The organism is Brevundimonas sp. GCM10030266, assembly GCF_042666595.1.
Taxonomy (GTDB): domain Bacteria; phylum Pseudomonadota; class Alphaproteobacteria; order Caulobacterales; family Caulobacteraceae; genus Brevundimonas.
On the sequence record NZ_JBHTCY010000001.1, the window covers coordinates 658909 to 714489 of the forward strand.

Here is a 55581-nt window from a genome sequence, read left to right on the forward strand (position 1 = left end):
GCCGGGCGCGTGAAGCCGGGCGGCCGTCTGGTCTATTGCGTCTGCTCGATGGAGCGCGAAGAGGGCGAGACCCAGATCATCGCCTTCCTGCGCCGCAACCCGGCCTTCAGGACCGCCCCGGCGATCCCGGGCGAGATCGGCGCCCCGGACGAGGCCCTGACGCCCGAAGGCTGGCTGCGCATCCTGCCGTCCATGTGGACGGAGAAGGGCGGCGTCGACGGCTTCTTCGTCGCGCGGCTGGATCGCGTCTCCTAGGCGAGGTCCATCACCACATAGCTGGGCGTGATGCGCGGTCTGAAGCCCAGCGTCTCGTAGAAGGCGATGGTCGCCGCATGCCCGATGCGGGCGTGCAGGAAGGCCTTGTCTCCACGATCCAGAATCCGCTGCCCCACCGCCCGCATCAGGGCGCCCGCATGGCCATGGCCGCGATGATCCGGGTGGGTGCAGACGCCGCTGACCTCGGTGAAGCCGTCCAGGGTCATCCGCTCGCCCGCCATGGCGACCAGCACGCCCTGGCGGCGGATGCCGATGAACGAGCCGAGCCGATGGGTCTTCGAGAAGAAGGGCCCCGGCTGGGTCAGGGTCGCCAGCGCCAGCATCTCCGGCCCGTCGGCGTCGGTCAGGAGCTCGAACGCGACCGACTTGCCGCCCCCGCTGATCGCGGTCGCCGTCATCTGCAGGCAGTCGATACGATCAACCTCCACCAGCCCCGCCGGCACGACCGCGTCCGCCTCGAACAGGGCCAGCCGGCCCGTGGATCGGGCCAGGACGACCCAGTCCGCCGCCGTCGCCGACGGCCCGGCCGCGGCGAACAGGGCATGGTCCGGATCGAACCGGATCACATCGCCCTCGCGGATCGACAGCGCCGCCTGACGGCTGGTCAGGGCGTTATGGACGGCTTGGTCGAGCGGGTGCGCCCCGTGGCTCACCGCGTGGCGACCGGCGGCACGATGATTGCGCTGGACTGGGGGGAGACGATCACGCTCAGCGTCCCTGCCCGCTCGAACGTCACCGACACCGGGACGCCGCGAGGGAAGTCGTCGGTCGACAACGCAAGGGTCGCCCGCACCAGAATCCGGCCGCCGGGCGGGATCGCGAGGGGATCGCTCTGGACGGCTCGCCGCATGTCCTCGTCATAGACCACGACCTCGGACGTCACGGACCCGGCCTCCGGAGAGGACACGCCGACCAGTCGATCCGGCGCCTTGCCCGGGTTGAAGACGATGGCGTGGAAGCTGCCTGTGAAACCGCCCCGGGTGCGTTCGATGACCATGCCGCTGTCGCCCAGACGAAGATCGCCCGTCGTCTGGACCTGAACCAGCGCCGGCGGCGTCGACAGGCTCAACAGCAGTTCGATCATGGTCAGCCGCCCCAGAAGCCGATGATCTTCTTCACCTCGGCCACCACGGGATCCGCGATGGTCGACGCCCGCTCGGCGCCGTCCTTCAGAACCTTGTCGATCTCGGCGGTGTCGGCCATCAGGCGGCGCATCTCGGCCGTGACCGGAGCCATCGAAGCCACGGCCAGCTCGGCCAGCGCCGGCTTGAACTGGCCGAAGCCCTTGCCACCCCACTCGCGCAGGACCTGTTCCTTCGTCTCATCCGCCAGGGCGGCGTAGATGGTGACTAGGTTCTTCGCTTCGGGCCGGTCATTCAGGCCGTCGACGTCCTCGGGCAGATTGCCGGGATCGGTCTTGGCCTTGCGGATCTTGGCGACGATGGTGTCGGCGTCGTCGGTCAGGTTGATGCGCGAGGCGTCCGAGGGATCGGACTTGGACATCTTGGCCGCCCCGTCGCGCAGGCTCATCACGCGCGGCGCCGGGCCCTGGGTCAGGGGGTCCGGCAGGGGGAAGAAGCCGGGCACGCCGAAGTCGTTGTTGAACTTGGCGGCGATGTCGCGGGTCAGCTCAAGGTGCTGCTTCTGGTCCTCGCCCGTCGGCACCTCGGTGGCCTTGTAGAGCAGGATGTCCGCCGCCTGCAGCACCGGATAGGTGTAGAGGCCGACCGACGAGCGTTCCTTGTGCTTGCCGGACTTCTCCTTGAACTGGGTCATCCGGTCCAGCCAGCCGAGGCGGGCGACGCAGTTGAACATCCAGGCCAGTTCGGTGTGGGCGCGCACCGCCGACTGCGGGAAGATCACCGACTTGGCCGGGTCCAGCCCCGAGGCCAGATAGGCGGCGGCGATCTCGCGCGTCTGGGCGGTCAGCAGGGCCGGATCCTGCCAGACGGTGATGGCGTGCAGGTCGGCGACGAACAGGAAGCAGGGCGCGCCCGTGTCCTGCAGCTGGGTGAAACGCTTCAGGGCGCCGAGGTAGTTGCCCAGATGCAGGGCGCCGGAGGCCTGGATGCCGGACAGGATGCGGCGCGGGCCATCATACGCCGGAACGGGCGACGGGGCGGACGCCGGAGCAGTCGGGGCCGGGTTGGAATCGGTCATGGTCGGATACTCGGGAGGAAATCTGGATCAGGCGCGCGGCCGCGCGCACGGCAAGGTGCTGGAACGGTTCAGCGGCGCCATCGACGGGCGGCGAAGGTCGATCCGGAAATCGTCATGCCTTCGCGCTTATCGCCTCGCTGACGGTCAGTCCAGACCGGAGGAGATGGACCCGCCCGGCTCGCGACGCAGCACGGCCTTCAGTTCACGAAGGCTGACCGCCCGGAACAGCAGCAGGCAGGCGCCGTAGAGCGCCGCGCCCACGCCGGCCACGACCAGCACGGCGACCTCCTTGGCGAGGAAGATGCGGCTCAGGATCTCATAGCCGATCCCCGCCGCCAGCAGGGCCGCGGCCATCACGCCGCTGGCCAGAAGCACCCGCGAAAAGCGCGAGACGAAGGCGGTCGAGGCATGCCAGGCCTTCTCGCGGATCAATGTCCCGCCCAGCAGGGCCACGTTCAGCCAGGCCGACAGGCTGGTCGCGACGGCGAGGCCGAGCACGCCGTCATGGCCGTTGGCCGACAGCCAGAAGAACAGGGCGGAGCCGACCACCACGGTGAAGACCACCGCCGAGACGGCGAAGATCATGGGCCGGCGCGTGTCCTCGCGGGCGAAGAAGGGCGGGGTCAGCACCTTGGCCAGCACGAAGGCCGGCACGCCCCAGGCGAACTGACGCAGGACATCGGCGGTGCGGGCGGCGTCGGCGCTTGTGAAGGCGCCGCGGGTCACGGTCGCGTCGATGATGAAGAAGGGAATGACGAACAGGGCCACCGCCGCCGGCAGGGTGAAGGCCATGGCCAGGGTGATGCCGTCATCCAGCGTCTTGCGGCCGCCCTCATGGTCGCCCTGCACGAAGGCGCGGGTCAGGCGCGGCACCAGCGCCAGGCCGATGGCGACCCCGACCAGACCGAGCGGCAGCTGGTACAGGCGGTCTGCGTTATAGAGCACCGAGCGGGCGCCCTCGTCCGTGCCGGTCAGGACCTGGCTGACCACCGAGTTGATCTGCATGGCCCCGCCCGCCAGCGCGCCCGGCACGGCCAGCGCCAGCGCCCGCTTCACGTTCGGCGTCAGGCGCGGCACGCCCAGTTTCAGGGTCACGCCCAGACGGCGCACGCCCCACCACAGCAGCCCGGCCTGGATCAGGCCCGAAACCGTCACCGCCGCCGCCGCGGCCAGCAGGGTGGTCGGCTGGCTGATCGGCATCACGCTCGGCGCCAGCAGGGGCACGAGGGTGCAGATGTTCAGAAAGACCGGCACCGCCGCGGACAGGGCGAACCGGCCGCCGGTGTTCAGCACTCCCGACAGCAGGGAGGCGATGGTCATGCAGGCGAGGTAAGGCATGGCCAGCTGCGTGGCGATCACCGCGGTCCGCATCACCGCCGCGTCGTCGCGCCAGGCCGACAGCAGCCAGGGCATGATCCACGGCATCAGGATCTGCAGGACGATGCAGAAGGCCGCCACCACGGCGAACATGAAGCTGAGCGCCTCGGAGGCGGTTACGGCCGCCGCCTCGTCGCCCTCCCGCGCCCTGACCCCGCCGTAGACCGGCACGAAGGCCTGGGCGAAGGCCCCCTCGGCGAACAGGCGGCGGAACAGGTTGGGCAACATCAGGCAGGTCGCCCAGACGTCCATCATCGGCCCCTGCCCGAACCGCGCCGACAGGGCCAGATCGCGGGCGAAGCCCAGAATACGGCTCCCCAGCGTCAGGGTCGCTTGCACCAGGGTGTTACGGGCGAGGCTCATGGGGAACTCGAAGGGGCGTGAGCCCGTGGATTAGCGCGCTTCCGGGCGGGGCGATACGGGCCGTTTCCGTCCGAACTCGGACACGTCGCGCAGGCTGGCGCGGACGGGCGCGGACACCGACCGGCCATTGGCGTCGCGACGATCCAGAACCGCCTCCAGCGCCGCCCTCAGACGCTCCAGCTTCGGCCCGGCCTTCGGGCGTTTCCCGTTCGCGTCTGTGACGTAGAAACTGTCCACCGCCCGCTCGCCGAAGCCCGCGATATGGGCCGAGCGGATCGACAGGCCGTGATCGGCCAGAACCCGCGATAGCTCGGCCAGCAGGCCCGGACGGTCCGCCCCCGACAGTTCGATCACCGCCGCATCAGGACTTTCGTCCAGATCGATCAGGGCGACGGGCCGCACGTCGAAGGCCGCGCGACGAGGATTGGGCGGGGGCTCCGGCGGCGTCCCGACGCCCTTGCCGCGCGCCGCGGCCTCCAGCGCCGACACCAGCCGGGTCAGCCGACGCGGCTCGGCCTGGCCATAGGGCGCGCCCGATCCGTCCTGCAGTTCGAACACGTCCAGCGCCGTGCCGTCCTCAGCCGTCGCCACCCGGGCGCCGACCACGTCCGCGCCGCCCGCCGCCAGCGCCGCCGCCAGATCGGCGAACAGGCCCGGCCTGTCCTTCGCCGCCACCGCGATCCGCGCCGCCGCCAGCGGCGTCTCGCCCTCATCCGTCTCACGCCCGGTCACCACGCTGGCCGCCGCGCCCGACCGGGCCGCCCGCGTCACCAGATCGGGGAAGTCCGCCAGCGGATCGGCCCGGGTCACATCCTCGCCCCGAAAGACCGCCTCGGTGCGCTGATACAGGTCGCGCATCAGCTGGCCCTTCCAGCCGTTCCACACCCCCGGCCCCACCGCCCGCACATCCGCCACCGTCAGCACCAGCAGGGTCCGCAGCCGCTCCGGATCCCCGACCAGTCCGGCGAAGGCCCGCACCGTCGCCGGATCGGACACGTCGCGCTTCTGGGCGTAGTCGCTGAGCGCCAGATGGTTGCGCACCAGCCAGACGACGAACTCGATCCGGCGCGGATCCAGCCCCAGCCGGTCGCAGGCCCGGCGCGCGGCGAAGGCGCCGTCCTCCAGCTGCCCCCGGTCCCCGCCCTTGCCCACGTCGTGCAGCAGCATGGCCAGCATCAGGGCTTCGAAATCATCGATCCGGTGGACGATCTCGGTCGCCGTCGGGTGGTCGGCCTTCAGCTTGCCGCGCCAGATATCGTTGATGATGCCGATGGCCTGCAGGGTGTGCTCGTCCACCGTGAAGGCATGGTACATGTTGAACTGGGTCTGGCCGACGATCCGCCCCCATTCGGGCAGGAACCGGCCCAGCAGACCCGTTTCGTTCATCAGCGTCAGCACGCGATAGGGCCGCTGGCCGGTCAGGATGTCGAGGAAGGCCCGCGTCGCCTCCGCATCCCGCCGCAGCGAAGGAGTCACCAGCGACAACGACCGCGTCACCGCCGAGAAGGCGTCCGGATGCAGGTCCAGATCATGCTCGTCCGCCGTGCGGAACAGGATCAGCAGCTTGGTCGGATCGTCCGAGAACACCTCCGGCCCGGTCACCGACAACCGCCCCGCCACCTCGACAAAGCCCTCGACGCCGAGGTTCTTCTTCCGGCCGGGGATCAGGCGCGACAGGCTCATCGCCCGCTTCTGGTGGCGCGCCTCCAGCTTGGCCGAGGTCGCCCGCGTCAGGGCCCCGACGTCGCGGGCGACAAGGAAGTAGCGGCGCATGAACCGCTCGACGGCCGGTTCATCCCCCCGCCCCTGCCAACCCATGCGGCGCGCCACCTCCGGCTGCAGGTCGAAGGTCAGCTTCTCCTCGGCGCGGCCCGCCAGCAGATGCAGATGCGCCCGCGTGCGCCACAGGAAGTCGAACGATTCCTCGAATGTCCGCCGTTCGCGCGAAGTCAGCAGATCGTCCATCACCCGGGCGCCCAGCAGACTGTCCGGGGCCAGTGAGCGGGCAATCCAGAACAGGGTGTTCAGATCGCGCAGCCCGCCCTTGCCGTCCTTCACATTGGGCTCGACCCGGTAACGGACCGCGCCGGTCTTCTGATGGCGGACGTTCCGTTCCTCCAGCTTGGCGGCGATGAAGGGACGCGGGTCGGCCTTCAGGACAAAGGCCTGGAAGCGGGCGATGAAGTCGTCCGACAGCGCCCGGTCGCCCACCAGCGGACGGGCCTCCAGCAGGGCGGTGCGGACGGTCATGTCGGTCTTCGCCAGCGACAGGCTCTCGTCCACCGAGCGGGCCGCCTGCCCGACCTTCACGCCCAGATCCCACAGGACATAGAGCATGAACTCGATCACCTGCTCGGAGCGCGGGATCGACTTCCACGGGCGAAGGAACAGCAGGTCCAGATCCGAAAACGGCGCCAACACGCCCCGGCCATAGCCACCCACGGCGATCAGGCTCAGACGCTCGGCCTCGGTCGGATTGGGCGCCGGATACAGCACCTCCGTGGTGAACCGCCACAGGGCGGTCAGCATGTCGTCGGCGGCGTCGGAATAGAGGCGCGCCACCTCGACCCCCTCGCCGCCGGCCTCCAGCCGCCGCGCCGCCCTGGCCCGGCCCGCGTCCCAGCTTTCGCGCAGGATCGCGGCCACGGCCTTGCGCACGTCCGACGCCCCGGCCGCCTCCGCCAGCCGCGCGTCGAGGGTGTCGGTCACCGACCCACCGTCCCCTTCGCCAGTCCCTTGAGGCGATACAGGGCCTCCAGCGCCTCGCGCGGGGTCAGCTCATCCGGCTCGATGCCCTGCAGGGCGTCGTCGACGGCCGAGGACCGGACCGGCTCCGGCGCGGGCGGTTCACTGACCGCGAACAGCGGCAGGTCGTTCAGATTGGCGCCGGCGGCCTTGTCGCTTTCCAGCCGGTCCAGCACCTCGCGCGCCCGGGCCACCACCGGTCCCGGCACTCCCGCCAGCCGCGCCACCTGCACCCCGTAGGAACGGTCGGCGGCGCCGGGCGCCGCCTCGTGGAGGAAGATCAGCTCCCCATTCCACTCCTTGGCCTTCATGGACAGGTTGCAGACGTGGGCCAGCCGCGTCTCGAGGCTGGCCAGCTCGTGGTAGTGGGTGGCGAACAGGGTGCGCGCGCGGTTGCGGTCGTGCAGGGCCTCCGCTGTCGCCCAGGCGATGGCCAGACCGTCGTAGGTGGCGGTGCCGCGGCCGATCTCGTCCAGCACAACGAAAGAGCGGTCCGTGGCCTGGGTCAGGATGGCGGCGGTCTCGACCATTTCCATCATGAAGGTGGAACGCCCGCGGGCCAGATCGTCTCCCGCCCCGACACGGGAAAACAGCCGGTCGACCACGCCCAACCGCATCGCCTTGGCGGGCACGAAGGCGCCGGCCTGGGCCAGCACCACCAGCAGGGCGTTCTGGCGCAGGAAGGTCGACTTGCCGGCCATGTTCGGCCCGGTGACGATGCTCAGGCGCGCGCAGCCCTGACCGGCGCCGTCCAGCTTGCAGTCGTTCGGCGTATAGGGATCGCCCGCCGCCTTCACCGCCGCCTCGACCACCGGGTGACGTCCGGCGGTGATCTCGAAGCAGAGGGTGTCATCGACCGAAGGCCGGACCGCGCCCACCTCCTCGGCCCACTCCGCCAGCGCCCCGTGGGCGTCCAGCTCGGCCAGCGCCTCGGCCACGGCCTGCAGCGGCTGCGACAGGGACTGCACCGTGCGCCGCCAGATCTCGAACGTCTCGCCCTCGATGGCCAGGGCCCGGTGACCGGCCTGGCTGATCTTGGCGTCCAGCTCCGACAGTTCGACCGTGGTGAAGCGGACCTGGTTGGCCAGGGTCTGGCGGTGGATGAAGGGGCTGTCCTCCGTCGGGCGCAGCAGGGGCTCGGCGGCCTTGGCGCTGGTCTCGAGGAAATAGCCCAGCACGGCGTTGTGCTTGATCTTGAAGGCCACGCCGGACTCGGCGACGGCGCGCGCCTCCAGATCGGCCACGACCCGGCGGCTGTCGTCGCGCAGGCGACGGGCCTCGTCCAGTTCGGGGCGGAAGTCGGGGTTCACGAAGCCGCCGTCGCGCGCCAGATGCGGCGGCTCGGCGACCAGACCCTCGGCCAGATCGACCAGCAGCCGACCCAGATCGGGCGACAGGGTCATCCGGTCGACACAGGCGGCGATGCGCGGCGGCGGTCCGGTCAGGGGATCGGCGACCGGCGGGAACAGGCCCGCGATGCCCTCGGCGATGGACAGGCCGTTGCGGATGGCGGCCAGATCGCGCGGTCCGCCCCGGCCCAGCGCCAGTCGCGAAACAGCGCGCGCCACGTCCGACGACGCCTTCAGCCCGTCGCGAACATCCCGGCGCAGGTCGCGCCGCTCCAGCAGCCATTCGACCGCATCCAGTCCGTGATTGATGGAGATGGTGTCCCGCAGCGGCCGGGCGATCCGTTCGGCCAGTGCGCGCGCCCCGCCCGATGTCACGGTCCGGTCGATACAGGCCAGCAGGGAGCCGTCGCGTTCGCCGCGCTGGGTGCGGTCGATCTCCAGGCTGAGCCGGGTCGCCGGATCGATGGCCAGGAAGCCGGTATCGCCCGAGCGGCGCGGCGGCGTCAGGGCCGGGATCTTGCCGGCCTGCGTCGTCTCCAGATAGGCGGCGATCAGGCCCAGGGCCGAGACCTCGGCCTCTTCAAACGCGCCGAAGCCGTCCAGCGAGGCGACGCCATACAGCCGCTCCACCCGCACCTTGGCCCCGACCGGCTCGGCCAGAGCCTGCGGCAGGGCCTGCACCACCCCGCCCGAACTGTTCAGCGCGTCTTTCGTGTCCTCGTCCGAGAACAGCCGGTCCGGGACCAGAACCTCCGACGGTCGGAACGAGGCCAGGGTTGCGCCGAGGTCTTCCAGCGGACAGGCGACCACATCGACCAGTCCTCCGGCCAGCTCGACCACCGCCACCGCCGCCCGCCCCTTGCGCACCGCCACGGCGGCCAGCCGGTTGGCGCCGCGCGCATCCAGCAGGCTGTCCTCGGTCAGGGTGCCCGGCGTGACCACCCGCACCACGCCGCGATGCACCACCGCCTTGCCGCCGCGCTTCTTGGCCTCGGCGGGGTCTTCCAGCTGTTCGCAGATCGCCGCCTTGAACCCCTGCCGGATCAGCCGCGCCAGATAGCCGTCCAGCGCATGCACCGGCACGCCGGCCATCGGGATATCCTCGCCCTGATGCTTGCCCCGCTTGGTCAGGGTGATGCCCAGCGCCGCCGCCGCGATCTCGGCGTCCCTGAAGAACAGCTCGTAGAAGTCGCCCATCCGGAAGAAGAGGATGGCGTCCGGCTGCCCGGCCTTGGCCGTCAGATACTGCGCCATGAAGGGCGTCGCGCCCTCCAGCGAGGGAACGGCGTCGGTTTGCGGCGGGTGGGCGAGGGGAGCGTTCATGCGTGGCGTCAGGGTGACGGATCAGGGCCGTCCTCTCAAGCGTGATCCGCCCGTCTTGCACAAGCATCGCCGCACTGCGACAAGCCGCACCGGCGGTTAAGGGAACGCGGTCAGACACCGCGGCTGTGCCCGCAACTGTAGGCGGCGAGTTCGCTGTCCGTCCGGGGCTCGCCCCGGCGCCACTGGTCCCCGGGCCGGGAAGGCGAGGGCTTCGAGTTTTGACCCGCAAGCCAGGAGACCTGGCCGCCACCGTCGCTCGCTCCTGTCCGGGACCAGACAGCAGCGCGGGACTTCCGTCGCAGCGACCCGATCTTGCGCCGTCCGGACCATTCAGGCCCGGCGGATCGGCTCGCTCATGATGGCCCCACGCGCGTCTTCGCGGGGCCGAAGGGGTTCCCGCTCAATGAAGCGCTCCATTCTCCTGTCCACGGCGGCCCTGACCGCCGCCCTCGCCGCCCCGGCCTTCGCCCAATCGGCGAATGAGCTGGAAGAAGTGGTGGTCACCGCCACCCGCATCCCGGCCATCGTCAGCGATACGCCCGGCGCCCGCGTCATCGACAGCGCCGCCATTGAACAGCGCGGCGCCGTCTTCGCCGCCGACATCCTCAGCGACGTGCCCGGCTTGTCGGTCACGCGTTCGGGCGCCTATGGGGGCGTGGCCCAGGTCCGCATGCGTGGCGCGACGCCCGGCAAGACCCTGGTGCTGGTCGACGGCGCACCCGTGAACGACGCGGCCGAGCCGAACGGCGCCTATGATTTCTCAGGCTTCGATCTGGGGGATGTCGAGCGCATCGAAATCCTGTCGGGTCCGCAGTCCTCGCTGTGGGGCTCGGACGCCATCGGCGGCGTGATCGCCTTCACCACCCGCGAGATCAACGGCGTCCGCGCCGAGGCCGAGGCCGGCAGCTTCGACACCGCGCGCGGTCGCTTGGCCGTCGGCACGGCCAATGAGACCTGGGCGCTGGGCGGCTATGTCTCGCGCTTCACCACCGACGGCATCTCCGTCGCGGATGAAGCGAACGGCAATCCGGAAGCCGACGGGTTCGACAACACCACGGTCGGCGTGCGCGGCCGCTATGCCGTCTCTCCGGCGGTGAAGCTGGACGGTTCGGCCCGCTGGTCGCGCAGTGAGGCCGACCTCGATAACGGCTTCCCCATCTCCGACAACGCCGACCGGTCGGAGTCCGAACAGTGGTCCGGCGTCCTCCGCGCCACCGTCGATGCGCTGGGTCTGGAACATCAGTTCAGCGTCTCGGGCTCGAACATCGAGCGCGAGACCTTCAGCGCCTTCGGCTCGGTCTTCGAGGCCGACCGTCAGGCCTATCGCTGGCAGGCCAATGGCGAGACGGGCGCGACCACCTACGCCTTCGGCGCCGAGCGGGAGGAAAGCCAGGGCAGCCTGTCGACGGGCGCCGACGTCAGCCTTGAGAACACCGCGGCCTTCGCCACCGGCCGCTATCAGGTCACGGAGGCCCTGAGCGTCACCGGCGGCCTGCGCTTCGACGATACGGACTTCGGCTCCAAGACCACCGGCCGCGTCTCGGCGGCGTGGGACTTCGGCCCGGGCTTCACCTTGTCGGGCGCCTACGGCACCGGCTTCAAGGCGCCGTCCGTCAGCCAGGCCGCCTGCGACTACTGCTACGGGCTGGCCGTCTTCCCGGTCCTGTCGCCGGAAACGGCGGAAGGTTATGAGGCGGCGCTGGGCTGGCGCGCACTCGACGGCCGGATCGAAGGCCGGGCGACGGTCTATCGTCTGGACATCGAAAACCAGATCACGCCCTTCAGCGCGGCCGACTTCTCGTCCTACTATTATGTCAATCTGGCCAGAACCCGGACCGAGGGCGTCGAACTGGAAGGCCAGATGGTGCTGACCAACGGCTTCGATCTGAGCCTCGCCTGGGCCTGGACGGACGCCCGCGACGACACCACCGGCGCCCGGCTGCTGCGCGTGCCGGAACAGTCGGGTTCGGCCACCCTCGGCTGGACGGGCGACCGCCTGTCCGGCGCCCTGACCGTCCGCGCCGAAAGCGATCAGGACGACTCGGGCGGGGTGCGCGACGGCTTCATCACCGCCAACGTCAACGCGGCCTATGAACTGACCGACAACGTCACTCTGACGGCGCGCGTCGAGAACCTGGCGGACGAGCACTACCAGCAGGTGCTGGGCTACGGCGAGCCGGGTCGCTCCGGCTACGTCGGGATCAGGCTGCGCTACTGATCCGGGCGCGAAGCCCGGCCGCCCCGGCGGCCGGGTGCTCGAGCTGCAGCTTCTCCCAGTCCAGGGCCGGCGCCGGCGCATGTGCGGCGGCCAGGACGGCGCGAATCTCGGCGGCGGAGGCCGCGCTGGCGATGACCGCCGAGACCTGCGGCAGGCTGAGCGTATAGGCCAGGGTCGCCTGCATCGGATCCACCCGGGCCTCGGCCAGACGGCGGCGGATGCGCGACAGCTGCGGCGCGTGATGCGCCATTTCCGGCGGCAGGGCGTCGCCGCTCATGAACAGCAGGCCGCCCGCGAAGACCGACGACCCATGCAGATCGACGCCCAGCGAGGCGATCTCGTCCAGCACGCCGGTGCGATGCACCCGCTGGTCCAGCAGGCTGCAGGGCAGTTGCACCACGTCCGGCTGGAAGCGGCGGGCCAGCAGCGCCGGGCCGTCCTCGACGGTGGCGCAGAAGCCGATGCGGCGGAACAGGCCGCGATCCTTCAGCGCCTGCATCCGGTCCCACAGGGCGCGGCCCTCGGCGCCGACCAGATCGGACGCCCGCGAGGCCAGAAGCGTATCGCCGCGCGGCAGGCCCATCCGTTCCAGCGAACGGCGGGCGCGCGCCTCGACGCGATCGACGCCCTCCTCGATGGAGACGGTGCGGACGGTCACGCGGAAGGGCGAGGGGAAAGGCCAGGCCTGCCCCAGCAGGCGTTCGCCGTCTCCATCCGGGCGGGTCGCCACGACCGTCACGCCGGCGTCGGCGGCGGTCTGCAGCAGGAAGCGCAGCGCGTCCTCGCGCGCACCGGCGGGCGCGGGTGTGGCGCGTTCAGGCTGGTGCACGACGGCGAGCGCCAGCTTTTCGACCGGGGACGGGGCGCGGTTGGGGATCACGACCCTACCTTGCGCGCGAATGCTTAAGGCCCCCCTTCCGAGACATTGACCGAATCTTACCCGCCGAACGCCGATCCGCGCATTTTCATTAGTCCAATCTGAAGGATAACTCCTTTCCCCGCCGACTGCGGGCTGCGAGGAAATCGCACACAATCCACAGGAGAATTCGGCGACGGATGATCGGGGAATGGGAAGACATCGCCGTGCGACAGGGAATAATCCTCCCCGGACGCCCCCTGCCCCAATCCCGCCCTTGCATCACAGGGCGTCAGGCCCTTTAAGCGCGCCAAATGCAAGGAACGCCTCCCCGCGTTCGTCGAAGGATCATGCCCATGTCGTCCGACGCCTCCAAGAAGCCCGTCAAGAAGGTCGTGCTCGCCTACTCCGGCGGCCTGGACACCTCGATCATCCTGAAATGGCTGCAGACCGAATATAACGCCGAGGTCATCACCTTCACCGCCGACCTGGGTCAGGGCGAGGAACTGGCCCCGGCGCGCGAGAAGGCGCTGAAGATGGGCATCAAGCCCGAGAACATCTTCATCGACGACCTGCGCGAGGAGTTCGTCCGCGACTTTGTCTTCCCGATGTTCCGCGCCAACGCCCTGTACGAGGGCCAGTACCTGCTCGGCACCTCGATCGCCCGTCCGCTGATCGCCAAGCGCCAGATCGAGATCGCCCGCCAGCTCGGCGCCGACGCCGTCTGTCACGGCGCCACCGGCAAGGGCAATGATCAGGTTCGCTTCGAGCTGGGCTACTATGGTCTGGAGCCCGACATCCGCGTGATCGCGCCCTGGCGTGAATGGGAGTTCAAGTCGCGCGAGGCCCTGCTCGACTTCGCCGAGCGGCACCAGATCCCGATCGCCAAGGACAAGCGCGGCGAGGCCCCCTTCTCGGTCGACGCCAACCTGCTGCACTCGTCGTCGGAAGGTAAGGTTCTGGAAGACCCGGCGGTCGAGGCCCCCGAGTTCGTCCACCAGCGCACCATCTCGCCCGAAGACGCGCCGGATCAGGCCACCGTCATCACCATCGGCTTCGAGAAGGGCGACGCCGTCTCGATCAACGGCGAGGCCATGAGCCCGGCGACGCTGCTGACCGCTCTGAACCAGTACGGCCACGACAACGGCATCGGCCGTCTGGATCTGGTCGAGAACCGCTTCGTCGGCATGAAGTCGCGCGGCGTCTATGAGACCCCGGGCGGGACCATCCTGCTGGCGGCCCACCGCGGCATCGAGTCGATCACGCTGGACCGCGGCGCCATGCACCTGAAGGACGAACTGGCGGTGAAGTACGCCCACCTCGTCTACAACGGCTTCTGGTTCTCGCCCGAGCGCGAGATGCTCCAGGCCGCCATCGACTACTCGCAGCAGAAGGTGTCCGGCACGGTCCGGGTCAAGCTCTACAAGGGCAACGCCACGGTCATCGGCCGCGAGAGCGAGCAGAGCCTGTACGACCAGGATCTGGTGACCTTCGAGGAAGGCGTCCAGGCCTACGACCACCACGACGCCGAGGGCTTCATCAAGCTGAACGCCCTGCGCCTGCGCGTGCTGGGCAAGCGTAACGCGCGCGGCTAGGCTTCCTCCCTGTTCAACGGGGGGGAACCGATGCAGATCACGGGAAAACTGGCCGTCGTCGCGGTCACGCTGGCGCTTGCCGGCGGCGCGACCGCGGCGGTCGCGCAGGACCGGCCGCCGGCTACAGCCGCCGCGGAGGCGACGCTGGCGCAGGCCATCGCCCTTAAGATCCGCGAGATGGCGGGCGAAATGGACGCCGCCTACCGCGGCGCCCGCGGCGACCGGGACCGTGCGCAACGCGACATGGAAGCCGTCGCCGCCCGGTATCAGCCGCTCTTCGACGCCCACGCGGCGACCCTGCGGGATCTATTGGCGCCGAACATCGCGGCGGCGACGGACGAGGCTGAACGCGAACGCATGCTTGCCGGCGCGCAGCAGGCGGAAGCGAGCCTTCGGGAACTGCCCGCCAGGATGCCCGCGCTCATGTTCGACACCCAGGCGCGGGTGGACCGGGCCAGCCGGGAAGCCGCCATCGCCGGAGCCTTGGCCGGCGTCTTCATGGCGCGCTGACTTAGTCCGGATTTGGCGGGAGGGGCTGGGGCCGGTAGGGTTGGCGTCCCCCCTGGCCTGCAAGAGCTCTGCCGATGTCCATCCGTCTCATCCTCGCCGCCTCGGCGCTGCTGGTTTCCGCTCCCGCCGCCCTGGCCCAGGAAGCCCCCGCCGCCCCGCCCGTGGCCCCGGCTCCCGTCGATCCCGCCGAAGCCGCCTTCCAGCTTCGCGCCCAGGCCTTCCAGACCGAGTTCCGGACCATGGCCCAGGAGATGGACGCCGTGGTCAAGGCCGGCGGCGATCAGGCGCGCGTGAACAGCGATCTGGACGCCATCGAGGCCCGCTACCAGCCGAAAATGCAGGCCTTCGTCGATGAACTGACCGTCTTCCTTCAAGCGCAGGCGGCCAAGGAAACGGACGCGGAAGAGAAGGCTGAAATGCTCCAGACCATTCCGGTCGCGACCCAACAGATCCTGGGCCTGCCGGCCATGATCCGCAGCCAGATCGTTGCGGCCGCAGCCGCAGCCGCGGCTGAAGCTCCCGCCTCTGCCGAATAGGGCTTGGCGCGCACAACGGCCGCTCCTGGCCGCCTTACCGCGATTTCACTTGAGAACGCCCGGCGTTGGGCGGACCTTCCGGTCCTGCCCTTCGCTGGAGCCGTTCGATGATCAAGGCCCTCTCCCTCGCCGCCGCCCTCACCGTCCTGCCGATCACGGCGGCGGTCGCGGCCGACCCGCAAACCACCGCGTCCGATGCGTCCAGCGATGCGGCCGAAGCCGCCATCGAGGCCGCCGCCGAACGGCTGGAGACCCGCATGGAGGCCTTCGGCGAACGCGCCGACGCCATCTCGGACGACGACGCCCTGTCCGAGACCGAGAAGAAGACCCGGATCGCCGCCCTCTGGGCCGAGTATGAGCCGGACGTCACCGCCTTCACCGCCATCGTCACCGAACACGCGGGCGCCATCGCCGGCGCGGCGCTGGCCGACGTGGACATCGGCGGCATCATCGAGGAGGCCATGGCCGGGGTGAATGAATCCGGCGTCCTTCACGCCGCGACCGGCGTCGCCGCCAACGGCGCCTGGGCCTCGAACGATCCCGAGCACATGGCCACCTACGGCCTGGTCGCCGAATACGCCTTGGGCGAGGCGCTGGATTCGATCGACGAGGTCACCGGCGGCGAGATCGACGTTTCGCTCGAGGACGCCGAGGCGGGCACCGTCGCGGTGGCCGTGGCGACCCCCGCCCCCACGCCGTCCCCGGCGCGCGCCGACTGACAGCTTGACCGCGGGCCACGCCGGTCCGACAGGATCGGCGCATGGACCTTCCCGTCGATCCGCATCTCTACGCCACCTTCCTGGGGGTGATGGCCGTGATGGCGGTCACGCCCGGACCGGCCAACGTCTTCTCGGTCGCCAACGGGGTCCAGCGCGGCAAGGCCGGGGCCATGGCCGGCGTGGTCGGGATGAACGCCGCCACCCTGGTCTGGTTCGGCGCGGCCGCCCTGGGTCTCGGCGCGCTCGTCTCGGCCTTCCCCGAGGTCTTTCGCTTCATCTCCATCGCCGGCGCCCTCTATGTCGCCTGGCTGGGATACCGGGCCCTGCGCGGCGCCTTCGCGACGGCGGCCGATCCTGACGCCCCGACCGTGAAGATGGGCCGCAGCGCCCTGATCGACGGCTTCATGGTCCAGATCGCCAACCCCAAGGCCATCCTGTTCTTTACGGCGGTCCTGCCGCCCTTCATCGACGTCAACCGGCCCGCCGCGCCTCAGTTGGCCCTGTTCGCGGTCGCCGCCATCGGCATGGACGTGGTCAGCATGTCCGCCTACGGTCTGGGCGGGGCGGCCTTGTCCAGGCGCATGTCCGAACCCAGATTTCGAAAGGGCTTCGCCCTTCTGACCGGCGTTCTCCTGATCGCTGCCGCCGTGCTTATTCTTTCGCGTTTATAACGGCTTGCCGACATTGGAACCGGCGCCGTTCATGTCCCGTTCAGCCGAGAAGGCGCTAAGTAGGCGCATCAAGGAGCATCCCATGAACACCCGTTTCCTCAAGCCTGTGCTGCTGGTGACGGCCGCGGCGCTCGCCCTGTCCGCCTGCGCCACCGCAACGCCCTACGCCCCGGCCGGCCCTGACAGCCGCTACGGCTATTCCGAACAGCGCGTCGATTCCGACCGTTTCCGCGTCAGCTTCGCGGGCAATTCCGTGACCTCGCGCGAACAGGTCGAGATGTCGCTGCTGCTGCGCGCGGCCGAACTGACGCTGGAAAATGGCCACGACTGGTTCGCCACCGTGAACCGCGCCACGGACCGCGATGTCCGCCTGCAGGCCGTGCCGGACCCGTTCTATTATGACCGGTACAGCCCTTACTGGGGTCCGTCGTGGCGCTATTACCGCCGCGGCTACTGGAGCCCGTGGGGTTATCGCGATCCGTTCGGCCGTGACTTCGACGTGCGCGAGATCGACCGCTTCGAGGCCACCGCCGAGGTCGTCCTGGGTCGCGGCTCCAAGCCGACCAACGATCCCAACGCCTTCGACGCCCGCGAGGTCGTCAACAACCTCGGCTCGCGCGTTCCGCGCAGCTGATCCGTCCACCGGACTGCAGAAAGGCCCCGCCGGTTCGCCGACGGGGCCTTTTTGTTTATCCCACCCGGGGCGACTTCAGCCGCCGCTTGTTGGTGTGGGTCGCAGGCGCCGAGCCGAGGTCCGCGGGGATCTCGCCCTTGAAGTAGAACCGCTGCCACTGCTCCTTCGTCGCCTCGGCGTCGCCGGCGGCCAGCCGGTTGTTGAAGTCCGACCGCGACTTCAGCCAGGCGTCATACTGCCCCTTCATGTTCGGGTTGGACTCCAGCGACCGGATCACCGGCTCGAAGGCCTCGACCTTGCGGTGCTCCACCGGGGTGATGAAACAGAAGGGCTCGCCCTTCTCGAACTTCACCTTGCCGGGGCGGGTGAAAATCCAGTTCATCGTGAAGGGGAAGGGCAGCCAGTCCGTCTCGATCAGGCCCACCAGCGGCTGGATGCCGTCCTTCACATGGTTGGGCGATCCGCCGGCCAGCATCCCCCAGCCCGGAGGCGTGCGGAACAGGTACTGCGGATGCAGGGTCAGCACCCCGCGCGAGAAGTGCGAGGTCACGAAATGGCTGAGCTGCGGATTGGGTCGCTCCGGCGTGATGACGATGTCGTTCTGGCTTGGCCCGCCGTTCCACTCGGCCGTGAAGGTGAAGGGGACCAGGATCTCCCACCCCGTCGTATTGGCCATGTTCAGCGGCAGGCAGCGATAGGGGTGCCGCTGGGCGAAGGCGTCCATCCAGTTCCGCGAGACCCGGCCCGGCACCAGATCCGGCGGTTGCCGCGACATCGGATAGCATTCCAGTTCCACGGGCGGTCTCCGGCGGGTAAGCGAATACGGTCCCTCCTCCCTACCGAAGCCCGATGACCGAAGACAACCCGACCGCCTCCGTCCCCGTGGCCGAACCGGCCTTCGACCGCGACCGCCTTCTGGACTGGATGGCCGAACAGGGGATCGCGCAGACCACCCACGACCACCCCGCCGTCTTCCGCGTCGAGGAGGGGCTGGAGCTCAAGGCGGCCATGCCGGGCGCCCACACCAAGAACCTCTTCCTCAAGGACAAGAAGGGGAAGCTGTGGCTGATCTCGGCCCGGCAGGACACAGTGGTCGATCTGAAGCGGGCGCCGAAGACCATCGGCTCGGATCGCCTCTCCTTCGGCAATGAGCATCTGCTCTACGAGACCCTGGGCGTCCGCCCCGGCTCGGTCACGGCCCTGGCCCTGATCAATGACCCGGACCAGCGCGTGACCTTCATCCTCGACAAGGCCCTGTGGGACGCCGACATCGTCAACTTCCACCCCCTGACCAACACCGCCACGACCGCACTGGCGCAAGGCGAGTTCCGCAAGGCGCTGGAGGCCATGGGCCGGGCGCCGGTGAGGGTGGTGGATTTTAAAGCGATGGCGGCGGACTGACGCCTCAGGCCGGCTCACCACCGGTGCGGAGGTGCAGACAGTACCCCATCGTCACCGCGATGCCCGCCGCCACAGCGGCGCACCCGCCCCAGACTGCCGCATCCACCGGCGCGAACGCCCAGAAGCCCGCATAGATCAGCCCGCTGATCACCATGGACCAGCCGCCGACCCGGTTGGCCTTCCGGGCCTGGGCGCTGGGCACGAAAGCCTTGGGCATCCGGTTGCCCAGCCACACCAGCATCAGGCCGATGGCGCCCATGACGATGCGGTTCACGCCGTCACTGTCCAGATAGCCCATCTGCCGGGCCAGACTGGCGGCCAGCGCCAGGGCGATCAGCCCGCCTGCCCACATCAGGCTCGGGATCAGGTCCTTCTCCATCGCGCAGTCTCCTTTCCGGGCTCCGGCGTCTCCGCGCCGAGGCCGAATGAATGGACGAAGCCCAGCAGCGCCTCCTCGAGCACCGACAGCTTCAGGTGATAGATGACCGACTTCCCGGTCTTCTCGGCGTGCACCAGATCGGCCTCCTTCAGCACCGCGAAATGCGCCGACATCGTCGGCTTCGACACGTCGAACTGATCACTCAGCTCGCCCGCGCTCATCGGCCCCTGCCGCAGCAGCTGCAGGACCCGGCGACGGGTGGGATCGGACAGGGCTTTGAAGACCGAACTCATATTATGATGATTAGCTAATCATCGAAATGAGTCAAGCGACCTTCTTTTCCGGGTGGTTTGCTGACTTTTCGTCCGTCCCCGTGCTAGAGCCCCGCGCGTCTCCCCGACCCCATTCCAGACACGGACGTCGCCATGCCCGCCGCTCCCGATTTTCCCCCCGCGCCGAACCGCGTGGCGCCGAAGCGCGCCCTGATTTCGCTGAGCGACAAGACCGGTCTGGAGGAAGCCGCCCGCGCCCTGCACGATCTGGGCGTCGAACTGGTCTCGACCGGCGGCACCCGCGCCGCCATCGCCGGGTTCGGCCTGCCGGTGAAGGATGTGGCCGACCTGACCGGCTTCCCGGAAATGATGGACGGCCGGGTCAAGACCCTGCACCCGGTGGTGCACGGCGGCCTGCTGGGCGTGCGGGATGAACCCAGCCACGCCGCGGCCATGGCCGAACACGGTATCGGCGGCATCGATATCGCCTGGATCGACCTCTATCCGTTCGAGGCCACGGTAGCCTCGGGCGGTGGTTTTGAAGCCGCCGTCGAGAACATCGACATCGGCGGCCCGGCCATGATCCGCTCGGCCTCGAAGAACCACGGCTATGTCGCGGTCTGCGTCGACAAGGATGCGGTCGATCAGGTGCTGGAAGCGCTGAAGGCTGATGGCGCCACTTCGCTGGAGCTGCGCAAGCGCCTCGCCGCCCGCGCCTTCGCCCGCACCGCCGCCTATGACGCCGCCGTCTCGGGCTGGTTCGCCGGTCAGGTCGGCGACGAGGCCCCGGCCCGCAAGTCGATCGCCGGCTCGCTGGCCCAGACCCTGCGCTACGGTGAGAACCCGCACCAGACGGGCGCCTTCTACCGCACGGGCGAAGCGCGCCCCGGTGTCGCCTACGCCACCCAGATCCAGGGCAAGGAGCTGGGCTACAACAACATCGCCGACGCCGACGCCGCCTATGAGCTGGTGGCCGAGTTCGAGCAGCCCGCCGTCGTCATCGTCAAACACGCCAACCCCTGCGGCGTGGCGGTCGGCAAGGACCTGTCGGAAGCCTACGCCCGCGCGCTGGAATGCGACGCCGTCTCCGCTTTCGGAGGTGTGATCGCGGTCAACCGCCCGCTGAACGGCGCCGACGCCCGCGCCATCACCGACATCTTCACCGAAGTGGTCATCGCCCCCGGCGCCGACGATGAGGCGAAGGAAGTCTTCGCCGCCAAGAAGAACCTGCGCCTGCTGATCACCGACAGCCTGCCCGACCCGCACGGCGCGGGCGAAGTGTTCCGTTCGGTCGCCGGCGGCTTCCTGGTGCAGTCCCGCGACCGCAGCCTGATCAAGCCTTCGGACCTGAAGATCGTCACGCGCCGCCAGCCGACGCCGACCGAGATCCAGGACATGCTGTTCGCCTTCACCGTGGCCAAGCACGTGAAGTCCAACGCCATCGTCTACGCCAAGGACGGCCAGACGGCCGGCATCGGCGCCGGCCAGATGAACCGCCGGGACTCGGCCCGCATCGCCGCCATCCGCGCCAAGGAAGCCGGCGAAGCCAAGGGTCTGGCCCATTCGCTGGCCGAGGGGTCGGCCTGCGCGTCGGAAGCCTTCTTCCCGTTCGCCGACGGCCTGCTGGAAGCGGTCGCGGCAGGCGCTACGGCGGTGATCCAGCCGGGCGGCTCGATGCGTGACGCCGAGGTCATCGCCGCCGCCGACGAGAAGGGCATCGCCATGGCCTTCACCGGAGTTCGGGTCTTCCGGCATTAATTCTGGCGCTAGCGCTCGGCTCGCGGTGCCTCGCTGCTTGAGCGCGGACGGTGCAGGGGTGTGGGTCGATGACAGCTGTCCGGATCATTGAGGCCTCGCCGAATGATCCGGCGGCGGTCCGGTTGCTGGACGCGCTGTCCGATGCGTTGAGCGCCATCACCGGCGATGACGGGCGCGCGTCCTTCGACCCCGCGCAGGCGGACGAGTCCGGTTCGGTCTTTCTGCTGGCGCTGGATGGGACGGACCAGCCGGTCGGCTGCGGCGTCCTGCGTCCGCTGGCCGAGGGGGTCGGCGAGATCAAGCGGATGTATGCCGCGCCCGGCACGAAGGGCGTGGGCGCGGCCCTGCTGGCGGCGCTGGGGGCTGAGGCGGAACGGCTGGGTTATGCGACGCTGAAGCTGTCGACCCGGCGGGTGAACCACCGGGCCGTCGACTTCTATCGCCGTCAGGGCTGGAGCGAGACCGACCCCTTCGGCCGTTATGTCGGGCGTCCGGAGTCGATCTGCATGGCCAGGGTGATCAGTCCTCGATGACCTCATGGGCGCCGACGGCTCCGGCGCGCCAGTAGCCGGCGGCCTTCATCGCCTTGGGATCAAAACCCATGGCGACGACGACGCCCCGCAGCGTCCGCGCGACCTGGCTTTCGCCCGCGATCCAGACGTAGGCGTCCTCACGGGGGATGTCGGCCAAGGCGGCTTCCACCGCCGCCTGCAGGCCATCGACCCGGCCGCGCGGCCCGCCGTTGCGATCCACACGAACCACCGTCAGCTCGGCGGCGCTGGTCAGCGGCGGGGCCGAGGCTTCATCCTCGACCTCCACGATCACGGTCGCCTTCACCCCGGCGGGCAGTTCCTCCAGCCGTCGCGAGATGGCCGGAACCGCCGTCTCGTCGCCGATCAGCACGTGATGGGCGAAGGCGGTCGGGACGATGAAGGAGCCGCGCGGCCCGCCGACGCCCAGCTGCGAGCCGGGCCGCGCCGCCATGACCCAGTCCGTCGCCGGACCGCCGTGACCGACCGCGAAGTCGATGGTCAGGGTCTTCGCCGCCGTGTCCCAGACACGCGGGGTGTAGTCGCGCGCGGTCGGCCTCGGCTCGGGGAAGACCGGACCGTCCGGCCCGACCGTCGGCAGGACCAGAGGCTCGCCTTCGCGCGGCGGGAAGATCTTCACGTGATCGTCGAAGCCCAGGGAGACGAAATCCTCCAGATCCCCGGTCAGGACCACCCGCTTCAGCGACGGCGTCAGGTCGGAGACCTCGACCACCTCCAGCAGGCGGAATTTCAGCGAATGGCGGACGCGGCGGGGGATGCGCAGGGTATCGGTCATGCCTTTTCCACCCGGTCGGCGGCCTGGTTGAGGATGTCGGCGACGGCCTTGATCCGCGCCTCGTCCAGCGGGATGTCCTCGGCCAGCTTGGCGTGGACCACGCCGCGCAGGCGGGCGATCGCTTCGGCGATCGGGGTCGGACGGGCCGCGCGATGGGCGAACTTGGCAAGCATCTCGCGCAGGTCGGTCAGGGCGTCGGCGTTCTCCTCCAGCAGGGTCTGGCCCGCCTCCGTGATGGCGTAGCGCTTCTTGCCGCCCTCCTCGCGCCCTTCCAGCGCACCCATCTCCTCCAGCAGGGTCAGGGTCGGATAGATGACGCCGGGGCTGGGCGCATAGGCGCCGCCCATTCGGGTCTCGATGGCCTTGATCAGCTCATAGCCGTGGGCCGGGCCGTCCTCGGCGATCAGCGACAGGATCAGCCAGCGCAGGTCGCCCCGCGCCAGCAGCCGCTTTCCGCCGCCGCGATGGCCGCGCGGGCCGCCCCGACCGCCACCCGGCCAGCCGCGGCCGAACTCATTGCGCATGCCGCGCCCGAAATGGTGAGGGCCGCGATGGCCCCATCCGTGATGCCACATCTTCGCATCCTTGTTTTCGATATATCTGTTCATGGCGATTTAGATATATCTGAAACTGACCCGTCGCAAGGGGTGGCGTTCGCGGACAAAGCGGGGCTCACTGCGCCCATGGATACGCTCGCCGCCCGCTGGGCCCTGCTTGAACCCGGCGTCACCGTGATCGGCCCGGAGGACGACCGCCCACGCCCGGCCGTCCTCCTGTTCCACGGGTGCGGCGGGCTTCGCGCGCACATGACCCACTATGCCGAGGCGGCGAAGGCCGCGGGCTGGCGGGCCTTCATCATCGACTCCTACGGTCCACGCGGCTGGAGCCGGGAGCGGGCGCTGATGACCGTCTGCACCGGGCTGGTCCTGCGCGGCGACAAGCGGGCGGGCGATGTGCTGGCGGCGCTGGACGGCGTGTCCCGCAGACGGGACGTGGACGCGTCGCGCGTCTCACTGGCCGGCTGGAGCCACGGCGGATGGGGCATCATGGAGGCGATGAGCTCCGAACGGCACGGCCGGATGCTGGGCCTCGCCGACCCGAGCGGTGTCAGCCTTGACGGGGTCCGCGCGGTCTATCTGGCCTATCCCTACATCGGCCTGGGGGCGCTGAACCGGATGCGGCCGTGGAAGCATTGCCCCAAGACGCTGGCGGTCATCTCGCGCGGCGACCACCTGACCACCGTCCGAAACGCCGAACAGGTGCATGCCATGGTCCGCAACTGCGGGGCGGACGTCGAGACCTGGATCGCCGACGGCACCCACGCCTTTGACGAGCCCGGCGCGGCCAAACCCATGCGCTACCACCCGGAACTGGCCGACGAGGCCATCCGTCGCTTCGTCGCCCTGCTGGAAGACGTCGCCGTCGCGCCCGCAGTCTAACGCGGCTCCACCGTCACCGGCGCGCGGATGGAGTTGGCGACATAGCAGTGCTCATGCGACCGGTGGTGCAGGTCTTCCAGCGCCGCCGCATCCGGCAGGGCCTCGCCGGAGAAGCTGACGGCGGGCCGCAGGGTCACCGCGACAATGGCGACCTTGCCCCGCTCGTCCCGTCCCATGATCCCGACCGCCTCGTCCAGATAGCGGTCCACGACGAAGCCCACCTTGGCTGCGAAGGCGAGGAAGAACAGCATGTGACAACTGGACACGGCGGCCACCAGCGCTTCCTCCGGGTCCACGGCGGTCGGGTCCGACAGCGGGACCGGCACGCTGCCCGGCGCGGATGAGCCGCGCACCACCGCCCCGCCGTCGAAGCGCCAGTCGTGGGCGCGGGCGTATCTGTTGTCGAGGAAGGGCTGGTCGCCCCTCACCCATTCCACGGTTGCGAGATACTCACTCACGGCGGCCCTCCCGACGAACGATGACGACACCGTGTAGCATGGTTCAGCCCGCGAACCGGGCGTCCGGCTTGCCCACGCGCGCGACCCGCCTTATCCGGGGCTCATGGCCGCCCCCCTGATCTGCCCCTCCATCCTCGCCAGCGACTTCGCCAAACTCGGCGAGGAAGTCCGCGCCCTCGACGCCGCCGGCGCCGACTGGATCCACGTCGATGTGATGGACGGTCACTTCGTGCCCAACATCACCCTGGGCCCGGACATCGTGAAGGCGATCCGCCCGCACACGAAGCTGCCCTTCGACGTGCATCTGATGGTCGCTCCGGTCGATCCCTGGCTGGAGGCCTACAAGGAGGCGGGCGCCGATATCCTGACCGTCCACCCGGAAAGCGGCCCGCACCTGCACCGGACCCTGGGCCGCATTCGCCAGCTGGGCGCCAAGGCCGGTGTCGTGCTGAACCCGGGCACCCCCCTGACCGTTCTGGAAGAGGTGGTGGAGCTTGTGGATCTGGTGCTGCTCATGTCCGTGAACCCCGGCTTCGGCGGGCAGTCGTTCATCCCGACCTCCCTGCGCAAGATCGAGAAGGCTCGCGCCCTGCTGGACGCCGCCGGATCGAAGGCGCACCTGCAGGTCGATGGCGGCGTGACCTCGGCCAACGCCGCCGCCTGCGTCGCCGCCGGCGCCGACGCCCTCGTCGCGGGCTCCTTCGTCTTCAAGGGCGGCCCTGAAGCCTACGCCGCCAACATCCAGGCCCTGAAGGTCGCGTGAGCCCCCTCGGCCCCTTCGCCCGACCTGAAGGCGACGGGCCCGCGCCCGGCGAGATCCCGGGCCTGCGTGGCGCCCCCGTCCGCACCCCGGTTCGCGCGACCGGCGCCAGCACCGGCCCGGCCCTGTGGCCCGCCATCCTCGGGCGGATGCTGACCCGCCAGCTGTGGATCGAGGCCTATGGCCTGCCCGGCTACGCCCTGACCCTGCGCGGCCGCACCGCCCAGAGCTTCGCGGCTACGCCGCGCGACTTCCGCCCGGTCGATCCGACCGTCGGCAAGGGCATCCTCGGCGGCCGCTTCGTGCTGGCCGGCTCCAGCCTCGAGATCGGGCCGGATGAGGAGCCGTTCAACCGGCCCAGCCCCAACCGCGCCTTCGCGGTGGACCTGCACGCCTTCGCCTGGTTGCCGTCCCTGATCGCCCAGGGCGAACGCGGCGCGCGGGAAGCCCTGCGCCTGACCCTGATCTGGTCCGATGTTTTCGTGCGTTGGTCGCCCTTCGCCTGGGATCCGGACATCCTGGCCCGCCGCGCGGTGAATCTGGCCTGCGCCGCCCGCCGCATGGGCCAGGTCGCCACCGAGGCCGAGCGGTTGAAACTGGCCAGCGTTCTGGGCCGTCAGGCGCGCCAGCTGCTGCGTCCGCCCGGCGGGGTCGCCACCCAGTCCGAGCGGATGACCGCCGCCGCCCTCGTCGGCTGCGTCCTGGCCGGGCCGCCGGGGGTCTCCATCCGCCGCAAGGCGCTGGCCCGCCTGTCGAAGGCCCTGCCCCGCACCGTCGGCCCGGACGGCGGCCATGCCAGCCGCAGCCCCGAAGCCGGGCTGGAGCTGCTGCTCGACCTGCTGACGCTGGAGGACGGCCTCAGCCAGATTTCGGAAGACCTGCCCGAGGCCGTCGGCGACGCCATCGCCCGGCTGCAGGACGCGATCACCCTGCACACCCTTCCCGACGGGCGCCTCGCCACCCTCCAGGGCGGCGGCCCCTCCACGGCGGCCCGCGTCGCCGCCGCGCGAGGCCCCGAGGTCCGGCCCGAGGATGTGGCCGGCGTCGTCGGCGGCCTGACCCGCATCCGCAGCCCGCTGCTGACCGTCATCGCCGACACCGCCCCGCCGGCGCGCGGCCCCTGGTCCGGCGCCGCCTGCGCCCAGCCCCTGTCGCTGGAGATCGTCTGCGGCAAGGATCGGCTGGTCACCGGCTCGGGCTGGACGCCCCGCGCCGCCGACCGGCAGGGCCTGCGCCTGACGCCCGGCCACTCGACCCTGACCCTGGGCGAGACCTCGACCGGCGAGCCGCTGGGCGGCTGGAAGGGCGAACTGCTGGGCCCCCGCCTGATCGGCCGCCCCCTGCATGTCGACGCCAACCAGCGCGACGGCGAAGGCGCTGTCTGGCTGGAGATCGAGCACGACGGCTGGGTCCATGACTTCGGCCTGCTGCACCAGCGCCGCCTCTATCTGGATCAGCGTCTGGACGAGCTGCGCGCCGAGGAACGACTGCACCCGGCGCACGGCCAGAAGGACGTCGTCCGCGCCATCGCCGCCCCCTACGCCGTCCGCTTCCAGCTGGAGCCCGGCGTTCAGGCCTCGCTGGCCCGCGATCGTCGCTCGATCCTGCTGCGCGGCCATTCGGGCCGGGGCTGGTGGTTCCGCACCGACGGGCCGGACGTGGCCATCGAGCCTTCGGTGCATGTGGACGAGGGCCTAACCCGACGCTCGCTGCAGATCGTGGTGCGCGGCTCGGCCCGCACCGATTCCGAGACCAAGATCCGCTGGAAGCTGAGCCCCGCCGGCGCCGGCAACGACCCCGCCTGAAAGCCGGACGCTGCGCCTCTCGGTCGCGCCTCTTGAGGCGTCGCTGTACAGGGACCATCTGACGGCTCGTGCGTTACGACTGATCGAAGACCAGGACCGACATGACCCTTACCGACCTGCCTGACGACCTGATCAAGGAAGGCTCCGACGCCGGCTTCATGGCCGATGTGGTCGAGGCCTCGAAGACCCAGCCGGTGCTGGTCGACTTCTGGGCCACCTGGTGCGGACCGTGCCGGACCCTGACCCCGATGATCGAAAAGGCCGTCCGCGCCGCCGGCGGCGCCGTCAAGCTGGTCAAGATCGATGTCGACAAGAACCCGGCCTATGCGGGCCAGCTGCGCGTCCAGTCGATCCCGACCGTCTATGCCTTCGTCAACGGCCAGCCGGTCGACGGCTTCCAGGGCGCGATCCCCGAAAGCCAGATCAAGGCCTTCATCGACAAGCTGACCGGCGGGACCAGCGCCAATTCCGACATCGACCAGATCCTGTCGCTGGGCGAGGAATCCCTCTCGCTGAACGATTTCGGCGGCGCCGCCCAGGCCTTTGACCAGGTGCTGACCCTCGACCCCGGCAACGAGAAGGCCATCGCCGGCATGGCACGGGTCTATCTGGCGGACGGCGATGTCGAGCAGGCCCGCCAGACCATCGCCATGGCCCCGCAGGACTCGAAGGATCCGACCGTCCAGTCGATCCGCGCCCAGCTGTCGCTGGCCTCCGCGACCCCGTCGGGCGATTCCGCCGGTCTCGAGGCCCGTCTCGCCGCCGATCCGAACGACCATCAGGCCCGCTTCGACCTGGCCCAGGCCCTCGCCGCCTCGGGCGACTTCAAGAGCGCTGTCGACAATCTGCTGAAGATCGTCGCCGCCGACCGCGAGTGGAACGACCAGGCCGCCCGCAAGCAGCTGCTGACCGTGTTCGAAGCCGCCGGCGCCACGTCCGAGGTCGCCCGCGACGGACGCCGCCGCCTGTCGTCCCTGTTGTTCGCGTAAGGAGAGCCGGTGGCTCAGGGTTACATCAGGGCCGCCGACCTGCCGCAGGTCATTCCCGTCTTCCCGCTCCCGGGAATACTGCTGCTGCCGCGCGGCCAGCTGCCGCTGAACATCTTCGAGCCGCGCTATCTGAACATGGTCGATGACGCCATGGCGGGCGACAGGATCATCGGCATGATCCAGCCGTCGGGCGGCGCGCCCACCCTGCCCGGCCTGTCGCCGATCGGCTGCGCGGGGCGGATCACCAGTTTCAACGAGACTTCGGACGGGCGCTATCTGATCACCCTGACCGGCGTGGCCCGGTTCCGGGTGGCGACGGAGCTGCCGGTGAAGACCCCCTATCGTCAGGTGCGCGCCGCCTTCGACGCCTGGGGCCACGATCTGATCGCCCCGCCCGCCGGTGAGGGGGCCCTGGATCGCGAAACCCTGCTGGAGGCGCTGAAGGCCTATCTGGAGACCCGGGGGCTCGACATCGACTGGGACACCGCCGAGACCGCCCCGCCCGAGGCGCTGGTCAACAGCCTGGCCATGGCCCTGCCGTTCGAGCCGACCGAAAAACAGGCCCTGCTCGAGGCCCTGGACCTCGACCGCCGCGCCGAAGTCCTCACCGCCCTGATGCAGATCGGCGCCGCCAGCGGCGACGGCGAGGGCGACGGGCCGTTGATGCAGTGAAGGATTCAGGTTCTGGGTTCTGGGGACTAGGTTTCAGGTTTCAGCCGACGCCTTCTGGAACCCGGATCGGGAACCTAGAACCTGGCCCCTAGAACCTGTAACCTCCCTCCCATGTCCTCTGACGCCTTCCACACCCCCAACACCGTCGATCCGCGCCTGCTGGAGACGCTGGTCTGCCCGGTCACGCGCGGCAAGCTGACCTATGACCGTGAGGCGCAGGAACTGGTGTCCAAAGGCGCCAAACTGGCCTTCCCCATCCGCGACGGCGTGCCGATCATGCTGGCCGAAGAAGCGCGTCCGCTGGACTGAGGCGTTCCTGCGGCGTCGCGCTCAAGCAGCGAGCCGCCGCGCGGCGAGCGATAGCGCTCTAAACAGCCTCGCCCCGCAGCAGGCGCGGCAGGTCACCCGTCGCGCCGCCCGCCTCGTGCATGAAGGCCTTGCGCAGGGCGGGGATGCGGTTGACCGCCGCCATGCCCAGATCACGCGCCAGCCTCACCGGCGCGATGTCATTCGAGAACAGCCGCACGAAGCCGTCGAAGCCCGCCGTCAGCACGACGTTGTCGAACCGGCGCCAGCGGGCGTAACGGTCCAGCACGATCTCCGAGCCGATGTCCTCCCCGGTCCGCATGGCCTCGATCAGCACCTCGGCCAGGGCGGCGCCGTCCCTCAGCCCCATGTTCAGCCCCTGACCGGCGACCGGATGCACCCCGTGGGCGGCGTCGCCGACAAGCGCGATGCGCGGGGCGGTCATGTCCGCGGCCAGCTGCAGCGACAGCGGATAGACAAAGCGCGGTCCCACCACCGTGACGTCTTCGAGGAAATCGCCGAACCGCCGCATCAGATGGGCGTTGAACGCCTCGTCCGACGCGGTGCGCAAGGCCTCGGCCCGGCGGGTCGTCTCGGTCCACACCAGGCTGGCGCGCTGTTCGGTCAGCGGCAGGATGGCGAACGGCCCGCCCGGCAGGAAGTATTCATGGGCGACATTGCCGTGGTCCCGGCCGAGGGACACGGTCGCCACCACGCCGCTCTGGCCATAGCCCCAGCCCAGGGTGTCGATGCCGGCGGCCTTGCGCACCGGCGACTGCCGCCCCTCGGCGCCGACGACCAGCGGCGCTTCCAGCACCGACCCGTCCGTCAGGGTCACCGTGGCCCTGCCCGGCCCGACCTCGATAGACGCCGGCTTCGCCGGAGCCCGCACCTCGATCCCGGCGGCGAACACCGCCTCGGCCAGCGCCGTGCGGATGCGACGGTTCTCGATCATGTAGCCCAGCGGCTCGCCGGCGGTCCGGTCGGCGATCTCGTCCGCGTCGAAGCGCAGGAAGGCTGACGACGCCTTGCGGCTGGCCGCGCCCGGACGGTGACCGTCCGTCACCAGGATGCGATCCATCCGGCAGGCGTGCGGCCGCATCGCCGCCCCTGCGCCCACCGCGTCGAACAGGCGGAAGGTGGCGAAGGCGATGGCCGAGGACCGGCCGTCGAAGGTCGGCGCCAGCTGGGCGTCGAACGGCTGCGGATCGATCATCACCACCTTCAGCCCGCCCTGGGCTGCGGCCAGCGCGAAGGTCGCCCCGGCCATCCCGGCCCCGGCGATGATGATGTCGTAGCGATCCGGCGTGCTCATGGCCCCGGTTGTCGCGCCGCGACGGCCCCACGTCCAGTGCTTCGGCGTCGGGCGTTTTGTCCCTCTGGTAAACGGCCCTTAACCCTCCCGGGGCGACAACAGCGACCGAGTCCCGCCTTCCCGGAGATCGCGACCGCATGTCCGCCGCCCTCGTCCTTGGTCAACGCGCCTGGGTCAGCGCCCGCATCCTGTGGGACGCGCCCTTCGTCGTGCGCTTCCGCGGCGTGCTGCAGGCCCTGCTGGCGGCCCTGCTGGCCGTGGCCCTGATCTCGTGGAACCCGGCCGATCCCAGCCTGAACGCCGCCGCCTCGGTCGAGCCGACCAACTGGCTGGGGGCCAACGGGGCGATGTTCGCCGACCTGCTGATGCAGACCCTGGGTCTCGCCGCCTGGCCGGCTGTCCTGCTGGCCATGGCTTTCGGTCTGGCCGGCGCCATCGGCGACGCGATCCAGCAGCGGCTGAAGCCCAGCCCGCTGAAGGCGCTGGCCGCCACCGGCGGCGTGCTGGCCCTGTCCGCCGGACTGTCCGCCCTGCCCGACCCCGCCGCCTGGCCTCTGGCCACCGGCTTCGGCGGCCTGTGGGGCGACGCCGTGGTCGGCCTGCTGACCATGGCCTGCGAGGCCCTGCGGATCGGCGCGGCCCCGGTCATCGCCGCCGTCCTGTTCCTGCCGCTGGGCCTCTGGGGCGTCGGTTACGCCGTCGGCCTGCGCATCGCCGATCTCGGCGACACCTTCGCCTGGGCCCGCAGCCGCCGCGCGCCGCCCCCGCCCAAGGCGTCGAAACAACCCGCGCCGAAGCGCGCGCCGCGCCCTCGCCCCGAGCCGGAGCCCGAGTTCGAGCCGGAACCGGCGCCCCGCTCGGGTCCGTCGCCGGAGCCCGCCTACGCCCCCGTCAGCCTCGACGACGCCGGCGACGACACGCCGCCGTGGGACGAGCCCGCCCCCACACCCGTGCCGACCCGCGCCGCGCCCGAACCCAAGGTCGCCGCCGCCAAGGCGCCCAAGGCCTCGCGCCGCGAGGTGGACGAGAACCAGACCGCCTTCGACTTCGCCGGCAATACCGAGGGCTTCGACCTCCCGCCGCTCGGCATGCTGTCCAAGCCGGCCCAGCGCACCGCCTCGGTCGACGAGGAATCGCTGAAGCAGAACGCCAAGATGCTGGAGGGCGTGCTGCAGGAGTTCGGCGTGCGCGGCGTGATCGACCAGATCCGCCCCGGCCCGGTCGTCACCCTCTATGAACTGGTCCCTGCCCCCGGCGTGAAGCACGGCCGCGTCGTCGCCCTGGCCGACGACATCGCCCGCTCCATGTCCGCCCGCGCCTGTCGCATCAGCGTGGTTCAGGGCCGCAACGCCATCGGCATCGAACTGCCGAACGCCAAACGCGAGACGGTCTATCTGCGCGACCTGCTGGCCTCGACCGAATACGACAAGCCCTCGCACCTGCTGCCTCTGGCGCTGGGCGAGACCATCGGCGGCGAGCCCTATGTCGCCGACCTGGCGCGCATGCCCCACCTGCTGATCGCGGGCACCACCGGCTCGGGCAAGTCGGTCGGGGTCAACGCCATGATCCTGTCGATCCTGTACAAGCTGACGCCGGAACAGTGCCGCTTCATCATGATCGACCCGAAGATGCTGGAACTCAGCGTCTATGACGGCATCCCGCACCTGCTGGCCCCGGTCGTCACCGATCCCAAGAAGGCGGTCGTCGCCCTGAAGTGGACCGTGCGCGAGATGGAGGACCGCTATCGGCGGATGTCCAAGCTCGGCGTGCGCAACATCGCCAGCTACAACGACCGCGCCCGCGCCGCGATCGAGAAGGGCGAGCATTTCGAACGCACCGTCCAGACCGGCTTCGACGAGCAGGGCCGTCCGGTCTACGAGTCCGAGAAGATCCGCCCCGAGCCCATGCCCTATCTGGTCGTGGTCATGGACGAGATGGCCGACCTGATGCTGGTCGCGGGCAAGGATGTGGAAGGCGCCGTCCAGCGTCTGGCCCAGATGGCCCGCGCCGCCGGCATCCACCTGATCATGGCCACCCAGCGCCCGTCGGTGGACGTCATCACCGGCACCATCAAGGCCAATTTCCCGACCCGGATCTCCTTCCAGGTCACGTCGAAGATCGACAGCCGCACCATCCTGGGCGAGCAGGGCGGCGAGCAGCTGCTGGGCCAGGGCGACATGCTCTACATGGCCGGCGGCGGCCGCATCACCCGCCTGCACGGCCCGTTCGTGGACGACAAGGAAGTCGAGGCCGTCTGCAACCACCTGAAGGCCCAGGCCGAGCCCGACTATCTGGACCTGATCACCGACGATCCGGACGGCGACGGCGACAACGTCTATGGCGACGAGGGCGGCAACAGCTCCTCGGGCGACGACCTCTATGACCGCGCCGTGGCCGTAGTCACCCGCGATCGCAAGGCCTCGACCAGCTACGTCCAGCGCCGCCTGCAGATCGGCTACAACCGCGCCGCCTCCCTGATCGAGCGGATGGAACAGGAGGGCGTGGTCAGCCCCGCCAACCACGCCGGCAAGCGCGACGTCCTGGCCGGCCCGCCGCCCATGTAAGCGGGCCGCGGTCAGAAGGCTCAGCCTTCTCGACCCAACGCGGCCTGGCGCTTCGCGCGCTCCTGAGGAGGAACGGGACGCTGGCCGGGTCGTTACTGCCCCGCTGTTTTGCGATGCGTCGATGAACACCCCTTCATCGGAGCGCCGGAATATGGTCAGGCTTGGGTCAAACCCCCGCCCGACCGCTCCGGCAAGACGGCCTGATCGACAACCATCCCGAACGGGAGAAGCTTGCCATGACCGTCTCACGTCGCGCCTTCGCGCTTGGAACCGCCGCCGTCGCCGCCATCGCGGCCTTGCCGGCCCATGCCCAATCCAACCTGTCCGCCGAGGACCAGGCCACGCTGCAACGCGCCCAGACCTATCTGCAGGGCCTGACCTCGGCGCAGGGTAACTTCACCGAGGTGTCCGGCCCGGCCCAGCGTTCCGGCCGCTTCTACCTGCAACGTCCCGGCAAGATGCGGTTCGAGTACACCAATCCGGCCGGCCTGCTCGTCGTCTCGGACGGCCACAACGTGAAGCGCTACGACCCGCGCCTGAACAATTTCCAGCAGGTGCCGCTGGGCCAGACCCCGCTGTCGGCCTTCCTGGCCCGCAATGTCCGTCTGGATCAGGGCGTCCGCATCGACCGCGTCACCCGCATGCAGTCGGGCGCCTTCGCCATCACCGCCCGGGACGCCCGCCGCCCGAACGACGGCCAGATCATCCTGTCCTTCGCCGGCAACCCCGTCCGCCTGCAGGAATGGACCATCATTGACGCCCAGGGCGCGCGCACCACGACGCGACTGACCACCCTGCAGCCGGCGTCCAATCTGGCCGCCAGCCTGTTCCAGCTGCGCGACCCGACCCGTCGTCCGGGCCGCAACTAGAACTCGCCTGCCGCGCGAAGCGTTGCTGTATCGACACGGCGGCGCCTCGCTCCGCATCGGTTTGACATTTTCTCCCGAGAGTGGCACTTTGGCCACAGATCGGTGGGAGCCGATCTGAACCGCTACGGATTTCATCCCCTTCCCGGCGGCGAGAGAGAGACGAAACCTTCAGCGCCCGACCCCTCTGGTCGGGCGCTTTTTTATGGCCCTGCCGAGGGCTGTTCGGCGAAGCGCGGGCATTGTACGGACAGCCATGTCCTCCGCTTCCCGCTATCTGGGCTGGCTCAGCGCCGTCCTCGTTCCGCCCGGCCGAAAGGCCGCCGCCACCGGGATGAAATCCCGCGCCGTGCTGGGCTATGCGACCGGCTATCCAGCGGCGGAGCTGATGCCCTTCGTGCGGTCCCTGCGGGCGGTGTTCGACGGCGAGATCGTGCTGACGGCGGATGACCGCCCCGATATCCACGCCCTGTTCGCCGAATATGGCGTCACCGCCGCCGCGCCCCTGCCGTCCGGCGACTGGTCCCCGCATCCGGTCATGGAGCGTTTCGCCGCCTATGACGTCTGGCTGGCCGCCCATCCCGAGGTCGAGCAGGTCCTGCTGACCGACGTGCGCGACGTGATGTTCCAGGGCGATCCCTTCGCCCGCCCCGCCACGACCCTCGAGGTCTTCATCGAGAGCGAGGAGTGGACCCTGGCGGACCACGCCTTCGACCAGAAATACCTGAAGGCCCTCGTTGGTCCGGACGTCGCCGCCCTGATCGCTGACCAGCCGTGCCTGTGCGTCGGCACCGTCTTTGGTCCGGTCCCTGCCGTGCGCCGCCTGTGCAAGGCCATCCTGCTGCTGTCGGCCATCCCCCGATCCGCCATCGGCGGTATCTTCGGCGCCGATCAGGCAGCCTGCAATCTCGCCGTCCATCTGGGACTGGTCGAGGCGGACATCCGCCCCAACTACGACCGGGTCGCCACCATCGGCGCCGGCGCCAGGCCCCAGCTCCGCCCCGACGGGCTGATCGCCAATCCCGACGGAAGCGCCAGCCCCGTCGTGCACCAGTACGACCGGCACAAGATTCTGTTCGACGCCGTGCGCAAGCAGTGGGGCGCGCCCGAGGATGTTGCGGTCCGGGGGCGCAGCAAATCGCTGGGCGACCGCATCCGCCGCACCGCCGTCTCCATCAGCCGCCGCCTGCCAGAGTTCCGCTGACCATGCTGCGTATCGCCACCTGGAACATCAATTCGGTCCGCCTCCGCATCGATCAGGTCAGCCGCTTCGTCGCCGAGAGCGGGACCGACGTCCTGTGCCTGCAGGAGATCAAATGCCTGGAGGACCAGTTCCCCCGGGCCGCCTTCGAGGCCATGGGCCTGCCGCACCTGAAGATCGGCGGCCAGAAGGGCTGGCACGGCGTGGCCATCGCCAGCCGCAAGCCGATCACCGAGGCGCCGAGGCTGGACGTCTGTCGCGAGGGCCATGCCCGCTGCGTCGGGGTCATGGTCGACGGGGTCGAGATCCAGAATTTCTACATCCCCGCCGGCGGCGACCTGCCCGACCGCGCCCTGAACCCGAAATTCGATCACAAGCTGGACTTCTACGAGCGCCTGACCGCCGACATGGCCACCCGCGACCGCCAGCGCCCGCTGATCCTGGCCGGCGACTTCAACATCGCGCCGGGCGAGAACGACGTCTGGAACCACCGCTACATGTCCAAGGTGGTCAGCCACACGCCGATCGAGGTCGAGACCCTGAAGCGGCTTCAGGACGCGGGCGACTTCACCGACGTCCTGCGCGCCCAGATCCCCGAGCCGACCAAGCTGGCCAGCTGGTGGAGCTATCGCGCCGCCGACTTCCGCAAGTCGAACCGCGGCCTGCGTCTGGACCACCTGTGGACCTCGCCCGGGCTGACCCCCGCGGTGAAGGCCGGTTCGGCCCGCATCCACGACGACGTCCGCGCCTGGGAACAGCCCAGCGACCACGCGCCTGTGACCATGGATCTGGACGTCTAGAAGGGGAAGAAGATCGGGATCGCCACCATGGCGGCGGCCCAGGTGACCAGATTCAGCGGAATGCCGACCCGCACGAAGTCCATGTAGCTGTACCCGGCCATGTTGAAGACGAGCACATTGGTCTGATAGCCGAACGGCGTGGCGAAGGCGGCCGAGGCGGCCATCATCACCGCCACCAGGAAGGGGCGGGGATCGACCCCCAGGCTCTCCGCCAGCGCGACGGCGACCGGGGTGATCAGAACCGCCACCGTGGCGTTGGACAGAAGCTCTGTGGCGAACAGGGTCACGCCGTAGAAGATGATCAGCGCCCCCAGCGGGCCCAACGGGCGGATCACATCGATCAGACCCGAGGCCGCCACGGCCGCCAGCCCCGTCACCTCGATCGCCATGCCGACCACCACCATGCCGGCGATCAGCAGCAGGATTTCCGGCCGCAGCCCGGCATAGGCCTCATCGGCGGTGATGACCCGGCAGAGGATCAGCAGAACCGCCCCGGCGAAAGCCGCGGCGGCGATCGGCGCGATCCCCAGGGCCGAGGCCGCGATAACCGCCAGAAAGACGCCCAGGGCCGCAAAGGCCCGGCCCGGCCGCAAGGGCTGATCGGCTCCCTCCTCGAACAGGGCGACGTCGCCCAGGGCCGCATCCCCGGCGATGTCGGCCGACGCGGCGCCGGGACGGACGCCGAAGACCCGGCCCAACCAGCCCAGAGACGTCGTCCGGTTGCGGCTGCGCGCCCGGATCCGGGCCTCCGCCAGCTGGCGGCGCTTCATCCGCACCTCGTCGAAGCGGGCCGGACGATCCAGCTGCCGAGCGCCGACAAAATACAGATACAACCCGCCGGTCAGTGCGATCACCAGACCAACGCCGGTGATGTCGAACAGGCCGAACACCGGCTGCCCGGCGTTCCGGGCCATGTCGTTGACCAGCAGATTGGTCGAGGTGCCGATCAGGGTCAGCAACCCGCCCAGCACCACCACATAGCTCAACGGCATCAGGAAGCGCTTGGGCGACAGGTTCAGCGCGGTCGCCATGTCCCGCACCACCGGCGCGGCCAGAACCACCACCGGCGTATTGTTCAGAAAGCCCCCGACCGAGCCGCAGGCGCCGATCACCAACCAGATGGCCTGGGATCCCATAACCCGCGTCAGGCCCTGCGCCTTGCGGATCAGCCACGCCAGAAGGCCGGACAACTCGATCGCATAGGCGATGACGAACAGGCCCGCGAGCGCGATCACCGCCGGGCTGGCGAAGGCGCCCTGCACCTCGACCGGGCGGACGACGCCCAGCACCAACAGGATCGCCGCCCCGGTCAGGGCGACGACGTCAGCCCTCAGCTTGCCATGCACAAGGGCGCCGATGACCCCGGCGAGAACCACAAGGGCTGCTATTTGATCGAAATTCACGAACCTCCCCGGCCTCTACGCGCTAGGCTTCTGTGCACAGCGACGTTGGGAGGCGAGAGTTCCATGGCAGCGAGGTCCAGTCTTCACAAGCTTGCGCTTTTGATCCTGCCCCCCCTCGCCCTCACCGCCTGCCAGAGGGATGAACCGCGGCCGGATCCGGCGCCCCAGCCTGCGGCAACGCCTCCGCCCACGACCACGGCGTCGCCGACGACCCTCTCTCGCACGGACATCATCTCCGCCCTCGCAACGGCCGCATCGACCCGGGCCGCCGGTGGAACGCCCGACGGCGCCGCCCTGGCCGGGCGCAGCTTCGCGCTGAAACTGCCTTTCGGCTGCACCGGGCCGGCCGGCGCGACCAGCCCTGACGGCCTCGCCGCCTGGCGCTGGAGCGACGATGGCCGCGCCCAGACCCTCACCCTCGTTCCGGCCAACTGGACCGCCGGCGGTCCCGCCGGAAGCGCCGGGGAGCCGCCTTGGGACCGTGTCGACGGCTACTGGATATCCCGGCCCTGGCTGGCCACCGGCGACTGCCCGGCCGTCCCGACGCCGGTCACCGCCGACCCGGACGGCGAGGCGCCCGCGGTCGGACCAACCTCGCCCCTGACCGATGGTCTGGCGGTGATCCATCCCGAGGGCGGCTCCCGTCTGGGCCGCCGCACCGATGACGCCTACCGCCATGTCCTGCGGGGGGCCGAAGGCGCTCCGCCCGCAGCGCCGGCGCGCGGCTACCGGCTGGTGCTTGAGGGTCGCATTACGACCTTCCCGGACGGACGCCCGGTCCGCTGCACCGTCCCCGGGCCGGATATTCGCCCGACCTGTATCGCCGCTGTCTCGCTGGACATCGTCGCCTTCGAGACAAGCGACGGCGTCCGGCTGACGGAATGGCGGGCCGATCAGGGCCGCAGCCTCTAACCCCCGACCTTCGGGCGAACGGTTTCCGCCAGAAAGTCGAGGAAGACCCGCACGCGCGACGGCAGCCGTCCGCCGTGACCGACATAGACGGCGCGGACCTCCTCGATGTCGCCGGGATTGAAGGGCTCCAGCACCTTCACCAGCCGACCGGCGTCGAGGTCCGCCTGGATGTGGATTAGGGACAGCCGGGCCAGCCCCGAGCCCGCCAGCGCCAAGGCCCGCGCGGTCTCTCCGTCCCCGGCCGTCACCGGGCTGTCGAAACGATGGATGACCTTCTGCCCGTCCGTGGTCAGCAGCGGCCAGCCGGCCAGATGGCGGGTGAAGTTGAAGCCGATCAGGTCGTGGGCGGACAGATCGTCCGGCGTCCCGGGCGACCCTCGCCGCGCCAGATAGTCGGGGCTGGCCACCACCGCCATCCGGGTCTCCAGCAGCTTGCGCGCCATCAGGGACGAGGCCGGCATCGGTCCGACCCGGATCGCCACATCGGTCCGCGCGTCCATCAGGTCCACCACCTGATCGGTCAGCACCAGATCCAGCGCCACCTCGGGGTAGCGGGCGGTGAAGGCCGGGACCAGCGGGATCAGCCAGTGAACGCCGAAGCCGACGCTGGCGTTCACCCGCACCCGCCCCCGCGGCGTCGCCGAGCTGGTCACCGCCCGCTCCGCCTCGTCGATATCGGCCAGCACCCGCACCGCCTGGTCGTGGAAGACCTGCCCCTCGGGCGTCAGGGTCAGGCGGCGGGTCGAGCGATTGATCAGCCGCGCGCCGAGCCGCGCCTCCAGCCGGGCCAGCAGCTTGCTGACCGCCGAGGGCGTCATCCGCAGCGAGCGCGCCGCCGGGGACAGGCCGCCCGCCGCGACCACGCGCACGAACACCTCCATCTCGCCCGAGCGGTTCAGGTCCAGTCGCGCCATCGTTGACTTGATCTCACAGATGAAGGTCTTTGATGACATCTAGTGCGGATGACGGCGCTCCGCCATCTGGCCGCCATGACCAGCGCACCCTCCCGCACCCCGCTCGCCCTCTATGCCCTGACCGTCGGCGCCTTCGGCATCGGCGTCACCGAATTCGTCATCATGGGCCTGCTGTTGCAGGTCTCAGGCGATCTGGGCGTTTCCGTTCCCGCCGCCGGCCTGCTGATGACCGGCTATGCGCTCGGCGTCTTCGTCGGCGCGCCCCTGCTGACCATCGCCACCCGCACCCTGCCGAAGAAGACAACCCTGCTGGTCCTCATGGGCATCTTCACCCTCGGCAACCTCGCCTGCGCGATCGCGCCGACCTACGAGCTGCTGATGGCCGCCCGCATCCTGACGGCCCTGGCCCACGGCACCTTCTTCGGCGTCGGGGCGGTGGTCGCCACCGGCCTGGTCGCGCCGGAGAAGAAGGCGTCCGCCATCGCCATCATGTTCACCGGCCTGACCCTTGCCACCCTGATGGGCGTGCCCTTCGGCGCCTGGCTGGGCCTGCACTTCGGCTGGCGCTCGACCTTCTGGGCCGTCACCGGCATCGGCCTTCTGGCCCTGCTGGTCCTCGCGGTCGCCGTGCCGGCCGTGAAATCGACCGAGCCGCTGGGCCGCCTGCGCGACGAGTTCGCCGTTCTTAAACGCCCGCAGGTCCTGCTGGGCCTCGCCATGACCGTGCTGGGCTTCGGCGGCGTCTTCGCCATCTTCACCTACATCCAGCCCATCCTGACAGAGATGTCGGGCTGGTCCGAGGCCGCCGTCTCGCCGATCCTGCTGGTCTTCGGCGCGGGTCTGGTCGGCGGCAACCTGCTGGGCGGCAAGCTGGCCGACAAGCGACTGGCTCCGGCCCTGCTGGGCACGCTTCTGGCCCTGACGGTGGTGATGTTCGCCTCGGGCTGGGCCTTCCACGACCGCTACGGCGCCGTGATCGCGACCTTCCTGCTGGGCGGATCGGCCTTCGCCACCGTCGCCCCGCTGCAGCTGCGCGTGCTTCAGCAGGCGGGCGGCGCGGGTCAGGGCCTGGCCTCCAGCCTGAACATCGCCGCCTTCAACCTGGGCAACGCCTTCGGCGCCTGGCTGGGCGGGGCGGTGATCGCGAGCATCGGCATCAGCGCCGTCCCGATGATCTCGGCCGTCGTGCCATTGGCCGCTCTGGCGCTGGCGATCCTCAGTCTGTCGATGGAGAAGCGGAACGCCAAAGCCGCGGTCGCGGAGGCTTAGTCCGACTCACCTTCCGCCGGCGCAGGATTGCGGGACAACACGAGCCCCACCTCGGCCGAGGTCCACAGCGCCGTGTGGCCGTCGGCTCGCTCGCCGGTCGGGCCGCCATCCGTAACCCAGACGCCGAAGCCATTGGCCTTGGCGTAGCCGAGAGCGGCTCGGCCCGGCAGGCTTATCCAGTGATGGCCGCTGTGGTGATTGTTGAAGGCCTGTTCCGACAGATAGACGCCGAGCGCGTACTGACCGGGCTGGGGTTCCACCGCCCAGAGCTGCATCTGAACGCCGTCAAGCGAGGTTCGGCCTTCGGCTCTCGCCTGCTGGAGCGCCGCATAGGTTTCAGGCTCGATACGGACATAGACCGTCGCGTCCATGAAGACCGCCTCGAAGGCCCTGCCCGTAGACCGGTGGTGAATGGTCTCGATGAGCGCGGCCTCAGTGGCGTTACGCGGCGCGTCTACGTGCTCGGGATCGGGAGCAGGAGACAGATTCAACGCAACGGCCAGCGCTGCCGAACAGAGGATCACGGCTGAAGCCGGTACCCGCCCGCGTCGGTCAGGAGCAGCCGCGCCTGACCGGGCTCGGGCTCGATCTTCTGGCGCAGGCGATAGATGTGGGTTTCCAGCGTGTGGGTGGTGACCCCGGCGTTATAGCCCCAGACCTCGGTCAGCAGTTCCTCGCGCGACACGGCCTTGGCCCCGGCGCGATAGAGGTACTTCAGGATGTTGGTCTCTTTTTCCGTCAGCCGGACCTTCTTGCCCTTGTCGTCGACCAGCACCTTGGCGGCGGGACGGAACTCATAGGGCCCGATGCGGAAGACCGCGTCCTCGGACTGTTCGTGGCTGCGCAGGTGGGCGCGGATGCGCGCCAGCAGGACCGCGAAGCGGAAGGGCTTGGTGACGTAGTCGTTGGCCCCGGCTTCCAGACCCAGCACGGTGTCGGAATCCGACGACTGGGCGGTCAGCATGATGATCGGGGTCGAGACGCCGTCCTTGCGCAGCAGGCGGCAGGCCTCGCGCCCGTCCATGTCGGGCAGGTCGACGTCGAGCAGGATCAGGTCGGCGCGCACCTCGCGGCCCATCTTCACGCCTTCGGTGGCGGTCGCGGCCTGGACCGGGCGAAACGCCTCATGCAGGGCCAGCTGCTCCGCCAGCGCCTCGCGCAGGTCGTCGTCGTCGTCGATGATCAGGATCGTCTTGGGCGTCGGCATGGGCGTAACAATGGACAGAGCCGGTCCAAACGCCAAGGGCGCCGGTCCGTTGCAGGTTGATTTTCAGTCGCGAGGCGGCGTTTCGGCAGGTTTCCGGTCCCCGAACAGGGCCGAACCGACCCGCACATGGGTGGCGCCGAAGCGGATTGCGACCTCATAGTCGCCGCTCATCCCCATCGACAGCGCGGTCAGGCCGTTCCGCCGCGCGATCTTGCGCAGCAGGGCGAAATGCAGGCCCGGCGCTTCGTCCGCGGGCGGAATGCACATCAGACCCTCGACCGTCAGCCCCGCCGCCTTCGCCCGGGCGATCAGCGCGTCCGCCTCTTCCGGCAGGACGCCGGCCTTCTGGGGCTCCGCGCCGGTGTTGACCTGAACAAGCACGCGCAGGCCGCGCCCGAACTTTCCGGCCTCCGCCGCCAGCGCCTCGACCAGTTTCGGCCGGTCCACCGTCTCGATCACATCGAACAGGGCCACGGCGTCGGCGGCCTTGTTGGTCTGCAACGGCCCGATCAGGCGCAGTTCGAGGCCGGGGGTATCGCGGCGGGTCGTCCAGTGCCCCTGCGCTTCCTGCACCCGGTTCTCGCCGAAAACCCGCTGCCCGACGGCCAGAGCCGCGTCCAGGGCCGCATCCGGCTGGGTCTTGGTCACCGCCACCAGCGTCACCGTCTCCGCATCGCGCCCGGCGATCCGGCAGGCGCGGGCGATCTTGCGACGCACCGTCTCGAAGCTGGACGCGATGGAGAGATCGGGGGAAGAGGAGATCATGAACCGGTCGAACGCGGAGGCCTTGTGGCGGGTCGCCAGTGATCTAGCCCGCGAGGCGGCGAAAGTCAGCCGCGGCTCGGGCGTTGCGCCGCCCAACCTGCCGCCCCTGCTCTTCTTCACCGATCCGGCGCGGACGCCCGAGCCATGGACCGTGGCCGCGCGCCTGCCGGTCGGCTCCGGCGTCGTCTACCGCCATTTCGGCGCGCCGGACGCCCGGGACACGGCCCTGCGCCTGCGTGAGGCGACCCGGAAGCGCGACGGCCTGTTACTGATCGGTCGTGACGCCGAACTGGCCGAGGCGGTTGAAGCGGACGGGGTCCATCTGCCGGAAGCCCGGATCGGCGAGGCGCCCGACCTGGCGGCCCGGCGGCCCGACTGGCGGATCACCGCCGCCTTCCATGCCCTGACCGCCCTGCCGCCGCTCACGGGCATCGACGCCCTGATCGTCTCGCCCGTCTTCGAGGCCGGCGGCGCCTCGGCTTCAAAGCCCTCGCTGGGACTTCAGCGCTTCGGGGCGGTGGTGCGGGACGTGCCGGTCCCCGTCTACGCCCTGGGCGGCATAAAGGCGTCGAACGCCGCCGGGCTCATCGGCTCGGGCGCGTGCGGAATTGCGGGGGTGGGGTCGATCCGCGAGGCCTTCGGGCCCTGATCAGAAGCGGAAGATCGATTCCAGACGGAAGCGCGCGGTCGGACGGTCCGTCTGCGGCGCGCGGGCCGGATCCCGTTCCGTCTCGGCCAGACCAGCGGAAGCGCCGACGCGCAGGCGCGGGTTGACGCGATAGTAGGCGCCCGCCTCGACGTCACCGGCGCTTTCCTCGCGGCCGACCGGCTGGGTCACGTTCAGGTCCAGGCCCCAGCGGCCACGCTCGGTGAAGCGCAGACGGCTCTGGGCCGCGGGCGCGGCGCTGCGGGCGGCGTTGGCGTCGTTCAGGGAAACGGCGGGCGCCCGATTGCGCGAGGCAGTCTGGGCCGAGGCGGCGTCAGCCATGGCCATCAGGCCGAGGCCCGCAACCAGTCCAGCGATGACGGCGCTCTTGCGCATGTCCTGCCCTTCGCGTCACGACGGGCGTCCCGTCGAGATCTATTTCCAGCTACTAGACACCACCGGATCATACGGTCAACGGAACGGCGCCGCTGGAACCCGGTTCCGCGCGACTCAACAGGACTCCTGTGGCGCGAGCGTCACGACTTCGAGGCCTGCCGCCGTCTCCGCGCCCCGCCGCGGACACGATGCGGCGCCGCTTCGCGCGTCGTGCCTTGTCATCGCCCCTTTTGACCGTGTTATAGAGCCTCGCTTCGGTTCAGACCCGTATACGGGCGCGCCGGCGCATGCGACGGAAGGTCCGGCGTGTGCCTTGATGGAATGGAGAACTCTCGATGGTGCTGGTTCGCGGTGCGACGCTCGCCCTGATCGCCTCGGGCCTCGTGTTGAGCGCCTGCTCGGCCGAGCGGCCCTTTGGCCCCACCATCGGCGATGTCTTCGGCGGCGGTTCGTCGTCGGCCAACAACCGCGCGGCGGCCCAGACCGGCATCGGCGTCAACGCCTTCCTGTGGCGCGCCAGCCTCGATACCCTCGCCTTCATGCCGCTGGCCAACGCCGATCCGTGGGGCGGCGTGATCAATTATGACTGGTACACCGACGCCCAGACGCCGAACGAGCGCTTCAAGGCGACCGTCTTCATCCTGGACACCCGCCTGCGCGCCGACGCCCTGAACGTGTCGGTGACCAAGGAAACCCGCACCGCCGACGGCCAGTGGGTCGCCGCCCCGGTCGCCGCGCAGACGGAAACCGATCTGGAGAACGCGATCCTGACCAAGGCGCGCCAGCTCAACCTCCAGAACGCCCGCTAAAACACTCTCACGACCACAGCCTCCTTCAGGCGCGCCCTCAAGGAGCGATGCCTGAAGGATTCCCGTGGCCCGCTACGAGCCCAAGACCGCCGAACCCCGCCAGCAGGCCCGCTGGGCGGCCGCTGACGCCTTCCGCACTCCGACGGAGGGCACGGGCAAGCCGAAATACTACGTCCTGGAGATGTTCCCCTACCCGTCGGGCAACATCCACATGGGCCACGCCCGCAACTACGTCATGGGCGACGTGGTGGCGCGGTCGAAGCGCGCCCAGGGCTTCGACGTCCTGCATCCAATGGGCTGGGACGCCTTCGGCCTGCCCGCCGAGAACGCCGCCATCGAGCGCGGCATCCATCCGGGCGACTGGACCTGGTCCAACATCGCCAACATGCGCGACCAGCTGAAGCTGCTGGGCCTCTCGCTGGACTGGAGCCGCGAGTTCGCCACCTGCGACCCCGCCTACTACGGCAAGCAGCAGGCGTGGTTCCTGGAGCTGTTCAAGCGCGGCCTGGTCTATCGCAAGGACTCGATCGTCAACTGGGATCCGGTCGACAACACCGTCCTGGCCAATGAGCAGGTCGTGGACGGTCGCGGCTGGCGCTCGGGCGCCCTGGTCGAGAAGCGCAAGCTGAACCAGTGGTTCCTGCGCATCACCGACTACGCCGACGACCTGATCGAGGGCCTGAAGGAACTGGAAGGCCGCTGGCCCGACAAGGTCCGCCTGATGCAGGAGAACTGGATCGGCCGCTCCAAGGGTCTGCAGATGACCTGGAAATGGGCCGGTGACGCCCCCGCCGCCGCGCCCGAAGGTCTGGAGATCTACACCACCCGTCCGGACACCCTGTTCGGCGCCAGCTTCATGGGCATCGCCGCCGACCACCCGGTCGCCGTGGCCCTGGCGGAAACCAGTCCGGAGGCCGCCGCCTTCATCGCCGAATGCCGCAAGGGCGGCTCGACCCAGGCAGAGATCGAACAGGCCGAGAAGATCGGCTTCAACACCGGCCTGAAGGTGGTGCATCCGTTCGACGGTCGCGAGGTCACCGTCTGGATCGCCAACTTCATCCTGTCCGACTACGGCACCGGCGCCATCTTCGGATGTCCCGCCCATGACCAGCGCGATTTCGAGTTCGCGACCAAATACGACCTGCCCATTATCCCGGTCGTGAGACCTGAAGGCGCTGGCGAAGATTTCGCCGTTGAATCCGAGGCCTACACCGGCCCGGGGACGATCTTCCATTCGGACTTCCTGAACGGTCTGGAGATCGAGGCGGCCAAGGCCGAGGCCATCTCCCGTATCGAGGCCGCCGGAGAGGGCGAGGGCAAGACCATCTATCGCCTGCGCGACTGGGGCGTCAGCCGTCAGCGCTACTGGGGCTGCCCCATCCCGATCGTCCACTGCGAGACGTGCGGCGCCGTCCCGGCCGCCGACCTGCCGGTGGAGCTGCCCAGGGACGTCACCTTTGACGTGCCGGGCAACCCGCTGGACCGTCACCCGACCTGGAAGCACGTCAAATGCCCGTCGTGTCACGGTGATGCGACCCGCGAGACCGACACCCTGGACACTTTCGTGGACTCCAGCTGGTACTTCGCCCGCTTCACGGATCCGACCGCGGCCGAGCCGATCTCGAACAGCGCCGCCAACCACTGGCTGCCGGTCGACCAGTACATCGGCGGCGTCGAGCACGCGGTCCTGCACCTGCTCTACGCCCGCTTCGTCAGCCGCGCCCTGAGCGACGCCGGCCTGATGACGGTCAAGGAGCCCTTCGCCGGCCTGTTCACCCAGGGGATGGTGGTCCACGAGACCTACCGCCGCGCCGACGGCGCCTGGGTCGAGCCGACTGATGTGGACCTGACCAACGACAACGGCGTCCGCTCCGCCCGTCAGCTGTCGACCGGCGAGACCCTGACCATCGGCGACATCGAGAAGATGTCGAAGTCCAAGAAGAACGTCGTCGCCCCGCAGGAGATCGTCGACACCTATGGCGTCGACGCCGGCCGCCTGTTCGTCCTGTCGGACAGCCCGCCCGAGCGGGACGTACAATGGACCCCCGGCGGCGTCGAGGGCGCCAGCCGCTTCGTCCAGCGTGTCTGGGCCGAGGTCGACGGCTATGACCCCGCCTTCGCCGGCGAGCCCGAGGCCAACACCGCCCTGCTGCGCGAGACCCACAAGGCCATCAAGGCCGTCAGCGAGGGCATCACCGCCTTCCGCTTCAACTCGGCCATCGCCAAGCTCTACGCCTTCGTCGCCACCGTGCGCGATCACCAGAAGGCCGGCGGCGACGCCCGTCGTCAGGCCCTGTCGGCCCTGCTGCGACTGGTCGCGCCCTTCACGCCGCACCTGGCCGAGGAAGGCTGGACGCGGCTGGGCGAAGAGGGGATGATCCTGGACGCGCCCTGGCCGGTCTATGATCCGGCGCTGGCGGCTGATGACGAGGTCGTCCTGCCCATCCAGGTCAACGGCAAGCGCCGCGGCGAAATCCGCGTCGCCCGGGGTCTGGAGCCGGCGGAGGTCGAAGCCCTCGTCCTGGCCGATCCGGACGTTCAGGCGCGACTGGAGGGTCTGACCGTGAAGAAGATCGTCGTGGTCAAGGACCGCATCGTCAACGTGGTCGTCGCCGGATGAGGGCCCGCCTCGCCGCCCTCGCCCTGGCCGTTGTCTCGCTGACGGGACTGTCGGCCTGCGGCTTCACGCCCCTGTATGGCGACATGGGCGCCGGCGGTTCGCTGTCGCGCATTTCCGTCACCACCCAGGATGACCGTCTGGGCTACCGGGTGCGCGAGCAGCTGGAAGACGCGCTCGGCCGCGACGGCTCGCAGGCGCCCCTGTGGCGGCTTGAGACCACCATCGAGCAGTCGCGCCGCCCCATGGGCCGCCGGATCGATGACACCGCCACCCGTTACGAGCTGACGGTGCGCGGCGCTTGGACCCTGACGCCCGTCAACGGCGGCGCGCCGGTCACCGGCATCGAGACGGTCACCACCAGCTACGCCGCCGCCGACCAGCCCTACGCCGCCATCGCCGCCCAGCAGGACGGCGAGGAGCGGGCGGCGGCGGAACTGGCCCGGCTGATCCGGCTGGACCTCCTCCGGACCCTGTCCAACCCGTGATCCTGGCGAAGCGGCCCGAGGTCGATCGCTTCCTCAAGGCCCCGGACAAGGCCGTCCGGGCCGCCGTCATCCACGGCAAGGACCGTTCCGGCGTCGCCGAGCGGGCCGAGATTCTGTGCAAGGCGATCACCCCGGACCTGAACGACCCGTTCAACGTCACCGTCCTGACGGACAGCGACATCGACGGCGACGAGGCCAAGCTGGACGAGGCCCTGACCGCGCTCAGCATGATCGGCGGCCGTCGTCTGGTCCGCGTGCGCCTGTCCAACGAGAAGGCGTCCATCGACAAGATGCTGGCGGCGGCGCTCAAGAGCCACGCCGCCGGCGACTTCAACCCCGACTGCATGCTGGTCATCGAGGCCGGGGCGCTGGGCCGGGATTCCGCCCTGCGCAAGGCCGCCGAGGCCGACAAGGCCGCCGTCGGCATCGCCTGCTACGAGGACGAAACCGGCGACGTCGCCCGCATGACCCGCGAAGCGCTGGCCGGCGACAAGGTCGGGCTGACGCAGGACGCTCTGGACCGCTTCGTCTCCCGCCTGCCCCGCGAGCGCGGCCTGATGCGGCAGGAGATCGAGCGGCTGATCCTCTACATCGGTCCGGGCAGCGGCCGCACCATCGACACCGCCGAGCTGGAACAGCATCTGGGCGTCGAGCCGGACGCCTCCCTGCAGGACGCCGCCCTGCAGGCCTTCGGCGGCCGTCCCGCCCCCGCCCAGTCGGGCCTGCGCCGCGCCTTCGCCGAGGGCGAGAGCCCTGTCATGGCCGTGAGACAAGCTTCGATCCACCTCGGAAAGCTGAGGCGGATCAACATCCTGCAGGGCAATGGAGCCAACGCCAAGGAGGCCGCCAAGGCCGCCGGCGTGTTCTGGAAGCAGGAGGCCGAGATGCTGCGTCAGGCCCGCCTCTGGCGTCTGGAAGACCTCGACAAGGTGCTGGAGAGCGTCAACGCCGCCGACGTCGCAACCAAGACCACGGGCTCCCCCGACCAGCTGATCGCCGAACGGCTGATCCTGGAGATATCCTCGCGGGCGCGGCGACTGGGGCTCTAGGGCGGCCCTAGCCCCGCTTCGACGCCTTGCGGAAGGCCGGCTTGTTGGCCGCGCTGCTCTGGTGGGCCATGGCCTTTTCGGCGTGCTGGGCAGGCTTGAAGCCGCCGCTCGACGGAGACGAGGCGCCCGCCTTCTTGGCCGCCAGCGCCTTCTTCATCGCTTCGGCGGTGGGATTGGTCGGCTTGTCAGTCATGCCCGGATCCTAACACACGCAGACCTTAGCCCCGCATCAGGCGGCGGCAGAGGTCGTCCAGCTGTTCCAGCGTGGCGTAGCGGATGGTGATCTCGCCCTTGCCGCCCTTGTCGGCCAGCTGGACCTTCAGGCCCAGGGCGTCGGCCAGATCCTGCTCCAGCGCGGCGACGTCGGCCGAGCCTTCGCCCTCCCCTCGGGCCGCTCCGGCCTTAGCCGGCTTGGGCCCTTCCGCCGAACGGCGCGCCAGCGCCTCGGCCTGACGGACGTTCAGCCCCTCGCGAACGATCTGGTCGGCCAGATCACCAGCATTGACGGTGTTGATCAGGGCCCGGGCGTGACCCGCGCTCATCTGTCCGTCGCGCACATAGTCCAGCACCTCGTCCGGCAGCTGCAGCAGGCGCAGGGTGTTGGCCACATGGCTGCGGCTCTTGCCGACGATGCCGGCCACCGCGTCCTGCGTCCGGCCGAAGCGGTTCATCAGCTGGCGATAGGCGTCGGCCTCTTCCAGGGGATTGAGGTCCGCGCGCTGGACGTTCTCGATGATGGCGACCTCGAAGACCTCGACATCGTCCATCTCGCGAACGACGACCGGCACCTCGGTCAGGCGGGCCATCTGCGAGGCGCGCCAGCGGCGTTCACCGGCGATGATCTGCCAGACCCCATCCTCGCCCGGCTGCGAGCGCACCAGGATCGGCTGCAGCACGCCCTTGTCGCGGATCGAGGTCGACAGCTCCTCGAGGATCTCCGGCGTGAAGATCTTGCGCGGCTGGTCCGGATTCGGCTTCAGGCTCTCGATCGGCACGATGCGCACGCCGGCGGGCGGCGGCGAGCCGTCCACGGCCACGGCTTCCGCCGCCTGCTCTCCCAGAAGGGCCGACAATCCCCGGCCGAGACCGCGCTGACGTTCGCTCAAGATACTGTTTCCGTTCTTCTAATTCTGGACTCAGGCGGCCTGTTTGAGGCGCTTGCGCTCACGCGCCACCACCTCACGGGCCAGCCTCAGATAGGCCTGACTGCCCGCGCATTTCAGGTCGTAGATCAGCGCCGGCTTGCCGAATGACGGCGCCTCGGCCACCCGCACATTGCGCGGAATGACGCTGTCATAGACCTTGTCGCCGAAATGGTTGCGCACATCGTTGGCCACCTGACCCGACAGGGCGCTGCGGCGGTCGTACATGGTCAGGACAAGGCCCTGGATCTCCAGCGCCGGGTTCAGGCTCTGGCGGACCATGTCGACGGTCTTCATCAGCTGCGTCAGGCCCTCCAGCGCGAAGAACTCGCACTGCAGCGGCACCAGAACGGCATCCGCCGCAGCCATGGCGTTCAGGGTCAGCAGGTTCAGCGACGGCGGGCAGTCGATCAGGACGTAGTCATACCGGGTCTGCCCGTCCCGGCCCTGCGCCGCCAAGGCGTCGCGCAGGCGGAAGGAGCGGCGATCGGCCTGGCTCAGCTCGATCTCCACGCCCGACATGTCGGCGTCGGCCGGAATGATGAACAGGCCCGGCACCGTCGTCTGCACGGCGGCGTCATCGACCGAGCGGTTGTCCACCACCACGTCATAGATGGTCACCCGGCGTGTTTCACGTGGAACACCCAGACCCGTCGAGGCATTGCCCTGCGGGTCCATGTCCACGATCAGCACCTTCTCGCCGATGGCGGCCAAGGCGGTGCCCAGATTGATCGCAGTGGTCGTCTTGCCCACCCCGCCCTTCTGGTTGGAAACGGCGAGGACGCGGGTTTTCTTCTCAGCGCGCACGGCGGAGGCTCCGGACGGATACGATACGGCCGCGCGGGTCACTGCGCGAGACGGAGAGGTCGGATTCAAATTGCCAGACCCGGCGGGCTTCCGCCACCTCGACCTCTGCCTTTTCCCCCTTCAGGAACAGCCCGCGGGCGCCCCGCTGTAGATAAGGCTGTGCATAGCCGAGCAGCTTTTCCATCGGCGCCACCGCGCGGGCGGTGACGACGTTCACCGTGACCGCGTTCTCCTCAGCCCGACCGTTGATGACCGTCGCACGCAGGGACAGGGCATCGACCACCTCCTGCAGGAAGCGGCAGCGCTTGCCCAAGCTATCAATCAGCCAGACGTGCGACTTCGGATCGGTCTTGAGCATGATGGCCAGAACCACCCCCGGGAAGCCGGCGCCGGCGCCGAGGTCGGCCCAGGTCTTCGCCTCCGGCGCCATGTCGAGAAGCTGGGCGGAATCCCGGAAATGTCGCCCCCAGACATCCGGCAGGGTGTCCGGCCCGATCAGGTTCATCACCGCATTGGCCTCGGTCAGCCGAACGACAAAACGCGCCAGATCCCCCATCTGCGCGGGGGTGGCGTTGAACTCCGCCTGGAAGGCGGCGGCGTCATAGGTGCTCACGCTTCAACCTTGGCCTTTTTTACATGGGACAGCAGGGCGGTCAGGGCGCCCGGGGTCATGCCCTCGATCCGGCCGGCCTGTCCGAGGGTCCGAGGCTGAACGCGGCTCAGCTTCTCCTTGACCTCGTTCGACAGGCTGCCGATGGCGGCGTAGTCGAGGTCGACCGGAAGGGCGAGCGCCTCCTCCCGGCGCAGGGCCTCGGCGTCGGCGGCCTGGCGGTCCAGATAGCCGGCGTAGCCCGCATCAATGGTGATCTGCTCACGCACCTGCGGTGACCAGTCGGCGATCTCGGGCCGCACCGGCAGGAAGGTGTCCAGCGTCACGCCCGGGAAGGACAGCAGATCGCGGATCGACCGGCGCTGGCCATCGGCGTTCACCCGGATGCCGAGTTCGCCCGCCTCCTTGGGCGTGAACAGTGTTTCACGTGAAACAGCGGTCGCCGCGGCCAGTTCGGCCGCTTTGGCTGCGAAGGCTTCGGCCCGCCGTGCGCCGACGACACCGGCCTCGACGCCCAAGGGGGTCAGCCGCTGATCGGCGTTATCCGCGCGCAGGGTCAGGCGGTATTCCGCCCGGCTGGTGAACATCCGGTAGGGCTCGGTCACACCCTTGGTGACCAGATCGTCGATCATCACCCCGATATAGGCCTGATCCCGGCCGAAGATGATCGGGTCCTTCCCGGCCGACGCGCGGGCGGCATTCAGCCCGGCCATTAGCCCCTGGGCCCCCGCCTCCTCATAACCGGTCGTGCCATTGATCTGGCCGGCCAGATACAAGCCAGGCCGCTTCTTCACTTCCAGCGCCGGGCTCAGTTCACGCGGATCGACATAGTCGTATTCGATCGCATAGCCGAAGCGGAACACCTCGACCTGCTCCAGACCCGGGATGGTGCGCAGGAAGGCCAGCTGGGTCGCGCCCGAAACCGAGGTCGAAATGCCGTTCGGATAGACGGTCGGATCATCCAGCCCCTCGGGCTCGAGGAAGATCTGATGCGAAGTCTTGTCAGCGAACCGCACCACCTTGTCCTCGATCGAGGGGCAGTAGCGGGGGCCACGTCCGGAGAGGTGACCGCCGTAGACGGCGCTTTCGCCCAGGTTCTCGGCGATGATCCGGTGGGTCTCTTCCGTCGTGTGGGTCACGCCGCAGGTGATCTGGGGCACATCGATCCGGTCGGTCAGGAAGCTGAACGGCACAGGCTCGGCGTCTGCCGCCTGATGCTCCAGCCGATCCCAGGCGATGGTCCGGCCGTCGAGACGCGCGGGGGTGCCCGTCTTCAGACGGCCCATCTGCAGGCCGGCGCCGTACAGGTCAGCAGCCAGACCGGTCGACGGCGCCTCGCCGTGACGGCCCGCCGGAGTCCGCTCGTCGCCCTTGTGAATGACCCCGTTCAGGAAGGTGCCGGTCGTCAGCACGACCGCGGCGGCCGACAGGGTCTCGCCGCTGTCGGTGACCACGCCGGTCACCCGGTCGCCCTCGCGGATCAGGCTTTCGGCGGTCCCGGCCATCAGTTCGAGGTTCGGGGTCTGCGCCAGCTCGGCCTGCATGGCCTCGCGGTACAGGCGGCGGTCGATCTGGCTGCGCGGTCCCTGCACCGCCGCCCCCTTGGAGCGGTTCAGCAGGCGGAACTGGATTCCGGACACATCGCCCAGCCGCCCCATGACGCCGTCCAAGGCGTCGATCTCGCGCACCAGATGGCCCTTGCCCAGGCCGCCAATGGCCGGGTTGCAGGACATCTCGCCGATGGTCTCAAGCTTCTGGGTCAGCAGCAGGGTGCGCGCGCCCGTGCGCGCCGAGGCGGCCGCGGCCTCGCACCCGGCGTGCCCGCCGCCGATGACAATGACATCAAAGGATTTCATCGCCGGGAGATAGTCGAAACCGGGCGGAATTTCCACCGGCGCCGTGAGGGCGTTTCACGTGAAACAACCCCTCCGTCTCTCCGGCTTCGCCGTCGAGCCACCTCCGCACTACGTGGAGAGGTGAACCGCGTCCTCACCTCTCCACGTAGTGGGGAGGGGGACCATGCGAAGCTCACGGGCGAAGCATGGTGGAGGCGTCCGGTCAGTTCACTTCCCGATACAGAAGGTCGAGAAGACCTCGCCCAGAATGTCCTCGACCCCGATGGCGCCGGTCACCCGCGCCAAGGCTTCCGCCGCCCGACGCAGATCATCCCCCGCCATCTCCGGCGCCAGATCGAGCGCCCGGCGTCCCGCTTCGACGGAAACCAGCGCCTCCTCCAGACGACGGCGGTGGCGTTCACGGGTGACCGCCGGGAAGTCCGCGCCGGAAAGATCACGCGCCAGACGGGCGGCGATCCAGTCATGCAGGGCCGCCATCCCCTCCCCCGTCGTGGTGCTGACGGTCAGCGCCTCGCGGTCCGTGATCGACGCCGCGCCGAGGTCGGCCTTGGTCAGCACGACCAGATCGCCCGGTCGCGCATACTCCGCCGCCACCCCGTCGACATCGCCCGGCGCCCGGACCCACAGTCGCAGCTCGGCCTGGTCCGCCCGGACCCGCGCCCGGCGCACGCCCTCGGCCTCGACCGGATCGTCGCTGTCGCGCAGACCCGCCGTGTCGGACAGGGTCACCGCGTAGCCGCCGATGACCAGATCGGCGTCCAGCACATCGCGCGTCGTCCCGGCGATGGGCGTCACGATGGCCGCCTCGCGCGCGACCAGCGCATTGAACAGCGACGACTTGCCGGCATTGGTCTCGCCGATCAGGACGATACGATAGCCCTCGCGCACCCGCTCGCCCCGACCGGCGTCGGCCAGGGCGCCCTTCAGATCGGCGATCAAACCGTCCAGAACCGGCCCTGCCGTGCGCGCCAGATTGTCCGGCACCTCCTCGTCCGGGAAGTCGATCTCGGCCTCGACGAGGGCCAGGGCCTTCAGCAGATCCCGGCGGAACCCGGCATAGGCCGCGCCCAACGCCCCATCCAGCTGCCCCAGGGCCTGCGCCGCCTGGGCCGTCGTCTCGGCGTCGATCAGGTCGGCCACGGCCTCGGCCTGGGCCAGATCCATCCGCCCGTTCTCGAAGGCCCGGCGGGTGAACTCCCCCGGATCGGCGGGGCGCAGGCCGAGCCCAACCAGCGCCTTCGACGCCGCCTCGACCACCGCCCGACCCCCGTGCAGATGCAGTTCGGCGCAGTCCTCGCCGGTATAGGAGTTCGGTCCGGGGAAGCGCAGGACCAGCGCCTGATCGACTGCCCGGCCCTCATGGGTCAGGGTCCGCAGCGAGGCCATCCGCGCTTTCAGCCCGCCGGCGCCCAGACCGGTCAGAGCCTCATCGGTGCCGGGCCCGCTCAGCCGCACAATGGCGATCGCCCCCCGGCCTGGCGGGGTGGCGAGGGCGAAGATGGTGTCGGTCACTTGGCGGAGCCCACCGCCCCTTCCATCAGGCGGCGGAACTGGTCCTGGGCCTGAAGGCCGAAGCTGGTCCAGGTCTTCATCAGTTCCTCGGGCTGCATGGCGGCGACATTGGCCTCCATACGCTTCTGCATCTCGGCGACCATGGCGTCGTTCAGCGGGGTCACGTCCGGCAGGCCGAGGAAGGCCCGCGCCTCGGCGGGGGTGCAGTCGATCTCGACGTTGATTTTCATGGGATCGCTCCAATCTGTCAGGGACAGTCCTAGACCAATCCGGCCTGCCAAAGGAACCCGAGCATGTCCCTCCCCCTGACCTTGGCCTCGACCCAGTCCGCCGTCCGTTTCGATCGTCATGGCGGGGCGGAAGTGCTGGAGCTGGTCGAGGTCCCCGTCCCCTCCCCCGGCCCGGGCGAGATCCTGATCCGCAACGTCGCGATCGGCCTGAACTTCATCGACATCTACCAGCGCACCGGCCTCTACCCCCTGCCCCTCCCCTCCGGCCTCGGCAAGGAATCCGCGGGCGTGGTCGAGGCGGTCGGCGAGGGCGTGACCCGGTTCAAGGTCGGCGACCGGGTGGCCACCGCCACCGCCCCGGTCGGCGCCTACAGCCAGTTCCACCTGATGCCGGAGACCGCCGCTGTCGCCGTGCCGGACGACATCTCTCTCGAGGTCGCGGCCGCCGTCATGCTCAAGGGGATGACCGCCGAGTTTCTGGTCAACCGCGCGTTTCACGTGAAACAGGGCGACGAGATCCTGCTCCATGCCGCCGCCGGCGGGGTCGGCCTGATCCTGGGCCAATGGGCCAAGTCGCTCGGCGCCACGGTCATCGGCACGGTCGGATCGGAGGCCAAGGCCGAACTCGCCCGCGCCCACGGCAGCGACCACGCCATCCTCTACGACCGCGAGGATGTGGCCGCCCGCGTTCGCAAGATCACCGAAGGCCGGGGCGTCGCCGTCGCCTATGACTCGGTCGGCAAGGATACCTTCGAGGCCTCGCTGGCCAGCCTGAAGCGGCGCGGGACCCTGGTCCTGTTCGGCAATGCCTCGGGCCCGGTGCCGCCGTTCGATCCGCTCCGCCTGTCGCGCGGCGGCTCGCTCTATGTCACCCGCCCGACCCTGTTCGACTATGTCGCCACGGTGGAAGAACTCGACCCCAGCGCCGCCGCCCTGTTTGCCGCCATCCGCTCCGGCGCGGTCAAGGTCGAGATCGGCCAGACCTTCCCGCTGGCGAACGTGCGCGAGGCGCATGAGGCCTTGGCCGGGCGGAAGACAACCGGCTCGACGCTGCTGATCCCGTAAGCGCCCTCCCGCTATCGTCATCCCGACGAAAGTCGGGACCCAGCGGCGCGCGAGAGCGCGAACCTGTCGGGAGCGCCACAGCCTCAACCTCGACCTTCAGTGTTTCGCCGCCGTCGCGGCGCCGCTGGGTCCCGGGGTTCGCTCTGCGAGCGCCCCCGGGATGACGATAGCAACAAAAACAAAAGGGCCCCGGATCGCTCCGGGGCCCTTCGTCTTTCAGTCCGGCGGTCGCCGGTCAGGT

The 55581-nt window shown here is 69.6% G+C and carries 57 protein-coding genes and 1 riboswitch (2 of these 58 cut by a window edge); of the genes, 29 read left to right on the plus strand and 28 right to left on the minus strand.

Translation table 11 applies throughout. The features are described from left to right. A protein-coding gene (locus tag ACFQQC_RS03450; protein WP_376859711.1) for an RsmB/NOP family class I SAM-dependent RNA methyltransferase crosses the window boundary here: on the plus strand, positions 1-255 show its end. The gene continues 1083 nt to the left of window position 1, outside the view; the window shows 255 of its 1338 coding nt (coding positions 1084-1338); the start codon falls outside the window, past its left edge; it ends in the stop codon at positions 253-255. On the opposite strand, the gene ACFQQC_RS03455 is transcribed toward ACFQQC_RS03450, so the two are convergent. The 6 genes from ACFQQC_RS03455 to mutS all read right to left on the minus strand — a co-directional run bounded on the left by ACFQQC_RS03455 (position 252) and on the right by mutS (position 9593). Continuing rightward, complete coding sequence (locus tag ACFQQC_RS03455) at positions 252-929, minus strand: GNAT family N-acetyltransferase (protein ID WP_376859713.1); 678 nt, start codon at positions 927-929, stop codon at positions 252-254. The genes ACFQQC_RS03450 and ACFQQC_RS03455 overlap by 4 nt on opposite strands. Then, the gene (locus tag ACFQQC_RS03460; RefSeq protein ID WP_376859715.1) at positions 926-1360 is read right to left on the minus strand and encodes a hypothetical protein; all 435 of its coding nucleotides are present in this window, start codon (positions 1358-1360) and stop codon (positions 926-928) included. Before ACFQQC_RS03460 ends, ACFQQC_RS03455 begins: the two co-directional genes overlap by 4 nt. A 2-nt stretch (positions 1361-1362) precedes the next feature. Next, positions 1363-2436 carry a tryptophan--tRNA ligase gene (gene trpS, locus ACFQQC_RS03465; RefSeq protein WP_376859717.1) on the minus strand — a complete coding sequence of 358 codons (1074 nt, stop codon included), beginning with the start codon at positions 2434-2436 and terminating at the stop codon, positions 1363-1365. A 144-nt stretch (positions 2437-2580) separates the two neighbouring features. Then, the gene (gene murJ, locus ACFQQC_RS03470; protein WP_376859718.1) at positions 2581-4176 is read right to left on the minus strand and encodes a murein biosynthesis integral membrane protein MurJ; all 1596 of its coding nucleotides are present in this window, start codon (positions 4174-4176) and stop codon (positions 2581-2583) included. A gap of 30 nt (positions 4177-4206) precedes the next feature. Next, a complete protein-coding gene (gene glnD / locus ACFQQC_RS03475; RefSeq protein WP_376859720.1) occupies positions 4207-6885 on the minus strand; it encodes a [protein-PII] uridylyltransferase in 2679 nt (892 codons plus the stop codon). Further along, on the minus strand, positions 6882-9593 hold the full coding sequence (gene mutS, locus ACFQQC_RS03480) for a DNA mismatch repair protein MutS (protein WP_376859722.1): 2712 nt from the start codon (positions 9591-9593) through the stop codon (positions 6882-6884). The genes glnD and mutS overlap by 4 nt, the downstream gene beginning before the upstream one ends. A gap of 98 nt (positions 9594-9691) precedes the next feature. Next, positions 9692-9834: riboswitch (cobalamin riboswitch) on the plus strand. 162 nt (positions 9835-9996) lie between these two features. Between mutS and ACFQQC_RS03485 the strand changes: the two genes are divergently transcribed. Then, a complete protein-coding gene (locus ACFQQC_RS03485) occupies positions 9997-11811 on the plus strand; it encodes a TonB-dependent receptor plug domain-containing protein (protein WP_376859724.1) in 1815 nt (604 codons plus the stop codon). Here ACFQQC_RS03485 and ACFQQC_RS03490 read toward each other — a convergent pair. Continuing rightward, a complete protein-coding gene (locus ACFQQC_RS03490) occupies positions 11795-12691 on the minus strand; it encodes an aldo/keto reductase (protein WP_376859726.1) in 897 nt (298 codons plus the stop codon). The genes ACFQQC_RS03485 and ACFQQC_RS03490 overlap by 17 nt on opposite strands. 332 nt (positions 12692-13023) lie before the next feature. On the opposite strand from ACFQQC_RS03490, the gene ACFQQC_RS03495 reads away from it, so the two are divergent. The 6 genes from ACFQQC_RS03495 to ACFQQC_RS03520 all read left to right on the plus strand — a co-directional run bounded on the left by ACFQQC_RS03495 (position 13024) and on the right by ACFQQC_RS03520 (position 17332). Further along, complete coding sequence (locus tag ACFQQC_RS03495) at positions 13024-14262, plus strand: argininosuccinate synthase (RefSeq protein ID WP_376859728.1); 1239 nt, start codon at positions 13024-13026, stop codon at positions 14260-14262. A 30-nt stretch (positions 14263-14292) separates the two neighbouring features. Next, on the plus strand, positions 14293-14772 hold the full coding sequence (locus ACFQQC_RS03500) for a hypothetical protein (protein WP_376859730.1): 480 nt from the start codon (positions 14293-14295) through the stop codon (positions 14770-14772). Positions 14773-14846: 74 nt separating this feature from the next. Further along, a complete protein-coding gene (locus ACFQQC_RS03505; RefSeq protein ID WP_376859731.1) occupies positions 14847-15308 on the plus strand; it encodes a translation initiation factor IF-2 in 462 nt (153 codons plus the stop codon). A gap of 107 nt (positions 15309-15415) precedes the next feature. Beyond that, positions 15416-16027, plus strand: a complete 612-nt coding sequence (locus ACFQQC_RS03510) for a hypothetical protein (RefSeq protein ID WP_376859733.1) — start codon at positions 15416-15418, stop codon at positions 16025-16027. A gap of 41 nt (positions 16028-16068) precedes the next feature. Next, positions 16069-16698 (plus strand): LysE family translocator, encoded by a 630-nt coding sequence (locus ACFQQC_RS03515; protein WP_376859735.1) that lies wholly within the window; start codon positions 16069-16071, stop codon positions 16696-16698. Positions 16699-16780: 82 nt separating this feature from the next. Next, positions 16781-17332: a hypothetical protein gene (locus ACFQQC_RS03520; protein ID WP_376859737.1), complete on the plus strand. Its 552-nt coding sequence runs from the start codon at positions 16781-16783 to the stop codon at positions 17330-17332. A gap of 55 nt (positions 17333-17387) precedes the next feature. Here the strand turns inward: ACFQQC_RS03520 and ACFQQC_RS03525 are convergent, their stop codons facing one another. Further along, positions 17388-18128 (minus strand): DUF6065 family protein, encoded by a 741-nt coding sequence (locus tag ACFQQC_RS03525; protein WP_376859739.1) that lies wholly within the window; start codon positions 18126-18128, stop codon positions 17388-17390. 53 nt (positions 18129-18181) lie between these two features. On the opposite strand from ACFQQC_RS03525, the gene ACFQQC_RS03530 reads away from it, so the two are divergent. Next, positions 18182-18733: a prolyl-tRNA synthetase associated domain-containing protein gene (locus ACFQQC_RS03530; RefSeq protein WP_376859740.1), complete on the plus strand. Its 552-nt coding sequence runs from the start codon at positions 18182-18184 to the stop codon at positions 18731-18733. Between the two features lie 4 nt (positions 18734-18737). On the opposite strand, the gene ACFQQC_RS03535 is transcribed toward ACFQQC_RS03530, so the two are convergent. Together ACFQQC_RS03535 and ACFQQC_RS03540 are read right to left on the minus strand one after the other, a co-directional pair. Next, positions 18738-19112: an ammonium transporter gene (locus tag ACFQQC_RS03535; RefSeq protein ID WP_376859742.1), complete on the minus strand. Its 375-nt coding sequence runs from the start codon at positions 19110-19112 to the stop codon at positions 18738-18740. Further along, the gene (locus ACFQQC_RS03540) at positions 19097-19405 is read right to left on the minus strand and encodes an autorepressor SdpR family transcription factor (protein WP_376859744.1); all 309 of its coding nucleotides are present in this window, start codon (positions 19403-19405) and stop codon (positions 19097-19099) included. The genes ACFQQC_RS03535 and ACFQQC_RS03540 overlap by 16 nt, the downstream gene beginning before the upstream one ends. Positions 19406-19537: 132 nt before the next feature. On the opposite strand from ACFQQC_RS03540, the gene purH reads away from it, so the two are divergent. After that, the gene (purH, locus tag ACFQQC_RS03545; RefSeq protein WP_376859746.1) at positions 19538-21142 is read left to right on the plus strand and encodes a bifunctional phosphoribosylaminoimidazolecarboxamide formyltransferase/IMP cyclohydrolase; all 1605 of its coding nucleotides are present in this window, start codon (positions 19538-19540) and stop codon (positions 21140-21142) included. Between the two features lie 68 nt (positions 21143-21210). Beyond that, positions 21211-21675 carry a GNAT family N-acetyltransferase gene (locus ACFQQC_RS03550; protein ID WP_376859747.1) on the plus strand — a complete coding sequence of 155 codons (465 nt, stop codon included), beginning with the start codon at positions 21211-21213 and terminating at the stop codon, positions 21673-21675. Here the strand turns inward: ACFQQC_RS03550 and ACFQQC_RS03555 are convergent. Continuing rightward, positions 21662-22468 (minus strand): siderophore-interacting protein, encoded by an 807-nt coding sequence (locus ACFQQC_RS03555; protein WP_376859749.1) that lies wholly within the window; start codon positions 22466-22468, stop codon positions 21662-21664. The genes ACFQQC_RS03550 and ACFQQC_RS03555 overlap by 14 nt on opposite strands. After that, a complete protein-coding gene (locus tag ACFQQC_RS03560) occupies positions 22465-23043 on the minus strand; it encodes a PadR family transcriptional regulator (protein ID WP_376859751.1) in 579 nt (192 codons plus the stop codon). The genes ACFQQC_RS03555 and ACFQQC_RS03560 overlap by 4 nt, the downstream gene beginning before the upstream one ends. A gap of 108 nt (positions 23044-23151) precedes the next feature. Between ACFQQC_RS03560 and ACFQQC_RS03565 the strand changes: the two genes are divergently transcribed. After that, positions 23152-23907: a dienelactone hydrolase family protein gene (locus ACFQQC_RS03565; RefSeq protein ID WP_376859753.1), complete on the plus strand. Its 756-nt coding sequence runs from the start codon at positions 23152-23154 to the stop codon at positions 23905-23907. Here the strand turns inward: ACFQQC_RS03565 and ACFQQC_RS03570 are convergent. Then, a complete protein-coding gene (locus ACFQQC_RS03570) occupies positions 23904-24365 on the minus strand; it encodes an OsmC family protein (RefSeq protein ID WP_376859755.1) in 462 nt (153 codons plus the stop codon). The genes ACFQQC_RS03565 and ACFQQC_RS03570 overlap by 4 nt on opposite strands. A 103-nt stretch (positions 24366-24468) precedes the next feature. On the opposite strand from ACFQQC_RS03570, the gene rpe reads away from it, so the two are divergent. The 5 genes from rpe to ACFQQC_RS03595 all read left to right on the plus strand — a co-directional run bounded on the left by rpe (position 24469) and on the right by ACFQQC_RS03595 (position 28900). Further along, the gene (gene rpe / locus ACFQQC_RS03575; protein ID WP_376859757.1) at positions 24469-25128 is read left to right on the plus strand and encodes a ribulose-phosphate 3-epimerase; all 660 of its coding nucleotides are present in this window, start codon (positions 24469-24471) and stop codon (positions 25126-25128) included. Next, positions 25125-26930, plus strand: a complete 1806-nt coding sequence (locus tag ACFQQC_RS03580) for a heparinase II/III family protein (RefSeq protein ID WP_376859759.1) — start codon at positions 25125-25127, stop codon at positions 26928-26930. The genes rpe and ACFQQC_RS03580 overlap by 4 nt, the downstream gene beginning before the upstream one ends. 101 nt (positions 26931-27031) lie before the next feature. Continuing rightward, positions 27032-27919, plus strand: a complete 888-nt coding sequence (gene trxA / locus ACFQQC_RS03585) for a thioredoxin (protein ID WP_376859761.1) — start codon at positions 27032-27034, stop codon at positions 27917-27919. A gap of 9 nt (positions 27920-27928) precedes the next feature. After that, positions 27929-28591: an LON peptidase substrate-binding domain-containing protein gene (locus tag ACFQQC_RS03590; protein ID WP_376859763.1), complete on the plus strand. Its 663-nt coding sequence runs from the start codon at positions 27929-27931 to the stop codon at positions 28589-28591. A gap of 111 nt (positions 28592-28702) precedes the next feature. Further along, positions 28703-28900, plus strand: a complete 198-nt coding sequence (locus tag ACFQQC_RS03595; protein ID WP_376859765.1) for a Trm112 family protein — start codon at positions 28703-28705, stop codon at positions 28898-28900. A 58-nt stretch (positions 28901-28958) separates the two neighbouring features. Here ACFQQC_RS03595 and ACFQQC_RS03600 read toward each other — a convergent pair whose 3' ends face one another. Next, positions 28959-30212, minus strand: a complete 1254-nt coding sequence (locus ACFQQC_RS03600; protein ID WP_376859767.1) for a UbiH/UbiF/VisC/COQ6 family ubiquinone biosynthesis hydroxylase — start codon at positions 30210-30212, stop codon at positions 28959-28961. A gap of 137 nt (positions 30213-30349) precedes the next feature. Between ACFQQC_RS03600 and ACFQQC_RS03605 the strand changes: the two genes are divergently transcribed. From ACFQQC_RS03605 to xth, 4 genes are all read left to right on the plus strand, one after another. Beyond that, the gene (locus ACFQQC_RS03605) at positions 30350-32776 is read left to right on the plus strand and encodes a DNA translocase FtsK 4TM domain-containing protein (RefSeq protein ID WP_376859769.1); all 2427 of its coding nucleotides are present in this window, start codon (positions 30350-30352) and stop codon (positions 32774-32776) included. A 236-nt stretch (positions 32777-33012) separates the two neighbouring features. After that, positions 33013-33645 carry an outer membrane lipoprotein carrier protein LolA gene (locus ACFQQC_RS03610; protein ID WP_376859771.1) on the plus strand — a complete coding sequence of 211 codons (633 nt, stop codon included), beginning with the start codon at positions 33013-33015 and terminating at the stop codon, positions 33643-33645. 253 nt (positions 33646-33898) lie between these two features. Continuing rightward, a complete protein-coding gene (locus ACFQQC_RS03615; protein WP_376859773.1) occupies positions 33899-34846 on the plus strand; it encodes a hypothetical protein in 948 nt (315 codons plus the stop codon). Between the two features lie 2 nt (positions 34847-34848). Then, positions 34849-35643 carry an exodeoxyribonuclease III gene (gene xth, locus ACFQQC_RS03620; RefSeq protein WP_376859775.1) on the plus strand — a complete coding sequence of 265 codons (795 nt, stop codon included), beginning with the start codon at positions 34849-34851 and terminating at the stop codon, positions 35641-35643. On the opposite strand, the gene ACFQQC_RS03625 is transcribed toward xth, so the two are convergent. Further along, the gene (locus ACFQQC_RS03625) at positions 35640-37046 is read right to left on the minus strand and encodes an SLC13 family permease (RefSeq protein ID WP_376859777.1); all 1407 of its coding nucleotides are present in this window, start codon (positions 37044-37046) and stop codon (positions 35640-35642) included. The two genes, xth and ACFQQC_RS03625, sit on opposite strands and share 4 nt — an antisense overlap. Positions 37047-37145: 99 nt before the next feature. Here ACFQQC_RS03625 and ACFQQC_RS03630 point away from each other — a divergent pair, with 99 nt between their 5' ends. Further along, positions 37146-37958 carry a hypothetical protein gene (locus ACFQQC_RS03630; RefSeq protein ID WP_376859779.1) on the plus strand — a complete coding sequence of 271 codons (813 nt, stop codon included), beginning with the start codon at positions 37146-37148 and terminating at the stop codon, positions 37956-37958. Here ACFQQC_RS03630 and ACFQQC_RS03635 read toward each other — a convergent pair. Beyond that, entirely contained in the window at positions 37955-38872 is a 918-nt protein-coding gene (locus tag ACFQQC_RS03635; protein ID WP_376859781.1) for a LysR family transcriptional regulator, read from the minus strand. The two genes, ACFQQC_RS03630 and ACFQQC_RS03635, sit on opposite strands and share 4 nt — an antisense overlap. Before the next feature lie 48 nt (positions 38873-38920). Here ACFQQC_RS03635 and ACFQQC_RS03640 point away from each other — a divergent pair, with 48 nt between their 5' ends. Continuing rightward, a complete protein-coding gene (locus ACFQQC_RS03640; protein WP_376859783.1) occupies positions 38921-40141 on the plus strand; it encodes an MFS transporter in 1221 nt (406 codons plus the stop codon). On the opposite strand, the gene ACFQQC_RS03645 is transcribed toward ACFQQC_RS03640, so the two are convergent. The 3 genes from ACFQQC_RS03645 to ACFQQC_RS03655 form a co-directional block, all read right to left on the minus strand. After that, positions 40138-40665: an SseB family protein gene (locus ACFQQC_RS03645; protein WP_376859785.1), complete on the minus strand. Its 528-nt coding sequence runs from the start codon at positions 40663-40665 to the stop codon at positions 40138-40140. The two genes, ACFQQC_RS03640 and ACFQQC_RS03645, sit on opposite strands and share 4 nt — an antisense overlap. Beyond that, positions 40662-41348, minus strand: a complete 687-nt coding sequence (locus ACFQQC_RS03650; RefSeq protein ID WP_376859787.1) for a response regulator transcription factor — start codon at positions 41346-41348, stop codon at positions 40662-40664. The genes ACFQQC_RS03645 and ACFQQC_RS03650 overlap by 4 nt, the downstream gene beginning before the upstream one ends. Positions 41349-41411: 63 nt before the next feature. Beyond that, a complete protein-coding gene (locus ACFQQC_RS03655; protein ID WP_376859789.1) occupies positions 41412-42113 on the minus strand; it encodes a YggS family pyridoxal phosphate-dependent enzyme in 702 nt (233 codons plus the stop codon). Between ACFQQC_RS03655 and ACFQQC_RS03660 the strand changes: the two genes are divergently transcribed. After that, entirely contained in the window at positions 42112-42762 is a 651-nt protein-coding gene (locus tag ACFQQC_RS03660; protein WP_376859791.1) for a thiamine phosphate synthase, read from the plus strand. The two genes, ACFQQC_RS03655 and ACFQQC_RS03660, sit on opposite strands and share 2 nt — an antisense overlap. Here the strand turns inward: ACFQQC_RS03660 and ACFQQC_RS03665 are convergent, their stop codons facing one another. Continuing rightward, on the minus strand, positions 42763-43155 hold the full coding sequence (locus tag ACFQQC_RS03665) for an NtrZ family periplasmic regulatory protein (RefSeq protein ID WP_376859793.1): 393 nt from the start codon (positions 43153-43155) through the stop codon (positions 42763-42765). A 335-nt stretch (positions 43156-43490) separates the two neighbouring features. Here ACFQQC_RS03665 and ACFQQC_RS03670 point away from each other — a divergent pair, with 335 nt between their 5' ends. The 4 genes from ACFQQC_RS03670 (at position 43491) to holA (ending at position 48118) form a co-directional block, all read left to right on the plus strand. Further along, positions 43491-43964 (plus strand): DUF3576 domain-containing protein, encoded by a 474-nt coding sequence (locus ACFQQC_RS03670; protein WP_376859795.1) that lies wholly within the window; start codon positions 43491-43493, stop codon positions 43962-43964. A 64-nt stretch (positions 43965-44028) separates the two neighbouring features. After that, positions 44029-46584 (plus strand): leucine--tRNA ligase, encoded by a 2556-nt coding sequence (leuS, locus tag ACFQQC_RS03675; protein WP_376859797.1) that lies wholly within the window; start codon positions 44029-44031, stop codon positions 46582-46584. After that, positions 46581-47069 (plus strand): LPS assembly lipoprotein LptE, encoded by a 489-nt coding sequence (gene lptE / locus ACFQQC_RS03680; protein WP_376859799.1) that lies wholly within the window; start codon positions 46581-46583, stop codon positions 47067-47069. Before leuS ends, lptE begins: the two co-directional genes overlap by 4 nt. Then, positions 47066-48118, plus strand: a complete 1053-nt coding sequence (gene holA / locus ACFQQC_RS03685) for a DNA polymerase III subunit delta (RefSeq protein ID WP_376859800.1) — start codon at positions 47066-47068, stop codon at positions 48116-48118. The genes lptE and holA overlap by 4 nt, the downstream gene beginning before the upstream one ends. 7 nt (positions 48119-48125) lie before the next feature. Here the strand turns inward: holA and ACFQQC_RS03690 are convergent, their stop codons facing one another. The 7 genes from ACFQQC_RS03690 to ACFQQC_RS03720 all read right to left on the minus strand — a co-directional run bounded on the left by ACFQQC_RS03690 (position 48126) and on the right by ACFQQC_RS03720 (position 54275). Continuing rightward, a complete protein-coding gene (locus ACFQQC_RS03690) occupies positions 48126-48311 on the minus strand; it encodes a hypothetical protein (protein ID WP_376859802.1) in 186 nt (61 codons plus the stop codon). A 25-nt stretch (positions 48312-48336) separates the two neighbouring features. Further along, positions 48337-49224, minus strand: coding sequence for a ParB/RepB/Spo0J family partition protein (locus ACFQQC_RS03695; RefSeq protein WP_376859804.1), 888 nt, complete (start codon positions 49222-49224; stop codon positions 48337-48339). 30 nt (positions 49225-49254) lie between these two features. Then, on the minus strand, positions 49255-50067 hold the full coding sequence (locus tag ACFQQC_RS03700; RefSeq protein ID WP_376859806.1) for a ParA family protein: 813 nt from the start codon (positions 50065-50067) through the stop codon (positions 49255-49257). Next, a complete protein-coding gene (rsmG, locus tag ACFQQC_RS03705; protein WP_376860844.1) occupies positions 50057-50623 on the minus strand; it encodes a 16S rRNA (guanine(527)-N(7))-methyltransferase RsmG in 567 nt (188 codons plus the stop codon). The genes ACFQQC_RS03700 and rsmG overlap by 11 nt, the downstream gene beginning before the upstream one ends. 53 nt (positions 50624-50676) lie before the next feature. After that, positions 50677-52533, minus strand: coding sequence for a tRNA uridine-5-carboxymethylaminomethyl(34) synthesis enzyme MnmG (gene mnmG, locus ACFQQC_RS03710; protein ID WP_376859808.1), 1857 nt, complete (start codon positions 52531-52533; stop codon positions 50677-50679). A 207-nt stretch (positions 52534-52740) separates the two neighbouring features. Then, positions 52741-54045: a tRNA uridine-5-carboxymethylaminomethyl(34) synthesis GTPase MnmE gene (mnmE, locus tag ACFQQC_RS03715; protein ID WP_376859809.1), complete on the minus strand. Its 1305-nt coding sequence runs from the start codon at positions 54043-54045 to the stop codon at positions 52741-52743. Continuing rightward, on the minus strand, positions 54042-54275 hold the full coding sequence (locus ACFQQC_RS03720; RefSeq protein ID WP_376859811.1) for a DUF6489 family protein: 234 nt from the start codon (positions 54273-54275) through the stop codon (positions 54042-54044). The genes mnmE and ACFQQC_RS03720 overlap by 4 nt, the downstream gene beginning before the upstream one ends. A 63-nt stretch (positions 54276-54338) precedes the next feature. Between ACFQQC_RS03720 and ACFQQC_RS03725 the strand changes: the two genes are divergently transcribed. Then, positions 54339-55340, plus strand: a complete 1002-nt coding sequence (locus ACFQQC_RS03725) for a quinone oxidoreductase family protein (protein ID WP_376859813.1) — start codon at positions 54339-54341, stop codon at positions 55338-55340. A 235-nt stretch (positions 55341-55575) separates the two neighbouring features. On the opposite strand, the gene rho is transcribed toward ACFQQC_RS03725, so the two are convergent. Beyond that, a protein-coding gene (rho, locus tag ACFQQC_RS03730) for a transcription termination factor Rho (protein WP_376859814.1) crosses the window boundary here: on the minus strand, positions 55576-55581 show its 3' end. Its footprint extends 1401 nt past the window's final position; 6 of the gene's 1407 nt are visible here — the last part of the coding sequence; its start codon lies beyond the right edge, outside the window; the stop codon is at positions 55576-55578.

Coding starts and splice junctions, on each gene's coding strand:
- ACFQQC_RS03460 (WP_376859715.1), bottom strand. CDS start 1,360: ATGATCGAACTGCTGTTGAGCCTGTCGACGCCGCCGGCGCTGGTTCAG.
- trpS (WP_376859717.1), bottom strand. CDS start 2,436: ATGACCGATTCCAACCCGGCCCCGACTGCTCCGGCGTCCGCCCCGTCG.
- murJ (WP_376859718.1), bottom strand. CDS start 4,176: ATGAGCCTCGCCCGTAACACCCTGGTGCAAGCGACCCTGACGCTGGGG.
- mutS (WP_376859722.1), bottom strand. CDS start 9,593: ATGAACGCTCCCCTCGCCCACCCGCCGCAAACCGACGCCGTTCCCTCG.
- ACFQQC_RS03485 (WP_376859724.1), top strand. CDS start 9,997: ATGAAGCGCTCCATTCTCCTGTCCACGGCGGCCCTGACCGCCGCCCTC.
- ACFQQC_RS03495 (WP_376859728.1), top strand. CDS start 13,024: ATGTCGTCCGACGCCTCCAAGAAGCCCGTCAAGAAGGTCGTGCTCGCC.
- ACFQQC_RS03500 (WP_376859730.1), top strand. CDS start 14,293: ATGCAGATCACGGGAAAACTGGCCGTCGTCGCGGTCACGCTGGCGCTT.
- ACFQQC_RS03505 (WP_376859731.1), top strand. CDS start 14,847: ATGTCCATCCGTCTCATCCTCGCCGCCTCGGCGCTGCTGGTTTCCGCT.
- ACFQQC_RS03510 (WP_376859733.1), top strand. CDS start 15,416: ATGATCAAGGCCCTCTCCCTCGCCGCCGCCCTCACCGTCCTGCCGATC.
- ACFQQC_RS03515 (WP_376859735.1), top strand. CDS start 16,069: ATGGACCTTCCCGTCGATCCGCATCTCTACGCCACCTTCCTGGGGGTG.
- ACFQQC_RS03520 (WP_376859737.1), top strand. CDS start 16,781: ATGAACACCCGTTTCCTCAAGCCTGTGCTGCTGGTGACGGCCGCGGCG.
- ACFQQC_RS03530 (WP_376859740.1), top strand. CDS start 18,182: ATGACCGAAGACAACCCGACCGCCTCCGTCCCCGTGGCCGAACCGGCC.
- ACFQQC_RS03535 (WP_376859742.1), bottom strand. CDS start 19,112: ATGGAGAAGGACCTGATCCCGAGCCTGATGTGGGCAGGCGGGCTGATC.
- ACFQQC_RS03540 (WP_376859744.1), bottom strand. CDS start 19,405: ATGAGTTCGGTCTTCAAAGCCCTGTCCGATCCCACCCGTCGCCGGGTC.
- purH (WP_376859746.1), top strand. CDS start 19,538: ATGCCCGCCGCTCCCGATTTTCCCCCCGCGCCGAACCGCGTGGCGCCG.
- ACFQQC_RS03550 (WP_376859747.1), top strand. CDS start 21,211: ATGACAGCTGTCCGGATCATTGAGGCCTCGCCGAATGATCCGGCGGCG.
- ACFQQC_RS03555 (WP_376859749.1), bottom strand. CDS start 22,468: ATGACCGATACCCTGCGCATCCCCCGCCGCGTCCGCCATTCGCTGAAA.
- ACFQQC_RS03560 (WP_376859751.1), bottom strand. CDS start 23,043: ATGTGGCATCACGGATGGGGCCATCGCGGCCCTCACCATTTCGGGCGC.
- ACFQQC_RS03565 (WP_376859753.1), top strand. CDS start 23,152: ATGGATACGCTCGCCGCCCGCTGGGCCCTGCTTGAACCCGGCGTCACC.
- rpe (WP_376859757.1), top strand. CDS start 24,469: ATGGCCGCCCCCCTGATCTGCCCCTCCATCCTCGCCAGCGACTTCGCC.
- trxA (WP_376859761.1), top strand. CDS start 27,032: ATGACCCTTACCGACCTGCCTGACGACCTGATCAAGGAAGGCTCCGAC.
- ACFQQC_RS03595 (WP_376859765.1), top strand. CDS start 28,703: ATGTCCTCTGACGCCTTCCACACCCCCAACACCGTCGATCCGCGCCTG.
- ACFQQC_RS03600 (WP_376859767.1), bottom strand. CDS start 30,212: ATGAGCACGCCGGATCGCTACGACATCATCATCGCCGGGGCCGGGATG.
- ACFQQC_RS03605 (WP_376859769.1), top strand. CDS start 30,350: ATGTCCGCCGCCCTCGTCCTTGGTCAACGCGCCTGGGTCAGCGCCCGC.
- ACFQQC_RS03610 (WP_376859771.1), top strand. CDS start 33,013: ATGACCGTCTCACGTCGCGCCTTCGCGCTTGGAACCGCCGCCGTCGCC.
- ACFQQC_RS03615 (WP_376859773.1), top strand. CDS start 33,899: ATGTCCTCCGCTTCCCGCTATCTGGGCTGGCTCAGCGCCGTCCTCGTT.
- xth (WP_376859775.1), top strand. CDS start 34,849: ATGCTGCGTATCGCCACCTGGAACATCAATTCGGTCCGCCTCCGCATC.
- ACFQQC_RS03635 (WP_376859781.1), bottom strand. CDS start 38,872: ATGGCGCGACTGGACCTGAACCGCTCGGGCGAGATGGAGGTGTTCGTG.
- ACFQQC_RS03640 (WP_376859783.1), top strand. CDS start 38,921: ATGACGGCGCTCCGCCATCTGGCCGCCATGACCAGCGCACCCTCCCGC.
- ACFQQC_RS03650 (WP_376859787.1), bottom strand. CDS start 41,348: ATGCCGACGCCCAAGACGATCCTGATCATCGACGACGACGACGACCTG.
- ACFQQC_RS03660 (WP_376859791.1), top strand. CDS start 42,112: ATGAACCGGTCGAACGCGGAGGCCTTGTGGCGGGTCGCCAGTGATCTA.
- ACFQQC_RS03655 (WP_376859789.1), bottom strand. CDS start 42,113: ATGATCTCCTCTTCCCCCGATCTCTCCATCGCGTCCAGCTTCGAGACG.
- ACFQQC_RS03665 (WP_376859793.1), bottom strand. CDS start 43,155: ATGCGCAAGAGCGCCGTCATCGCTGGACTGGTTGCGGGCCTCGGCCTG.
- ACFQQC_RS03670 (WP_376859795.1), top strand. CDS start 43,491: ATGGTGCTGGTTCGCGGTGCGACGCTCGCCCTGATCGCCTCGGGCCTC.
- lptE (WP_376859799.1), top strand. CDS start 46,581: ATGAGGGCCCGCCTCGCCGCCCTCGCCCTGGCCGTTGTCTCGCTGACG.
- ACFQQC_RS03690 (WP_376859802.1), bottom strand. CDS start 48,311: ATGACTGACAAGCCGACCAATCCCACCGCCGAAGCGATGAAGAAGGCG.
- rsmG (WP_376860844.1), bottom strand. CDS start 50,623: ATGGGGGATCTGGCGCGTTTTGTCGTTCGGCTGACCGAGGCCAATGCG.
- mnmG (WP_376859808.1), bottom strand. CDS start 52,533: ATGAAATCCTTTGATGTCATTGTCATCGGCGGCGGGCACGCCGGGTGC.
- ACFQQC_RS03720 (WP_376859811.1), bottom strand. CDS start 54,275: ATGAAAATCAACGTCGAGATCGACTGCACCCCCGCCGAGGCGCGGGCC.
- ACFQQC_RS03725 (WP_376859813.1), top strand. CDS start 54,339: ATGTCCCTCCCCCTGACCTTGGCCTCGACCCAGTCCGCCGTCCGTTTC.